Source organism: Bradyrhizobium sp. CB3481, from assembly GCF_029714305.1.
Lineage (GTDB): Bacteria > Pseudomonadota > Alphaproteobacteria > Rhizobiales > Xanthobacteraceae > Bradyrhizobium.
Map to the genome: position 1 here is coordinate 4,292,161 of NZ_CP121647.1, position 54,114 is coordinate 4,346,274.

A 54,114-nucleotide genomic window follows, 5' to 3' on the forward strand; every position below is an offset into this window, starting at 1 on the left:
CGCTGCCAACATGTCCGTCCCTGCCCCTGCTCGATGGGATTCACTCGAAGGTGGATCAGCTTTACCGAACAATCCTTGGAATTGGCCTAGCGCGACGGCTCGCAATGTAACTGATGGATTCGAATTCCGTTTACCGAATCCGGAGCGCCGAGGCGGCCAAACGGCGGAGCGGGCCGCCACCCCGCAATTTTTCGGCAAATTAAAGGGTTGATCCCCCCTCGTTAGGCGATAGCCTGACCCCTCGACTCGATTTGGCGGAAACGAAAACGCATGGGAAGTCTGGTTCTTCTCGATCTGATGGGCGGCGTTGCGCTGCTGCTGTGGGGCCTGCACATGGTCCACAGCGGGATCCTGCGCGCGTTCGGGCCGAACCTGCGCCTGTTGCTGGCAAAGGCCCTGAGCAACCGCTTCACCGCCTTCGGCGCCGGCCTCGGCCTGACCGCGCTGCTCCAGAGCAGCACCGCCACTGCGCTGATCACGAGCTCGTTTACGTCCGAAGGGATCGTCAGCCTGGTCCCTGCGCTTGCCATCATGCTCGGCGCCAATGTCGGCACCACGCTGATCGTGCAGATCCTGTCATTCAACATCGCTGCCGTCGCGCCCGTGCTGTTCATCATCGGCCTGGTCGCCTTCCGCTCAGGGCCCCGCTCGCGCGTCAAGGACATCGGCCGCGTCTTCATCGGGCTCGGCCTGATGCTGCTGGCGCTGCACATCTTGCTCAACACGCTGGCGCCGGCGGAGAACGCCCCGGGCGTGCGCGTGTTCATGAACGCCATTACAGGCGATCCCGTGCTCTGCATCCTGTTTGCCGCAATTGACCTGGCTGGTGCATTCCAGCGTCGCCAGCGTGCTGCTGGTGATGTCGCTGGCCTATGCGCATTTCGTCACGCCCTACGCGGCGCTGGCGCTCGTGCTCGGCGCCAATCTCGGCAGCGCGATCAATCCGCTCGTCGAAGGCGCGCGCCGCGACAACCCGGCGAGCTATCGCCTGCCGCTGGGCAACCTCATCAACCGCCTGGCCGGCATCCTGGTGGTGGCGCCGTTCCTGCAGCCGATCGCCGATCTACTGACCGCGTGGCAGCCGGACGCCGCTAAGGCGACCGCCCTGTTCCACATCGCCTTCAACGTCGCGACGGCCCTGGTCTTCATCGGCCTGCTCGACGGCATGGCGCGGCTGTTGCAGAGGCTGCTGCCCGAACGCGTCAAGGAAGCCGATGCGCTGGGGCCGCGCTATCTCGACGAGAGCGCCCTGGAGACACCCTCGCTCGCTTTGGCGGACGCCGCCCGCGAGACGCTGCACATGGGCGATCACGTCGAAATCATGCTGCGCAAGGTGATGGCGGCGATGATGACCAACGACCGGGCGCTGGTCGACCAGGTCTCGGAGATGGACAACCGCGTCGACAGCCTAGACGAGGCGATCAAGCTCTATGTCACAAAACTCACCCGCGGCAGCCTCGACGAGCGCGAGGGGCAGCGGGCGATGGAGATCGTCTCCTTCGCGATCAACCTCGAGCATATCGGCGACATCATCGACAAGAATTTGAGCGAGCTCGCCACCAAGAAGATCAAGCGTCGCTTCCAGTTCTCGGCCGAGGGCGCCGAGGAGCTTTTTGCCTTCCACAAGCGCACAATGGATTCGCTGCGGATCGCATTCGGCGTCTTCATGTCCGGCGACGTCAATGAAGCGCGCAAGCTGCTCGCCGAAAAGACTGCGCTGCGCACCGCCGAGATCGCCGCCACCGAGCGGCATCTCGACCGCCTGCGCGAGGGGCGGCCCGAAACCATCGAGACCACCTCGCTGCATCTCGACGTGCTGCGCGACCTCCGGCGCATCCACTCGCATATCTGCTCGGTAGCCTATCCGGTGCTGGATGCCGCGGGGGAGCTGGCCGCCTACCGCAGGACCGAAACCGATTTGCCGGCGCTGCCGACGCCGGTGCCCGGCCGCCCCTGATCAGCGGTCCAGCGTCTTCGAGCCGCTGCCGCGGTTCTTCACGATCAGCATGATGTTTCTGATGTAGATGATGGTGGCCAGCGACTGGCCGAGGATGATCACCGGCTCGCGCTTGGCGATGCCGTAGATCAGCGTCATTACCCCGCCGCCCATCGAGAAGAACCAGAACGCCATCGGCACCACGCTCTGCCCGACGCGTTCGCTGGTGATCCACTGCACCAGGAAGCGCGCGGTGAAGAACAATTGCGCGATCAGTCCGAACGCCAGCCAGAAATCGAACTTGGCGACGAAGACGTCGTAGAGATAGTCGCCGAGCGCCTGCCCGTATTGGATCAGCATCAGGAAACCTCGGTCGCAACGGGGGTCGGCTTCTTGCGGCGGATCAGCCACCATACGCCGGCGAGATCCATGATCCCGATCCATAGCCGGTCGAAGAAGCCGTAATTGGACACGCCGGACCGACGCGGACGATCGATCACGTCGACATAGGCGATCTCGAAACCTTCGCGGCGCACCAGCGCCGGCAGGAAGCGATGCAGGCCGTCGAAATAAGGCATCGACAGGAATACATCGCGCGGGAACGCCTTCAGCCCGCAGCCGGTGTCGCGGGTGCCGTCCTTCAGGATCGCCTTGCGCACGCCGTTGGCGATCTTCGACTGCAGCTTCTTGAAACCGGTATCCTTGCGCCCGACCCGCTGGCCCGCTGCAAGCCCGATACGGCCGGCGCCCTTCTCGACCGCCGCGATCAGGTCCGGCAGGAATATCGGGTTGTTCTGGCCGTCACCGTCCAGCGTCGCGACGATGGCGCCGCGCGCCGCCCGCACGCCGCTGCGCACCGCCGCCGACTGCCCCGAAGAGGCGGCATGTTTCAGCTGCCGGAGCTGGCGGTGCTGCTTCATCAGCTCGGCTAGCCGCGAGGCGGTCGCATCCGTCGAGCCGTCATTGACATAGATGATCTCGTAGTTCCAGCGGCCGCCGAGCGCAGCGATGATTTCCGCAATCAGCGGGGCGACGTTTTCCGCTTCGTTACGCACCGGCACAACGATGGAAACGGCGACCGAATCTCTGTCGGCAGAAGTCAAATCGGCACTCGTCTGGTTGGTAAGAATAAGGGCTCGGAACCGGGCCTATCGGGCCATCTGGCGGCGTCCGCTTTTATGGGGCGAAAGCGCCGCGGGCAACCCTTTTGAGGCGTCCCGAGGAAGGCCCGACCAGGGGCACGATGCTGCCGTCATGCTGGATCGCAAACCCCAGCCGGCGGGCCGCAAACCAGTAGCGCACGAACATCGCCCCGATGATGCCGATCAGCGCGCCGGCAACGACGTCGCTCGGATGATGGGCCAGCAGCACGAGCCGGGTCGCCGCGATGATCACGGCATAGAGCGCCATCGCGAACCGGCTCGCCGGCCAGATGGAAGACACCGCAAAAGCGAGCGCAAAGGCGGTCGTGGCATGCCCGGAGGGGAAGCTGTAATAGGCCGGATTTCCTGCAAAATGCGAAAAATGCAAGACGTTGGCCTCGCCACCGACAAAGGGCCGGCCGCGGCCCACGCTGTATTTCAGCACCTCGGTCACCAGATTGGAAAACGCCACCGCAAGGAAGAGGAATTGCAGCCGCGTGCCGAGCCCGAGCAGCAGTGATCGCTGGATGCCGCGAAAGGCCGGCGCGGCGAGCGCGACCGCAATCAAGAGCACGCCGAGCGCGGACAGCACGTATTCGTCCTTGCCGAAATCGGTGAGGATGCGAACCCACCATAACGAGGGTGTGCCGCGCTTCGGCATCTGGCCGATTTCCCAGGCGTCGATCGCAACCATCAGGACAATGATCGCAGCGACGAGCCCGGCCGTCAGCCACAACGCATGCCGCGCCGCGCGGCGCGCGGCCTCGGCGCGTCGGGAATGCGACGGCGAGCGCACGAGCTGCGCCAGCGACAGCCAGCTCAGCATCGCAAAGCGCGCGACAAAGTTCCGGGAGTCGATGGCAACGGGCTTCGCATCCATCTATTCCGTTCCTTCCGAGCGGAAGATGGCAATCGAGATCGCCTTGCCCTGCGAGATGTTGTAGCCGTCGATCCGCTTCGCCACGTTGTAGCGCAGCCCGATCGCCTCGGCGCGCTGCACGAAGGCGCGCTCAGTGCGCGATTCGATCAGCGCGAAGCGGCAACTGCCCTGCCCCAGAAAATCGGCGGCGCCCGATCCGTCGGTCAGCAGCGTGCCGGTGCCCGCCATGAAGACGAGGCTCGGCTCGTGGAAGCCGGCCGCGGCGGCCTTCGGCCCGACGCAAACCACGCCCCGAAGCGCACGCGCGATCTCGGCGCTCGGAAACATCGCGGTCAGCGACGGCATCACGATGCCGTAGATTCCGATCGCCAGAAACATCGCTGCGACCACCGCGTTGAGCAGCGAGCGCTCGGCGCGGCTGTCCTCGAACATCCACCAGGCGATCAGGCCGAAGATCATGGATGCTGCCAGGAAGGGCCAAGCCGGGAACGCCGGATAATGCGTCAGCTTGATCGCGCCGGCGACCGCAAGCACCGCCGCGCCGGCCGGTATGACGAACCACCATGCCGCGCCGCGCATCAGCCAGGACCGCGACAGCACGCGGCGCTCGAGCGCGCCGGCGGTGAGGATCGCAATCGCCGGATAGAGCGGCAGCACGTAATGCGGCAGCTTGGTCAAGACGGCCTCGAACACGATCCATGACGGGACCAGCCAGGCCAAAAGATACTGCGCGCCGGGCTCGCGCCGCGCACGCCAGACCGCCGGCGCCGCCATCCCGGCGAGTGCCGCGCCCGGCCAGAAGGTGACCCAGAACAGCAGGAGATAGAGCCCGGGCGGCGCGCCGTGGGATTCCTGTGCGCCGATCTTGCTCAGCATGTCGCCGCCGAGCGAATTGGAGAAGAACGCCTCGCCCGCGCGCCAGAAGATTGCCACGAACCACGGCAGCACCAGCACCAGCGTCCACATCAGGCCCCATAGCGGGCGCAGCCGCCACAGCCATGCCGCCGAGCGATCGAGGATCGCGAGCGCCACGATCGTTAGCCCGACGAACATCAGGATCAGCGGCCCCTTGAGCAGGATGCCGCCGGCCAGCGCAGTCCAGAAGATCGCGGGCGCCGTCCAGGGCGGACGCTCCGGATCTTCGCCACGCTGCCAAGACAGGTAGACCCGTGCCATTGCGCCCATTGCTGCGACAACGGTGAGCAGCAGCATCGCATCGGTCTTGGCGAGCCGCGCCTCGACGCCGAGCAGCACGGAGGCACACATCATCAGCGCTGCCAGCGCCGCCCCGCGCCGCGTGACGAAGGCGAGCGCGGCCCAATAGGTCAGCAGCACCGCGCCGATGGCGCCGATCAATGAGGGAATGCGGTAGAGCCAGATGCGCAGCTGCGCCCGCGGCAGGCCGAGCGAGGACGCCGTTTCGACCACGGCGGCCTGCAGCCAATAGATGCCGACCGGCTTCTTGTAGCGGACGTCGTCCTGGAAGCGGATGTCGACGAAATCCCCGCTCTCGACCATCTGCTTGGTCGCCTGCGCGAACCGCGCCTCGTCGCGGTCGATCGCCGGAATGTTGAAGAAACCAGGCAAGAACAGGACGAGCCCGCAAAGCATCAGGAACACGACGGCGCGAAAATGGTTCGCGGTCGCGAAGTCGAACACGGCGGCGACCCTGCGCCCGGAATGCGCAGGTTTTACAGGCTGTTGGCCCGCTCCGAAGCGTGGTTGGTGCATGGTTTCGACCATGCTGCTCGCATACGATGAAACCGCACTGCAAACAACACCGCAAAATCCCTAAGCCGTGGGCAACAGAGGGTTTTTCCTCACTGTACCCGGATCACCACGGTATCGGCCGCGCCGGTTGCGTCGATCACGGTCAGGCGGGCAAAGCCGGGTCCGGGCGGATCGACCAGGCGCTGGCGGCGGCTGTCGATCTCGCCGACCGAGGTGCCATTCATCATGATGGTCAGTGGCAGCACGCCGCCGGCGACCTTGACCGGCATGGGTGCACCCTGCCCGCCGGCTGAACGGTCGACATCGATCCGCGAGCCGTTGAGCGGAAACTGGATGCGCGGCATCTGATCGCTGCCGGTGCGGATCAATTCGCCGACGGGGCGGAAACGCCTGAGCGGCAGCGGCAGCTTTGCGTTGCTGGCAATGAGGGTGCCCTTCGGCGCCTTCGGCAGCGCCGCCGGGATTTTTCCGGTTCGCGCAAAGGCGTCGAACAGGATCGGCGCGGCGGCGGTGCGGCCGACGAGGCCCGGCACCGGCGCGCCGTCGGGACGGCCAACCCACACGCCGATGGTGATGCGGCCGTCAAAGCCGACCGACCATGCGTCGCGATAGCCGTAACTGGTGCCGGTCTTGAACGCGATTCTGTTGTGCACGCCGTTCTCCGGCGGCGGCGTGCCGAGCAGCACGTTGCCGACCTGCCAGGCCGCGGCCTGATCCATCAGCCGCAGCGGCTCGCGGTCGTCCGTGGCGAGCATGACCTCGCGCAGCGGCTTCGCCGCGCCGAGCCGCGCCAGCCCGGCATAGAGCTGCGCCAGGTCCTGCAAGGTGACACCGACGCCGCCGAGGCCCATCGCAAGGCCCGGCGCTTCATCCTTCGGCAGGACAAGGTTGCCACCGGCCTGCTTCAGGCGCGATGACAGCCGGCTGGAGCCGACGCGGTCGAGCAGCGCAATTGCGGGCACATTCAACGAAAGCTGCAGCGCTTTGCGCACCGGCACCGTACCCTGGAACGTCATGTCGAAATTTTCCGGCGCGTAGGAGCCGAAACGAATGGGCCGGTCGTCGATCAGGCTTTCCGGATGGATAAAGCCGTCTTCGAAGGCGAGGCCATAGATGAACGGCTTTAGCGTCGACCCCGGCGAGCGCACCGCGCGGGTCATGTCGACCTGCCCGGCTCGGCGTTCGTCGAAGTAATCCGCCGATCCGACGCGGGCCAGCACGTCGCCGCTTTCATTGTCGAGGGCGATGATTGCGACCGAAATGTCAGGGCCCTGCGCCAGCGCGCGGTCGCGCGCCAGCCCTTCCAGCGTCTTCTGCAAGCTCGAATCCAGCGTCAGCTTGATGAGTGGCCTGTCTTTCATCGTCGCCATCGCGGCATCGGAGGAATGCGGCGCGAGGATCGGCATCGGCTTGCGCAGCCGCGGCACGGCGGCCACCGTGGCCTGCGCCGCGTCTTCTTTCGACACCACGCCATCCTCGACCATGCGCGCCAGCACGCGATCGCGCGCGGCGTGAGCGGCTTCCGGATGGCGGTCGAGCCGGCGGCGCTCCGGCGATTGCGGCAGCGCGACCAGCAGCGCCGCTTCCGCAAGCGACAGCCGCTTCGGCTCCTTGCCGAAATAGGCGATCGAGGCGGCACGAATGCCTTCAAGGTTACCGCCGAACGGCGCCAGCATCAGATAGAGATCGAGAATTTCGTCCTTGCTGAGCTGCTGCTCGAGCTGAACCGCACGCACCATCTGGCGGAGTTTTGCATAGACCGAACGCTCGCGGCGCGGCTCCAGCAGCCGCGCCAATTGCATCGTAATCGTCGAGCCGCCGGACACGATATGGCCGCTCGTGGCGAACTGCAGGGCGGCGCGCCCGAGCGCTACCGGATCGACGCCGCCATGCGACCAGAAGCGGCGATCCTCATAGGCCAGCAGCAGCTTGAGATAGGTGGGATCGACCGCGGTCTTCGCATCGACCGGGAGCCGCCAGCGGCCGTCCGCCATCGCATAGGCGCGCAGTAGCTTGCCGTTGCGGTCGACGATCGTGGTCGACACCTTGCGCGCCTGCTCCAGCGGCAACGGGCCGAACGAGAAGACCCACCCGGCGAAGGCGGTGGTGAGGACGATGAGGACGAAGGCGAGAGACACCGCGATCCGGAAAAAGCGGCGACGGCCACCCCCACCGCCGTCATGCCCGGGCTTGGCCCGGGCATCCACGTCTTCCTGCGCCGCGGCAAAGGATGTGGATGCCCGGGACATCTGCGCGAAGACGCGCTTCGCGCTTTTGCCCGGGCATGACGATGACTGTTGCTGGCGCAGATCGTCGCTCATTTCGCCGGACGAACCTCAACCGAGCCGGTGCCGGTGCGGCCATAGCGCGAGGGGTTGTACATGTCCTCGACATAGGCCTGCGGCAGCACGTATTTGCCGGGCGAAACCGCGCGCACGATATAGGCGACCGTGAACACCGACTGGTCGTCGCTGGCACGGTCGATCGCTGCGGTGAAGCGGTCGTCGCGGAACTCGGTATGCTCCGGCTCCTCGCCGTCTTCGATCCAGTCGAGCGTACCCGAGTCACCCGACGATACCAGGCGCGGGTTGTCGATCTCGAGGCCGGCCGGCAGATAGTCGGCCACCATGATGTGCCCGTATTCCGGCTTGGCCTCGGTGATCTTCAACACGACGGCGAAGCGATCATTCTGCTTGGCCTTGGTGACATCGGCCGGCTTGCCGTCGAGCGTGAGGTAGCTTCGCTCGATCTTGAAGCCGTTGGACGCCGCCGGCTCCGGGGTAACAGGCGAGCCCGAGACCGAGACCACCGCCTGCAGCGGCGCATCACCGGTGTTGGTGATCTTCACCGGCTTGCCGGCCACCGCCTCGGCCTTGTAGCTGCGATAGACCGCGGCCTTGGCTGGCGATCCATCGATGTCGAGCGACAATGCCTCCTTCGACAGTGCCCGCGCCGCCAGCACCATCCACGCATTCTCCTGCGTCGAGGTGTAAGGCGTGAGCCCCCGCGCCGCTTCGACCCGTGCGACGGCCTGCGTCAGCGTCGCCCGCGGCGCGTTGCCTTCGCTGGCGAGCGAGACCAGCGCCGCCGCATCGCGCAGCTGCGAGCCGTAATCGACGCGGCCGAACTCGAACACGGGTTTTGGCGCCAGCGCTTCAACTGCCGCCGTATAGACTCGCTCCGCCCGCGTCCGGTCGCCGACCAACGCCAGCGCCGCCGCAAGCTGCGACTTTGCGATCGGCGTCGCCAAGTTGTTCAGCTTGGTGTCGGCGAGATAGCGCAGGTCGCCTATCGGGGCGGCGCCGTTGCGGGCGAGCACGTAGAGGCCGTAGGCCAGATCGCGGCCGCCGTCCTTTTCCGGCTCATTGGCGTTGACCACCGAGTTCCTGATACGGTCGAGCGCGTTCTTGAACAGCACGTCCGGCACCGCAAAACCCTTCTCGCGGGCGCGGGTCAGGAAGTCGGTGACGTAGGCGTCGAGCCAGGCGTCGTCGCCGCCGGCCGACCACAGGCCGAACGAGCCGTTCGAGCCCTGCCGTGCCAGCAGGCGTTCGATCGCATCCTTGATGCGCTGATCGACGGCGGTATCCATCGCCAGATGCGCGCCGGCCGCGAGATCGTTGACATAGAGTAGCGGCATCGCGCGGCTGGTGATCTGCTCGGAGCAGCCATGCGGATAGCGATCCAGCGCCTTCAAAATGGTCGCCGCATCGAGCGCGGTGGAGAGGCCGACCGAGAGCGACACGCTGCCGGTGCCCGACACCAGGTCGGAGAACATGTCCGGGCTCAGCGTCAGGCTTTCGCCCTTGGCCAGTGTCCGGATCGAACGCCGCGCCAGCACCTGCGTCGCCGCCTTGACGTCGAGCGCATAGTGCCGCGCCAGGGTCAGCCCATTCGGACCCTTGATGTCGACGTCGAGATTGGCGGTGCCGGCGCCACCGGCATCGAGCGCCAGCGACATCGAGGTCCGCTGCTTCGCCGCGAGCTTCACCGTGGTGGTCGGGTTGCCCGTCACCTTTATCGGGCCCGAGGTCTTCACGCTGATGCTGTAGTCGCCGGGCGCGCCCTCGACATTGTCGAGATCAAAGCTCATCGTGCCCTTGTCGCCGCTCAGCAGGAAGCGTGGCAGCGTTGCCGTCAGCACCACGGGATCGCGCACGGTGACGTCGATGGTGGCGCGGCCGAGCTTGCTCGCCGTCCACGCCACTGCCATGACGCGCGCGGTACCAGCGAACTCCGGAATGTCAAAGCTGACCTCGGCAGTGCCGTCGGCGCCGACCGTGACGATGCCGGAATAGAGCGCCAGCGGCTTTTGCGTGGGCGGCGAGCCCTGCAGCTCGGCGCCGGCAGAGTCACCGCCTGTCCTGATCTGGCCGCGGGTGCCCTGCATGCCGTCGATCAACTGACCATAGAGGTCGCGGACCTCTGCCGTCAGGCGGCGCTGGCCGAGATAGTAATCATCCGGCGCCGGCGGCTTGTAGTTGGTCAAATTGAGAATGCCGACGTCGACCGCAGCGACCACGATCTTGGCGTCCTCGCCGGGATTGAGCCCGCCGAGCTTGACCGGGATCTTGAGGTTGGTGCCGGGCCGCACCAAGGGCGGCGGCGACAGCGCAACCTGCAGCGTGCGGGTCTTCTTGTCGATGCCGAACCACTTTAAGCCGATCGCGCGGCCGGGCATCCGGAGTGCCGCCGCATCCAGCGGCCGGCGCAGCGTCGCCAGCACATAGGCGCCGGTGCCCCAGTCCTTGCCGACGGTGAGCTTGACCTGCTGGGTGCCTTCCTTGACGTCGACGGTCTGCGTCGTCAGCAGGCGGTCGCCGAGCACATTCACCGTCAGCTTGCCGGCGGTACGGGCATTGACCGACACCACCATCGTGTCACCCGAGGCATATTCCGGCTTGTCGACCGAGGTTTCCAGAAGGTCCGGTGTGTCGGCGCTGCCGTCGGAATACCAGCCGACGTCGAACTGCATCGAGGTGATCGGGCCGTCCGCATCATTCGATTTGACGTCGAGGCGATAGCGGCCGGGCTCCGGCGAAACCGAGACACGGGCCGCCTTGTCTGATGTTAGCGTCAGGTCGCCGTCGGCGACGCGCTTGGTCGACTTGACCGGCTCATATTCCCAGGACGAGTTCTGGCGATACCATTGGTAGCGCGACTCCATCTTCAGGAACTCGTAACGCAGGCCATCGCGCGCCAGCTGCTTGCCGTCGGGACTGACGAACACGACGTCGAACTCGGCCTTGTCGCCCTCGGCAACGCTCTTGTCGCCGAACAGCGGCTTGATGCCGATCAGCGCCGCCGTCGGCGCCACCGGAAGCACCAGCTTGCGCTCGACCGCACGGCCACCGGTCTCCACCATGCGGATGAAGATCTGCGCTTCCTGCGGACGGGTCGACGTCGGCGCCTTGGCGAGCGAGACCGGGAAGGTCGCCACGCCGTTGGCGTCGGCCTCAGGCAGGTTCTCGATCGGCGTGCGCTCGTTCGAGGAAGTCTCCTCGTCCGCCACGCCAAACTGGTAGCCGGGATAGCCCGGCCGCCCGGAGGCCGCGGGGGCAACCAGCATGTCGCCTTCGAGCTGCAGGCCCGAGGCCGGCGCGCCATAGAGGAACTTGCCGGCGACCTTCAGCTCGACCGGCCCCTCGGCCTTGATCATCTTATCCTTGGCCGAGATATCGAACTCGATCCGTTCAGGGATGTAGTCCTCGACCATGAAGGTGGTCTCGCCGACCGACGAGCCCTTGGGGTCGGTAAAGGCGCGCACCCGCCAGGTCCCGGTTGGGACCGCCGAATTGAGCGGCACGGCCATGGAACGGCCACCGGCGCCTTGATCCGGCAGCACGGCGCGGCGGAATTCGACGCCGTCCGGCCGTTCGATCACCAGCGTCAGCGGTCCGCCGGCCATGGCATTGCCCTGCCCGTCGCGCAGCAGCGCGGTCAGGTAGACCGTCTCGTTCGAGCGGTAGACGCCGCGTTCGGCGTAGACGAAGGCATCGGCGCCCGGAGGCACCACCCGCCCGGAAACGCCGCGGTCGGTCAGGTCGAAGGCGTTGGTCTTCAGGCTGAGGAAGGCGTAGTCGGCCTTGTCGCTCATGACGGTCAGCAGCGCCGGCGACAGTCCGCCCTCGCCGCGCGCCAGGCCCGCCTCGAACAGCACGTGGCCGGCATCGTCGGTCTTGCGGGTGGCGAGGATCTCGTTGTTGCGCGCGACCAGCCGCACTTCGGCCTTCGCGACGGCGTCGGTCGAGGCTAGCGAATTGACGAAGACGTGGATGCCGTCATTGCCGGAAAACGCTGTCAGACCCATGTCGGAGACGATGAACCATTGCGTTGCCAGCGAGCCGTCATCGTCGCCGCTGCCGGGGCCCTTGGCCGCCGCCGTCATCACATAGACGCCGGGCTGCAGATCGCCGAGCGCCTGGTCCACGGGGAAAGCCGTCACGATATCCTGGTTCAACGTCGAAGCGGTCGCAAGCTCGCCGGACCAGACTTTTACGCCGCGTTCGTCGCCAAGGCTGGAGAGCTGGTAGCTAGAGAGCGTCTTCTGAAAATCGCTGTCGACCACCGTGTTGATCAGATTGCGGTCGCCGATCCGGAAAACGTTGACGTTCACCGCAGGCGTGTTGACGCTGACCAGCGGAATGCCGCGCTGGCCCGTGCGCGGCAGCACATAGGCGCGGCCGGTAAAGCGCACAAATGGCTTGCGGTCGCGGACATAGATGTTGAACTCGGCCGACTTCGGCAGGGTCTCCTTCACCGTGGACGGCAGACCGGCGCGCAGATTGATGTTGTAGCGCTCGCCATGCTTCAGCCCGTCGACGCAGAGCTGCTTGCCTTCGCTGGTCAGCGCCGGCTTGTCGGTGCCGGCCAGCGCCACGAAGGGCGCAAAATCGACCCGCTTGGCGAGGTCTTCGGAGAACTGGAAACAGGCGCGCGGCGAGGCGCCGTCGGAATCGACGGTATAATCGAGCAGCCGGAAGCCGTGCTGGTCGCGCATCTTCTCGTACTGGCCGCGGACCTCGGCGACCTCGCGCATGTCGAGCGACATGCGAAGCGCATCCAGCGCCGGACGCCACAGCTTGCGCTCGGACATCGCCCGGCCCAGCACCGCCAGCGCGTCGGCCTCCTCGGCCTGGTTGCCGGCGCGCTGATAGGCGATATAGGCGGCGGTCGCGGCGCGCTCGTACAGGAAGGTCTGCTCGCTGGAGCTGGCGGCGCGGATCTGGAAGATCGTCCTGGCGAGTTTTAGCCAATTTGCGCTGTCTTCAGGCGTGGTGGCGGCGATCTGGCCGAGAACCTGCAGGCCAACCCGGAAATCGGAGCGCTTGAAGGCGGCGTCGGCGTCGCTCCGCAGCGTCGCGGAGGATTTTGCCACCGGCCCCGCCTCGCTCTTGATCTGGGCCTCCAGCTTGACGGCCGAATCGGCCAGCTCGTCGCGCTTGAACGCCTTGTCGGCGGCCCCTGCCGCCGTCAGGCCGAGCGCCAGCGTGGCGCAAATCACTGTGGCGCGGACCAAACCGATCATGATGGGCTCCTTGCCGCGGACATCAGCCGCGTAACGATCAAAAAAGGCGCGAAAAGGTGACGGACTGATGGCGGTATTATCGGCTTGCGAAAAGGTCGCATGCATGGCTTTGGCAGTCCGAAAGGTCCCGCCCGCCCCGACCGGCGGAGTGCCGGCAGGCAGGCATGTGTTGCAGGCATATGTTATGGGCAGGCGCAAAGGCTATGGCCCGCCGTCTGGCTTTGTCGCAACCTTGAGGAAATCGGTTCGACCGTCTTGGCGGGAAAGCGGATTTTTCATATTGGCAATGCTAGACAAGGCAAAGCTGAACGTCAGAGCGAACAACAGGGCGATTGCCAGCCGGCATACCGCCCGGACGGTCCCGTAGCTCAACTGGATAGAGTAGCGGATTTCTACTCCGCGGGTTGCAGGTTCGAATCCTGCCGGGATCGCCACCAAAAGTACCGGCGAAATCAGGGTTTGCTGCAGTTTCCGCCTGTTCGTGGTGTGATGACCCGACGCGTCAGTCCGTTCCGTAGCCGTAACTATTCAGCCAGTTTTGCGTCTGTTCGGCAGTCCAGCCGGGGACCGTGATGCCCTTGGGGACGGCAACAGGTTGAGCCGGGCGGAAATGGTCAACGCGCGGTTTGGCGTGACGGGCCTTTGCGGCGTTGGCAGACGTACCGAGGGCAAGCAAAAGGCCTAGGGCCAAGAAAGAACGCATCGTTCGGCTCCGCTGCTAAGCTCATACGTATCATGTGCGCGCCGGCGAGCTCCGACCCAAGGCGTAGCAGTTTAACGACTGATCAAATTGCCGGGATGATGGCATGCAAAACTCGAGTCAAAAGCAGCCCATTGATCGGTCCCCCTGCCCTCCGATCGGTCATCGAATGCCCTCCGAGATGGAAGTTGGTTGCCACCTGGATCGCCAGTGCGGCTCCACCCCGTCCGCAATTTCGACTTCATTCTCGTCAGGGTTGGGATTCTGGGCCTATGATGCCGGCCGGGAATTGCTTCCGTTGCCCTGACAAAGGATGCGGTCGTCATGCCAAGAAAGGGAATTACCGGCCACGACGAATGGGTCGTCACGGAAGCGCTGGCGACCGCGCTCGTCGCGCTCGAGGCGCTTGAGCCGACCCAGCAATCGCGCCAGCAGATGGATGACATCAGGAAACTGCTGGCGGCCAATTGTCAGCCCGGGACCATCAACCTGCATCTTGCCCAGGCCAAGTGCCGGCTGAACCCCCATGCCGACCGCGCCGTCATCTATCGGGAATATGGCTTTGAGGACTGGGAAGTCTGAAGGGCGGAGATCAAGCGGGGCGCTTGCTGGAACAAGCTGCTAGTATCGCTGTTTCCGCCCCGGACCGATAAGCGGAAAGCATTGGAGACATCAGGATGAAGCTGCCCCATGCCGTTGCAACGGCAATTGCCTTGACGGCTGCCACGATCACCCTGGCGGCCCCGGCGCGCGCCCAAACCTACGATCCGGCCTACCCGGTTTGCCTGCAGATCTACCAGGGCGGCATCGCAGACTATTACTTCGAGTGCGCCTATCGGACGATGGCGCAATGTCAGATGTCGGCATCGGGACGCCCGGCGCAGTGCGTGGTCAATCCCTACTACGGCGGACCGAAGTCCAGGCGCCAGCGTCAACGGTCGTACGACCGGTATTGAAACGAAGCCAGCGGCGCCGCTCACCAGCCGTAGGTGCCGAGCGCCAACGGACGCTGCGGCGCCTTCGCCGTTCGCGTCCCGTCCGACGTCAGGCAGCGGCGAGCGGCCTCGATCTCGGCATCGCTCGCGCCCTTCGATCGAGCCCAATGCTCGGCGGCGGGCGCACTGTATTTTGCGACGTAGTAGCGCACGACAGGGCAAGAGATCCGGCGCAAGACACCAGACGACTCACCCGCAAATCCGGCGCCTGGTGTCCCCACACACAGCGCCAACACACACAGCCAACGTAAATTCATCCGATTCCCCTCTACGTCATAGAGAGGTCACTGCTTCGCTCGATGCATCAAGCTCGATTGTGGGTTCCGCGAGCGAAACCCGTGAAGCTGTGGTTAAGCCGCAACTATCGAGCCTTTGGTGGCGGGTTGGGTTCCCGGAATGGGAAGCTTTCCGAGATCATTAAAATTGATTGTTTACGAAGAAGATCGAACCTCGTTGCTGCCTGCGCGCAATTCGATAGCCTGTCTTTGCCGAGACAGGCCTGAACGTTGGTACCGGAGATGGAATTCGAACGCCGATCCGTTGCGAGGACGATGATTTCGAAAAACGCGCTGCTGTTCTTTGATGCGCAGCGCGGCGTCCTCACTTGCCGCGTTCAGGACATCACCAATTCGGGCGCCGGGATCGAACTCCAGAGCCTCAACCTGCTGCCGCTGAATTTCGAATTGACCTTCGACAAATTTCACACCGTGCGGGAGTGCCGCGTGGTCTGGCGGCAAGGCGATTTCATCGGCGTGGCGTTTCAAAGCTGATCCACCGGCGTCGCGCATACGCTTGGGAACTTCTGGAAACCGCCCAGCGCCACGGCGCGCCAAACAGCTTCGAGAGAATGGAACTAACGACGGGATTCCGCGTCGAATCTCCTTGGCCCGGTTCCCCGAACACCACCCAATGCCGGGCGGGATCCGCGATCGCGCTTGCGCGGCTCCTTGGAAAGTGGTGACGGGAGTTCGACCATGTCCTGGGATCGTCCGTTCGCTCAGCCTGTCCCGCTCCCAAAGGGACCGCCGGCGCAAACCCTGCGCCATGCCGCCGACTACATCAGGAGCCTTCCCCCACCCGAACGCGAGCGTCAGGAATGGCGGCTTGCCATCCAGATGCTGATCGACGCCGCTGAAGATCGTGGACCGATGCTGTTCGCGTGGATGGGAATCGTCAGAGCGCTCGAGGCGAATATTGAGGAAGTGCTTGATACCGAGCGTCAGCGCTTGCGCCGCGGCAAGCCAAAGCAGAGCAAGCTGAAGGGACACCGTGACGCCAGCATCTGAACGGATCGGCGTCACGAAGGATGTAGGCGGCCTGCAGAACTCCGACGACGCGGCGCTCAGGTCACCAACTCGCGGAGGCTGCAGCGCAGCCCCATCGAAAGCCTGCGCCTACGCAACTTCCCTGATTCGGAAGTCATCGATCCGCTTGCCGGATTTCAACTTCGCAGCGAGCCAGCGCGGCGTCTTGCCTCGTCCTGCCCAGGTTTCCGACGGCCGATCGGGATTGCGGAATTTCGGAACGACCGTTGGATATGGACGCCGCCCGCTCGCTGATTTCGTGCGCTCGGCTTCGATGCCGCCTTTGAGTTGCTTCAAGCGATCTTCGAGCAGACGCTTCTCCGCGAGCAGCGCAGTTGCAAGCCTCGCAGCTACCTCTTCGTGGAGTGCCCACAACTCATCCGTGGACATAGATTTGAAGTTATTACGGTTCACGACCGTCCCCAATCATGATTCGACAGTGGTTATCGTTGGGCACCAAACATGAGCAGAATAAGGCCGATTCTGAACCTCTTTCGGGCCGAAAAAGTTCCGACCGGTTGGCGTGCTTCCAACAACGCAACCATAACGGAATCGACCTGAGCGTGCATCAAAATTTCCTTCCTTTCTCACACAACTATTGATTGATGTGAGGTGCGAGGCTGCGCGACGGGCAGAGACTAATCGCCTCTTCGTTGACGGTTCCCTAATCGCAGCCGCAACGCTCGGCTTGCCGCACACACTCGCCGCAGAATCGATGCTTGGGTTCCAATGTGGCGCAATGCCGACGTAACATCGTCACGCTAACACCAAGGTTCGGCGTGCATCGCACCTAGGCATTCAGTGGAATCTCTGTCGTGACCTAATTTCGAGAACGCCGCGCATGAGTCGCAGGAACCAACTTCCAGTTGCCGCTTAAATGGCACCGCTGTGGCCGCCAGCATCGGACGCGTCGTTAGCGCCGAGAACAACATTCTGTGTCGGCCTGAACTGGCGCTGAGCGGCCAGATAGTCCGATCCATCGCGCAAGGCAAAGTCTCACGGCAAACGCCGGATTGTCGGGTCGAGCTGATGCACGAGGTCGCATTGGTTACGGCTATTCAGATCCGCGGCAATCCGCGGCGGCTCCGGTCCCAGCCCCGGGGTTGCCCACAATAGCCGAGCGCTCGTCTCCCTGGGGTAGGTGAAGGGTCGGCGCCCGGCTATTCGGGCCGCGCGGCGGTGCGGCCCTAACAGGAACTCATTTATGGTTTAAAGAGGCTTTAAAAAGCCATTGAATCATAAGGATTTTTATCAACGAGCTCGATGCTGGGAGGCAATGCCCAAGGGCTATGGAACCAAAACGGTGCAAAAAGGCACCGGAATCCCCCGATATCTGGAACTGAGCGCTCCGCTGCGTTTTCCAATCCTTGGGAAAACGGCTAGCGCGAGGGTCCATTGAGCCCGCCACCTGAATTCGATCGCGACGAGACGCTGGTCTGCATGACGCTGGCATTTTGCCTGGCCGGCGCGTCGACCGGCATCATTTACCGCCTGCTGGGTTAAATGGCGGCCGGGGAGCGGGCTCTAGTCCTCAGAGAGCGCGAAGAACGGCAAATCCACGTCCAGGACGACGCCCAGGAATACGGCAACCCCGCCGACGACCGCCATCAGCTCGAGCAGGATAAAGGCGAGCAGCGCGCTCAATCCGATTGCCGCTTTTTTCCGACCGTTCCACATGAAGAACCCCTTAGCACCGAAATTCAGTTATGGGAGCAAAAGGCGCACTTAAGGTGAATCTCGAACCCGGCTCAACCGTCGGTTCAAGGGTCCCCCGATGATTGGATTGATGCCCGATCAGGCAAGTGCCAGCATCTCGCTCAACCGTGCGAGGACACAGGGGACGGGGCAATGACGCGGATCGCCCGCAAGCTTATCTATGTGATGCTCGTGATCGTGGTGCTGCTGATCATCTGGCAATTTCTCGGCTCGCTTTGATTGGCCGCGCGCATCCATCCGCTTGCGGATGTTGCTGTTCCGACGCGATGTGCCGATGAAACGGTGCGAGCAGCGAAGCCGCTCGCCGCTGCGATGGAGAGTAGACGAGGCCCGGAGTGCCTAGGAGTCCGGGCCTCGTGGCCTCCAGTGGTAGCGCCCGTTGTGATGAACGAACGCCCTGCCCCCCGCTGCAAGCGCCGCTGTTATAGATGCGCCTGGCTCGCACAGCCAATCCGTACGAGTACGGTGACAGCGCGTGCGCGCATCATGTGCGACAAATTGATCTGCATCGAAAGGCCAAATGCGACGACAACGCGACACTTGTGTGCGCCGATCGCCGCGCCACCACGAGTGTCGCGTTCTATCGCCTATCGAACGGAATATACTGATGATACTCTTTCGGCACCGAGTTCCGGTAGCGCGCGGGCACCGTTCCACGTTCGATCGAACGGTCGATCTCCTGCTGCCGGGTCATCCTGGCCGGCTTCTTTTTCTTTGGCGCCACCTTCCCCTTTTCAGGAGCGGAAGCTTCCGGCGCGGTGGTAGATGGCGTCGCCGCTGTGGCGGGTTCGCCTCCCGGTGCGCCCTGCGCCAGCGCGACACACGTCGGCAGGAACACGAGAGCCGCTGCCGACGCCGCCACCATGACACAGGACAATCCTCGCATTGCAAACTCCAATTCTGGCCAGCTCCGTTTTTCCGGGGCCGATCCTATTACGTCCGCAGCCGTCCGCACACCGGGATTTTGGCAAGCCGGACGGCCGTGGACTGGCTGTGCTTGATCCGGCTGCAGCTCGTGAAGACGAATATCAACCGGCTGCACTGCCAGTCCGGACCAAGTGCCGCGCTTGCGACCGGCTCCGGCGCGGACAGGCCGAATGCGGCAAGACCGAAAGCGCAGGCCAGCACGATCACGGCAGCGGCGAGAATGAGACTCTTGCGGGTCCACCAATTAGGGGGCATGGCGGGTCGCTCCTGTTTCGACTGGCAGAAAGATAGGAGCCAGCCCTCACGCTCCCTGTGAACGGCTTCACACTACACGGGCTTGTGCGCGAGGCCGGACGAAGCGCGGAAATTTGTATAACTCGCGTAAATCCGTTGCGCGCATGCAACCCTTGATCGAGATTGACGAATCAGGGCAAGCGCGTGTGCGGGGCGTGCGATGGACAAGCAAGAAACAGGCAACCAGGAAGCGATCTACGACTACCAGCGCTACAAGCAATTGCTGGCGAAAGCGGTCGACGAGACCAAGCGGCTCGAGCTGATCGAGATCATCATCAAGGAAAATGCCCGCGAGAGGCTGGAGGCGCAGCGGATGGCGGATCAGGTCGCGATGACGGCAATGACCGTGGCACGCGTTCTCGGCCCCGGCGGGCGGCGCGAAAACTTCTAGCCCCGGGGACTGGGGTCGCCGTGGTCCGTAGACCAGCCCGTCTGATGTAATCCCCTGATCAAGGATCACTTTGGGCCATTTGCTTTTCACGCAAGCCTCCCCTGCTCTGCCGGCCCACTTTCGACGCTGGCGTTTTGTCCCGGCTTCCCTTACCTAGGCGCATCCCGCGCCCGTGGCGCGCCCAACCCCAAGAGTGAAAGCGACAAGGCCTCTTCAATATGAGTGGATTCAAGGAACCGGGTTTCGCGGACCGTCAGAAGGCTGCGATGCAGGCGCGGCAGAACATTCTGAACAAGTTTCGCGCCCAGCCGGGAGCTGACGATCCCGAGGTGAAGCGCCGCCAGGCCGAGCGCGAGGCCATCGCGGCCGCGCGCGTCAAGGCGAAAGAGGCCAAGGAAGCCGAAAAGGCGGAGCAAAAGCGCCGTGAGGCCGAGGCCGCAGCGGCCGAAGCCGCCAGGATTGCGCGCGAGAAGGAAGAAGAGGCCGCCCGGCAGGCCGCGCTGGAAGCCGAGCAGAAGGCCAAGCGCGACGCCCGCTACGCAGCCCGCAAGAGCAAAGGCAAGAAGAGGTAGGCACGACACGCGATCGATGCAGGCACGCCTGCCTGGACTCGGTCATTCCGGGATGGTGCGTTAGCACCAGACCCGGAATCTCGGGATTCCCGATGCGCAATTGCGCATCTGAGGTCTGGTCCTTCGGACCATCCCGGAATGACGGCGCGGCTTTAGTTCTTCTTCATGCCGTCGTCTTTTTTCATGCCATCTTTCATCATGCCATCGTGCTTCATGCCATCCTTCTTCATCATGCCGTCATCTTTCTTCATCGCATCTTTGGACATGGTTTCTTTCTTCATACCGTCGTCCTTGCCCATTTTGTCCTGAGCAAAGGCGGCGGGCGCAAACGCAAGGCTGATCGAAACGAGCGCGGCAGACAGGCCGAGGCTGATACGGGTCGTTGTGGTCATGGGGGCGTCCTTTGGGGTTGGTTTCTAGAAGATGCGACGTCTGCCGCTTCCCAGGGACGAGGCTGCGAGGGGGTTTGTTACGCCGGCCCCCAAAGTTCTTCCTTGGTCACGGTTAGTTGAAGCGGGCAAATTCATGGCGCCTTCGCGCCGCAAGCGCCCGAGGTTGGACGCATTATTGACGGAGTCTTCTGCGAACGGCTGTTCCCGGGGCGAGCGGCGCAACCGTATGGGGCTTTGGTCGGGGGCTACGATCAGGGCTTGCCGTCGTGCACCGCCTCGACCTATCACACCGCGTGGAACTATCAGACTAGAGCCACCTTGGTCGAAGACCGGCTATCATGGGCTCAAGCCGGTCACGATCGCCGACCCAAGAACCAATTTTGCAGGGGAAGAACCATGCTGACACGCCGTCATCTCATCGCATCCGCGATGGCCGCACCGGCCATCCTTCGTTTCGGTACCGGAACGGCCCATGCCGCCACCACGCTGAAGATCTCGCACCAGTTCCCGGGCGGCACGATCGACAAGGGCGACTTCCGCGACCGGCTTTGCCGCATGTTTGCGGCCGAAGTCGCCAAGCGCTCCGGCGGCGAAATCGCAGCCGAAGTCTATCCGAACTCCTCGCTGATCAAGACCAACGCCCAATTCTCGGCTATGCGCAAAGGCGCGCTCGACATCAGCCTGTACCCGATGCCCTATGCCGGCGGTGAGCTGCCGGAGACCAATATCGGCCTGATGCCGGGCCTGGTCGCCACCTACGATCAGGGCTTGCGCTGGAAGAAGGAGCCGGTCGGCAAGGCGCTGACCGACTTCCTCGCCGACAAGGGCATCATCCTCCTGACCTGGGTCTGGCAGGCCGGCGGCGTCGCCAGCCGCTCCAAGCCGATCGTCGCGCCCGAAGACGCTAAGGGACTGAAGGTCCGCGGCGGCTCGAAGGAAATGGACATGGTGCTGCAGACCGCGGGCGCCGCGGTGCTGTCGGTGCCGTCGAACGAAATCTACGCCGCGATGCAGACCGGCGCCTGCGATGCCGGCATCACCTCCTCCACCAGCCTGATCTCGTTCCGCCTCGAAGAGGTCGCGAAGTGCCTAACCTCGGGCGCCGGTGCCTCCTACTGGTTCATGCTGGAGCCCTTGATGATGTCGAAGGCGATCTTCGACAAGCTGCCGAAGAACCACCAGGACATCATCCTTTCGGTCGGCAGCGAGCTCGAAGCGTTCGGCCGCAAGGGCGCGCAGGACGACGACATCGAGGTCGCCAAGGTCTATGAGAAGGCCGGCGCCAAGGTCAGCAAGCTCGACGTGGCGACCGTCGGCAAGTGGCGCGACATCGCGCGCGATACCGCGTGGAAGGACTACAGCGCCAAGACGGCGACGTCCGCCAACCTGCTCAAGCTTGCCAGCGACGTTGCCGCATGATGCATGGTCCGCTTCCGGATCAGCAAGACCATTCCGAGGTCGCCACGGGCAATCCGCTCGTGGCGGCGCTCGGCGGGGCGCTCAAGCTCTGCAACAGCGTCATCGTGGTCTTTGCGGCGCTGGCGCTGATCGCGGCCTGCGTGATCCTCAGTTACAGCGTGCTCGGGCGCGCGCTCTTTCACAGCGCCAACTACTGGCAAGATGAAGCGGCGGTGTTTCTGCTCGTCGGCGCCACCTTCATGACCGCGGCCTATGTGCAGGGCGAGCGCGGCCATATCGGCATCGAGGCCTTTGTCGGCCTGATGTCGCCGCTCGCCAACCGCATCCGGCTGTGGCTGGTCGATGTCGCGAGCCTGCTGTTCTGCGCCTTCTTCGCCTGGAAATCCTGGACACTGGCCCATGAGGCCTATGTCGACGGCCAGGTGTCGAACTCGATGTGGTCGCCGCCGCTGGCGATCCCGTATGTGCTGATGGCCGCAGGCATGACGCTGCTCTGCGTGCAGATTCTGTTGCAGATCATTATTCCCTTTGTTGGTGCTTCACGGCGATGAGCGTTCTTCTATGAGTGTTCTTGGAATTGGTATCAGTTACGGCGTAGCCACCCTGTTTGCGATGTTTTCCGGAATGCCCATTGCTTTTGCTTTGGGCGCCGTCGCCGTCGTCTTCATGGCGATCTACATGCCGACCGCCTCCCTCGATACCGTGACGCAGAACGTCTACGAGGAGATGGCCTCGATCACGCTGTTGTCGATTCCGCTGTTCATCCTCAAGGGCGCGGCGATCGGCAAATCCCGCGCCGGCCAGGATCTCTATTCGGCCCTGCATGCCTGGCTGCACCGCGTGCCCGGCGGTCTCGGCGTCGCCAACGTGTTCGCCTGCGCGCTGTTCGCGGCCATGGCGGGCTCCTCGCCCGCGACCTGCTCGGCGATCGGCTCGGCCGGCATTCCCGAGATGCGCAAGCGCGGCTATTCCGGCGGCTTTGCCGCCGGGATCATCGCCGCCGGCGGCACGCTCGGCATCCTGCTGCCGCCGTCGATCACCATGATCCTGTTCGCCGTCGCCGCGGAGAAGTCGCTCGGGCGACTGTTTCTTGCCGGCATCGGCCCCGGACTGCTGCTAGTGACGCTGTTCGGCGTTTATGCCGTGCTGCGCTTCCGTAAGGAGTATGCGGCGGCCCACGCGCTCTACGAAAAGACCGGAACGGAAGCGGCGATCCTGCACCGCGACGAATTCACGATGGCCGAGCGCTTCACCATGCTGCCGCGGGTGATCCCGTTCGTGCTGCTGCTCACCGGCGTGATGATCGCGCTCTATGGCGGTTACGCAACGCCGTCGGAGACCGCAGGCCTCGGCGGCCTGCTGGCGCTCATGCTGATCGCGGTGATCTATAGCGTGTGGCGGCCGAGCGATCTGTCGCCGATCCTCAAATCCACCATCCGCGAATCCACCATGCTGATGATGATCATCGGCATGTCGCTGCTCTATTCCTATGTGATGAGCTACCTGCACATCTCGCAGTCGGCGGCGGAATCCATCGTCGCCATGCACCTGCCGCGCTGGGAGCTGTTGGTCGCGATCCTTGTGATGGTGGTGGTGCTCGGCTTCTTCCTGCCGCCGGTGTCGATCATCCTGATGACGGCACCGATCATCCTGCCGCCGCTGCGCGCCGCCAATTTCGACATCATCTGGTTCGGCGTGGTCATGACCATCGTGATGGAGATGGGGCTGATCCACCCGCCGGTCGGGCTGAACATCTTCGTCATCCGCAACGTCGCGCCCGACATTCCGCTCAGCGAGGTGATCTGGGGCACGCTGCCGTTCGTGCTGCTGATGATGCTGGCGGTGCTGCTGCTATGCTTCTTCCCGGGCATTTCGACCTGGCTGCCGGATCTGGTGATGGGCCCGGACGGGGGAAGATGAGGCTTCCGTAGGATGGGTAGAGCGAAGCGAAACCCATTATTAGCCGCGTCGTTGATGCTGTTGATGGGTTTCGCTGCGCTCCACCCATCCTACAAGTCTACCTACAGATCACGCGCGAAGTTCGATTGAACCTCCGCTGACAACGCGCAGCAGATCCGTCCTGACCGCCTCGATATGCTGCTCGAGAAACCGGCAGGCCTCGTCGATCTCTTTGGCCCGGCATAGCGCGATCAGATGGGCGTGCTCCTGTTCGGCCGTTCCCATCGCCTTGGTGTTGGACAGCTGCAGGCGGGTGTAGCGGTCGCTGGTCTGCAATAGCGCCACCACGATCGCCTTGGTGCGCGGCCGCCGCGCGTGGACATACAGCGCCATGTGGAAGTCGGCATTGAGCTGCCCCCATTCACTGACGTTGCGCGCCTTGATCGCCTTCTCGAAGCGCGCCTGGATGTCGTCAAGCCCGGCAAAGTCCTTCTCGACAAAATGCGGCGCCGATTGCGCCAGAAGCCGCGGCTCCATGATCCGGCGGAGGTCGAACACGTCGTTGATTTCGTCCAGCGACAGTTCGGAAACGATCGCGCCCTTTTGCGGGACGATGCGCACCAGCCCTTCGGCCTCGAGCTGAAACAACGCCTCGCGCACCGGGATGCGGCTGACGCCGTAGGTGTCGCCGAGCGCATCCTGCCGAAGCTGGGAGCCGGCCGGATAGGTGCCGTCGAGAATGGCCTGCCGGAGCTGGTCGACGATCGCAGCCGACAATGTGCGGTGCTTCAGGGGGCCCTTCATTTGATCTTCCATCGTCATCGCCGGCCTTTCCGGATCGAGGCGGCACCAATTTCGCATGTCGATGTGGCCCCAACCCAGCAAAAGCTGGCCGAGCCCCACAATCTTCATTTGACAAGATTGTATAAATTATACATTTTCGATTAGCACGTTGAATTTCAAGGGGCAGCGGGGCTCTTCATGATCGAGCAGGCGATGGCGGATGCGCCGGCGTTCAGCGCCCGGCGGGCGGTTCTCAGGGCCTCAAGCCTCCTGCTCGCTTTCGAGCGTATCGCCTTGATGGGGCTGATGTATCTGCTGACCGGCCTGATCCTCGTAAACGTCGTTACCCGCTACTCGCACTTCCCGATCTACTGGATCGATGAATCGGCCGTCTATTGCGTGGTCTGGCTGACCTTCATCGGCGCGTCCGCCATGACAAGGCTACGGCTCGACTTTGCCGTCACCATGATGACGGAGCGGCTTTCGGCGCGGAATCAGAAGATTGCGAAGGTCACCGCCACCGGCATGGTCGTGGTGTTCGGCGTGGCGCTGATCATCACCTGCTTCCTCTGGATGGACCCGATCGGGCTGGCCCGCGCCGGCTTCGACGCGCGCAAGCTCGCCGCCGAGACGTTCAACTTCCTCTACACCGAGCGAACGCAGACGCTGAACTGGCCGACCTGGGTGCTGTACCTGACGCTGCCGATCTTCGCGGTATCGATGACCGTCCACGGCCTCGCAAACCTGCTGGAGGATCTCGAGCTGGTGCCGCGGACGCCACTGAGCGGCTTTCAGCTCTCCGAACTCGACGGGGTCAATTAGTGATCACCTCCGCCGCCTTCATCGCGATCATGCTGGTCGGCGTGCCGATCGGCCTATGCCTTTGCCTTGCCGGTTTCGTCTACATCATCGCATCGGGAAATCCGGTGCTGTTCCAATCCTACCCGCTGCAGCTGTTCGGCGGCGTCGACAGCTACGGGCTGATCGCCATCCCGCTGTTCATCCTGATCGGCGAAATCATGAACGGCGGCGGCATCACGCGACGCATCGTCGACATGGCGATGGCGTTCGTCGGCTCGCTGAAGGGCGGCCTCGCCTACGTCAACATCCTCGCCAACATGTTCATCTCCTCCATCCTGGGGTCTGCGACCGCGCAGGTCGCGATCATGGCGCAGATCATGGTGCCGGAGATGGAAAAGAAGGGCTACGACAAGACGTTTGCGGCGGGGTTGACCGCCTATGGCGGCATGCTCGGGCCAATCATTCCGCCCTCGGTGATGTTCGTGGTTTACAGCGTGCTGGCGCAGGTCTCGGTCAGCGACATGCTGATTGCCGGCATCGTGCCGGGCGTGATCCTGACGGTGATGTTCTGCGTCGTCATCGCGCTGATGGGATATGTCTACAACTATCCCAAGGCCGATTATCAGACGCCGCGGCAGCGGCTGGTGACGATCCTGCGGACATCGCCGACGCTGCTGATCCCGATCGTGATCGTCGGCAGCATTTTGGGCGGGTTCGCCAATGCAACAGAATCCGCCGCGGTCGGCGCGGTCGCAGCAGCCCTTGTCGGAAAATACTGGACGAAAGAGTTCGAGTTTTCGCAACTGCCGCAGATGATGCTGCGCTCGGGCATCTACTCGGCCATCGTGCTGTTTCTCGTCGCCGCGGCGGCGGTGTTCTCCTGGGTCCTGATCTTCGGCAAGGTGCCGCAGGAGACGGCGCGCTGGATCCAGTCGGTCGCCAAGGATCCCGTCAGCTTCATGCTTCTGTGCAACGTGATCCTGCTGATCATCGGCACTGTTATCGACGGCATTCCCGGCTTGATCATGACGGTGCCTATCCTGCTGCCGGTCGCAACCGACATCTATCATATCGATCCGCGTCAGTTTGGCGTCGTCGTGGTGATCAACCTGGTGCTCGGATTGCTGTCGCCACCTGTCGGCCTTTGCTTCTTCGTCGCCGCTGCCGTCACCGGCGCCAAGCCCGGCAAGATGTTCATGGTGACGCTGCCGCTGTTCGGCATCTCCTGCATCCTGCTGGTGCTGCTCTCGCTTTACCCATCCCTCTCCCTCGTCCTCATCAAGTAGGTTCAACCTCTCTAGGAGCCCTGTCATGTCGTTTTCCCGTCGTCGTTTCCTTGCCGCCAGCGCAGCCGTGCCGCTGTTCGCGCCGTCGCTAGCGCTGGCGCAGGCCAAGGAATTCCGGCTCGGCCTGATAACGCCCAATGGCCATTCCTGGAACAAGGCGGCGCTGAAGCTCGGCGACGATCTCAAGGCCGCGACCAACGGCCGCCTCACCATGACCGTGTTTCACTCCGGCCAGCTCGGCAACGAGCCGGCGATGATGCAGCAGTTGCAGTCCGGCGCGCTCGACATGGGCTTCATCCAGGCCGCCGAGCTCGGCTCGCGGGTGCCGCATATCGCGGCGATCAACGCACCCTACATCGTGCGCTCGACGCCCTCGGTCGCCAAGTTCGTCCGCCATCCGGCGGCGATCAAGCTGTTCGACGTGCTGCCGCAGGAGACCGGAACGATCGGCCTCGGCTGGGGCATTACCGGCATGCGCGCCGTCTTCTCGGCGAAGGACTTGAACACTCTCGCCGACATCAAGGGCATGAAGCTGCGCATCAACCCGACGCCGGTCTATCGCGATTTCTATTCCTCGCTCGGCGCGGCGCCGACGCCGATCCCGACGCCGCAGGTGTTCGACGCGATGGCGAACGGCCAGGTCGACGGGCTGGAGGCAGATCTCGAATTCTCCTGGAATCAGCGCTTCGACAAGGTCTCAAAAGTCATCCTGCAGATGAACGCGGTCTTCATGCCAATGGCCGCCGTCGTCTCGGGCCGGGTCTGGCAATCGCTGCCGGCCGCTGACCGCGAGCTGGTCACCAAGACCGTCAAGTCGACGCTCGACGCGCAGATCGACGAGCTGGCAGGCAACGAGCCCAAGCTGATCGAGAACTTCAAGAACGCGCCGATCCCGATCCGTCAGGTCGACGCCAAAGATACCGAGGCCGTCATTACCGAGTTCGATAAGGTCTGGTTGCCCAAGGCGCCCGTCCTTGCCGAGCTGCGCAAGGTCGGCGCGACGCTCTGACCCCATCCATCGTTTCCAAACCAGCGCCCGGCGGATGAGGCATCCGCCGGCATATCCAATTGGAGCCAACAATGAGCCCACGCATTTCCTGGGAAGGCGTCTTCCCGGCCGTCACCACGCAATTCAACGACGATCTGTCGCTCAACATCGATGCGACGGCGAAAGTCATGGATGGCCTGATCCGCGACGGCGTGTCCGGATTGATCGTCTGCGGCTCCGTCGGCGAGAACACCTCGCTGGAGCGCAACGAGAAGGTCGCGATCATGGAGACGGCGAAATCGGTCGCCGCCGGCCGCGTGCCGGTGCTGTGCGGTATTGCCGAGTTCACCACCGCCTTTGCCGTCGAGACCGCCAAGGAAGCCGCGCGAGTCGGCATCGACGGCGTGATGGTGATGCCGGCGCTGGTCTATTCCTCCAAGCCGCATGAGACCGCCGCGCATTTCCGCGCGGTCGCCAGCGCGACCGACCTGCCGGTCATGCTCTACAACAACCCGCCGATCTACAAGAACGACGTCACGCCGGACATTCTGGCCTCGCTGGCTGATGTCGAGACCGTGGTCTGCTTCAAGGATTCTTCCGGCGACACGCGGCGCTTTATCGACACCCGCAACATGGTCGGCGATCGTTTCGTGCTGTTCGCCGGTCTCGACGATGTCATTGTCGAGAGCGTAGCGATGGGCGCGGTCGGCTGGGTTTCGGGCATGTCGAACGCCTTCCCGCGCGAGGGCGAGACGCTGTTCCGCCTCGCCAAGGCGGGGCGCTACGCCGAAGCGATGCCGCTCTACGAGTGGTTCATGCCGCTGTTGCATCTCGACGCCCGGCCGGATCTCGTTCAGTGCATCAAGCTGTGCGAGCACATCATGGGCCGCGGCACCGCGCTGACCCGCCCGCCGCGCCTCGCCCTGCTGCCGCAGGAGAAGGCCGAGGTCGAGGCCATGATGGCGAAGGCGCTGAAAAATCGCCCGGTGCTGCCGAATGTCGGGCTGAAGGCCGCGTAAGCGGCCTACTTGGCCGGCCGCGCCTTCGCGTTCAACGCCGCGGCGACGCGGCTGACTGGCGGCCGGCCGATCAGGGCGCTCACGACATTGGTGGCGGCGACCAGCTTTGCCATGTCGACGCCGGTCGCAACGCCCATGCCTTCGAGCATGTAGACGACATCCTCCGTCGCGACGTTACCGGTCGCGCCGGGGGCATAGGGGCAGCCGCCGAGGCCGCCGGCGGCGGAATCGATCACGCGGCAGCCCTCCTCCATCCCGGCATAGAGATTGGCGAGCGCCTGGCCATAGGTGTCGTGGAAATGCATCGCGAGGTTGGCCATCGGCACGTGGCCGGCTACCGCGCGCAACAGCTGCCGCGCTTTCAGGGGCGTGCCGACGCCAATGGTGTCGCCGAGCGAGATTTCGTAGCAGCCGAGATCCCACAGCACTTTTGCCACATCGACCACTGCCTGCGGCTTGATCTCACCCTCATAGGGGCAACCAAGCACGGTGGAGATATAGCCGCGCACGCGCACACCATCTGACTTGGCACGGGCCAGCACCGGCTTGAAGCGCTCGATGGATTCCGCGATCGAGCAGTTGATATTGGCGCGCGAGAAGCTCTCGGAGGCCGCCGCGAATACCGCGATCAGTTTTGCGCCGGCCGCTTGCGAGGCCTCATACCCCTTCTCGTTCGGCACCAGCACCGGCAGCTCGCAATCCCGGTGATGGCTGACGCCTTGCAGCACCTCGGCCGAGCCGACCATCTGCGGGATCGCCTTCGGTGAGACGAACGCGCCGACCTCGACCGCCTTCAACCCGGCACCGATCAGCGCTTCGACGAAGATGATCCGGTCGGCGACGCTAATCGGGGTCTTCTCGTTCTGCAGCCCGTCGCGCGGGCCGACTTCGACGATGTGAACGGTATCGGTCATGATGCGGCTGCCGGTTCGACTTCGGCGAGTTCGACGCCTTCGCCGACGATATCGCCAACCTTGCACCTGATCTTCTTCAATGTGCCCGCAAAGGGCGCGCGCAAGGTCTGCTCCATCTTCATGACTTCCAGCGTCAGGATTGCCGCGCCCTTCTCCAGCGTGGCGCCCTCCTCGGCCAGCAGCGCCACCACCGTTCCCGGCAAGGGGGCCACGATCTTGTCCTCACCGACATGCTCTTCGGTCTCGCCGCCGAACGGATCGACCCAGTGCAGGTCGAAGCGGCCGTTCCGGGTGCGCAAGTAAAGTTCATGGCCCTCGATCACGGCGGTGACGCGCGTCTTCACGCCGTCGATCGTCAGGTCGAAACTGCCGCCATCCGCCGGCGAGATCGCGACTGCGAACTGATGCTTACCGATCGAAATCGTCGACGGCCCATGGCCATACCGCAGCGTCACCTTGTGCTCAGCGCCCTGCCCCTGGCGGAACGAGAACACCCGTTGCCGCTGGCCGACCGGCATCCAGCCAAAGGTCTGCCACGGCGATTGCGCTTCCTTGCGCGCTATCTTCTGCTCGTCGTTAACGATCGCGGCGACCGCAGCGCAGAGTTCAAGATCACCCGGCGCAGGCGAGGTTTCCGTCAGCTTCTTCAACTCGCGCTCGATGAAGCCGGTGTCGATGGTATTGGCGCGCACGTTCGGATGGGTGATGAGCGCCGACAGGAACGGAATGTTGGTGACGATGCCGCGGACGTCGATCTCCTCCAGCCCACGGTTGAGCCGCTCGATCGCGGCCTCGCGCGTCGGCGCCCAGGCGATCACCTTGGCCAGCATGGCGTCGTAGTAGGGTGATACGGCATCGCCGGCGCGATAGCCGGCGTCGATCCGCAAGCCATCGACGGCATCGGGCGTCTGCCAGGTCTTGATCCGGCCGACCGAGGGCATGAAATTCTTCTGCGGATTTTCGGCATAGACCCGCGCCTCGATGGCGTGGCCGTTCAGCGTGATCTCGTTTTGCTTCAGCGGCAGCTTCTCGCCGAACGCCACCCGCAATTGCCATTCGACGAGATCGACGCCGGTGATCAGTTCGGTGACGGGATGCTCGACCTGCAGGCGGGTGTTCATTTCGATGAAGAACACCTCCGTGCCGTCGGAGACGAACTCGATGGTGCCGGCGCCGACATAGTTGACTGCCGCAGCCGCCTTGCGCGCGGCCTCGCAGACCTTCTCGCGCTGGATAGCGTCGAGCGTCGGCGATGGCGCCTCCTCGATCACCTTCTGATGCCGGCGCTGCAGCGTGCACTCGCGCTCCCACAGCGAGAGCAGGTTGCCATGGCTGTCGCCGATGACCTGCACCTCGATATGCCTAGGGTTTTGCACGTATTTCTCGATCAGCATGCGGTCGTCGCCGAACGCCGCCTTGGCCTCGCGCTTGGCACTGACGATCGCTGCCGAAAGCTCTGTGGCCGAATTCACCACGCGCATGCCGCGCCCGCCGCCGCCGGCCGAGGCCTTGACCAGCACCGGGAAGCCGATCTTGTTGGCGGCATTGGCGAGGGTCGCCTCGTCCTGCGCCTCGCCGTGATAGCCGGGCACCAGCGGCACGCCGGCCTTCTCCATCAATGCCTTCGACCCGGACTTTGAGCCCATCGCGGTCATCATCTCGGCGGTCGGGCCGATGAACACCAATCCGGCCTTCAGGCACGCTTCTGCGAATTCGGCATTCTCGGACAAAAAGCCGTAGCCGGGATGGATGGCCTCAGCGCCGGTCTTCTGCGCAGCCTCGATCACGCGCGCGATGTTGAGATAGCTGTCGCGGGCGCGCGCCGGTCCGAGCAACACGGCCTCGTCGGCCATCGCGACATGGATGGCGTCACGATCGGCCTCCGAATAGACGGCAACGGTCCGCAGCCCCATGGCGCGAGCGGAGCGGATGACGCGGCAGGCAATTTCGCCGCGGTTGGCGATCAGGAGCGTACGGAAACGCCGGTAGAGCTTTGCGCGGTCCATCGTCACATCCTGAACAGGCCGAATTTGGTTGACTCGATCGGCGCATTGGCCGCGGCAGAGAGGCCGAGGCCGAGCACCAGCCGCGTGTCGGCGGGGTCGATCACGCCGTCGTCCCATAGCCGCGCAGTGGCGTAATAGGGATTGCCCTGGCTTTCATATTGCGCGCGGATCGGCGCACGAAACTTCTCTTCCTCTTCCGCCGACCAGGTCTCGCCCTTGGCTTCGATATTGTCGCGTCGTACTTGACTGAGCACCATCGAGGCCTGCTCGCCGCCCATCACCGAGATACGGGCATTCGGCCACAGCCAGAGAAAGCGCGGGCTATAGGACCGCCCGCACATGCCGTAATTGCCGGCGCCGTAAGAGCCGCCGATCACGACGGTGAATTTCGGCACGCCCGCGGTTGCGACCGCGGTCACCAGCTTGGCGCCGTCGCGCGCAATGCCGCCGGCCTCGTATTTCTTGCCAACCATGAAGCCCGTGATGTTCTGCAAAAACACCAGCGGAATATTGCGCTGGCAGCACAATTCGATGAAGTGTGCGCCCTTCAGCGAGCTCTCGCTGAACAGGATGCCGTTATTGGCGATGATGCCAACCGGATGGCCCCAGATATGGGCGAAGCCGCAGATCAGCGTAGTGCCATAGAGCTTCTTGAATTCATCGAACTCCGAGCCGTCGACGATCCGCGCAATGATGTCGTGGACGTCGAACGGTTTTCTGCCGTCGGCGGAGACGACGCCGTAGATTTCCTCGGCGGGGAATAACGGCTCGCGAGGCTCACGCATGTTGAGCGCAGCCTTGGTGGGTTGCTTCAAGGTAGCGACGATGCGCCGGGCGATCCCGATCGCATGCGCATCGTTTTGCGCGTAATGATCGGTGACGCCGGAATGCCGCGAATGCACGTCGGCGCCGCCGAGCTCTTCGGCGGAAACAACCTCGCCGGTCGCCGCCTTCACCAGCGGCGGCCCGCCGAGGAAGATGGTGCCCTGATTGCGCACGATGATGCTCTCGTCCGACATCGCCGGCACGTAAGCGCCGCCGGCGGTGCAGGAGCCCATCACGATGGCGATCTGCGGAATGCCCATCGAGGACATCTGCGCCTGGTTATAGAAGATACGACCGAAATGCCGCTCGTCCGGAAAGATCTCGTCCTGCATCGGCAGGAAGGCGCCACCGGAATCGACCATGTAGACGCAAGGAAGATTGTTCTGCCGCGCGATGTCCTGCGCGCGCAGGTGCTTTTTCACCGTCATCGGGTAGTAGGTGCCGCCCTTGATGGTGGCATCATTGGCCACGATGATACATTCGCGGCCCGAAATGCGCCCCACGCCGGTAATCACGCTCGCCGAATGGACGTCACCGCCATAAAGGCCATTGGCGGCCAGCGGCGACAGTTCGAGGAAGGCGGTGCCGGGATCGACCAGCAGGTCGACGCGCTCGCGCGCCAGCATCTTGCCGCGCGAGGTATGCCGCTTGCGTGACGCCTCGCCGCCGCCGCCGGAGACCACCTTGAGCTTCTCGCGCAGCTCGGCCACGAGACCACGCATCACGTCGGCGTTGCGGGCAAATTCAGACGATGTGGGATCGATGGTGGAATGAAGCGGCATGGTTGGCGTTTCTTTTAGATGCTGGAGTGCCCTGATGGCCTTCACGAGGAGCGGAACCGCGCTCTCAAAGTTGACGTGATAGCCTGTACCATCTTTGGCCGAATGTGAAGTTCAAGCGGTCTTTTCGAACAGCTCCCGGCCGATCAGCATGCGGCGGATTTCGGATGTGCCGGCGCCGATCTCGTAGAGCTTGGCGTCGCGGAGCAGCCGCCCGGTCGGGTAGTCGTTGATGTAGCCGTTGCCGCCCAGAAGCTGGATGGCGTCGAGCGCGCATTGCGTGGCTTTTTCGGCCGCATAGAGAATGGCGCCGGCGGCGTCCTCGCGGGTGGTCTCGCCGCGGTCACAGGCCTTGGCGACCGCATAGACATAGGCGCGCGAGGCGTTCATCGTCGTGTACATGTCGGCGATCTTGCCCTGCACCAGTTGAAACGTGCCGATCGGCTCGCCGAACTGCTTGCGCTCGTGGACATAAGGCAGCACCACGTCCATGCAGGCCTGCATGATGCCAATCGGCCCCGCCGCCAGCACCGCGCGCTCGTAGTCGAGGCCCGACATCAAGACGTTGACGCCGCGGCCGACCTCGCCGAGCACATTCTCTTCCGGCACCTCGCAATCTTCGAACAGCAATTCGCAGGTGTCGGAGCCGCGCATGCCGAGCTTGTCGAGCTTTTGCGCGGTGGAAAATCCCTTCATGCCCTTTTCGATCAGAAAGGCGGTCATGCCGCGCGGACCGGCCTCCGGATTGGTCTTGGCATAGACCACCAGCGTATCGGCCTCGGGGCCGTTGGTGATCCACATCTTGTTGCCGTTCAGCACGAAGCGGTCGCCCTTCTTCTCGGCGCGGGTCTTCATCGAGACCACGTCGGAACCTGCGCCCGGCTCTGACATCGCCAGCGAGCCGACATGCTCGCCGGAGATCAGTTTTGGCAAATATTTGCGCTTCTGCACCGCGTTGCCGTTGCGGCGGATCTGGTTGACGCAGAGGTTGGAATGCGCGCCGTAGGACAGGCCGACCGCGGCGGAAGCGCGGGATATTTCCTCGACCGCGATGCAGTGCTCGAGATAGCCGAGGCCGGCGCCGCCATACTCCTCCTCGACCGTGATGCCGTGCAGGCCGAGCGCGCCGATCCTGGGCCAGAGGTCGCGCGGGAATTGGTTGCTGCGGTCGATTTCGGTGGCGCGCGGGGCGATTTCGTTCTGCGAGAACGCATACACCGTCTCGCGGATGGCGTCCGCAGTCTCGCCAAGGTCGAAGTTCAGCAGCAGCGCCCGGTTTGAGGCCATCATTTCCTCCGACTTTCGTCCTAGAATTAAACGATCATACGTTTTTTTAACGCAGTCGCAAGCGGAACCTGTATAAGCCCGTATGCACGCTACAGGCAATTGAAATTGCTGTCTTTTCGTGCCACAATTATACGATCGCTTGCTTGTTTCCACCAAGCCGGCAAACGCCCACTTTCGAGAGGCCCCATGGCGCGGACGATCGGCTCACACGGCCCCAAGACGATGGAGGCGATCCGCAAGGCTGGGCTGCGCCTGATCTTCGAGCATGGCTACGCCGCGATGAGCCTGCGCCAGCTCGCGGCCGAAGTCGGGATCCAATCGGGCTCGCTCTACAACCATATCTCGACCAAGCAGGAATTGCTGTTCGACCTGATACGGGACCACATCAACGAACTGCTTCGCCAGCTCGACCGCGCCCTGGAAGGCAAGCAGCGGCCGGCCGACAAGCTGCGCGCCTTCACTGCCTTCCACGTTACCTACCACATGACCAAGAAGCGCGAGGTCTTCATCGCCAATTCCGAGCTGCGCAGCCTCGAGCAGAAAAATTACGAGGAGATCGTGGCGCTGCGCGGCGCCTATGAGCGGCGGCTGGCGGACATCCTCAGCGAAGGCGTCGCCGAGTGCGAGTTCGATGTCGTAGATATCCAGGTGGCGACCTTTGCGATCCTGGCCCTGTTGACCGGCCTGACCACCTGGTACCGACCCGGCGGCCGCCTCACGAAGGAGGCCATCGTCGCCGCCCATGAGAAGATGGTACTGTCGGGCGTCGCCCCCAGCGCGGCGTCGGAGCGGGCTCGAACCAAGCGCGCGCCTTCCCGCCTCGCAGCGCGCGGCAAGCCGGCGCGCCGGTGAGATGCCCATGACGGAACGCCCGCCCCTCGACGAGATCGACCTGAAAATACTGTCGGAGCTGCAGCGGGACGGGCGCATCCGCAACAACGAGCTGGCGGAACGGGTTGGCCTCTCGGAGCCGCCGTGCCGGCGCCGCGTCCGCGCCCTGCGCGAGCGCGGTTACGTCAGCGCCATCAGGGCCACGCTCGACGAAAAGCTGCTGGGCTACGAGGTGATTTCCTTTGTCCTGATCCAGCTGCAGAGCCAGGCCCAGGGTCCGCTGCAGACGTTCGAGAGATCGGTCGCTGCGCTGCCATTGGTCCTGCAGGTCTGGCGGATTTCGGGCGACGCCGACTACCTTCTCAAATGCGTGGCGCGAAACGTCGAGGGCACGCACCAGCAGCTTCTGCAGTTCTCAGCGATGCCCGAGGTCCGCAACATCAGGACGTTCCCGGTGCTCGGCGCCGCCAAGGATGCGCCGCTGCCGATCCCGTCGAGCCCGATAGCGTCGGATCCGTCCCGATAGCCTGCCCGCCATGCGGGCGCGCGGCACGACCGGCTCTAGTGGGTCCAGGGCTCGACGCGCTTGAAGGCGAAATTGTCGGCGTAGGCGACCGCCCGCTGCACCGAATCCTTCGGCTCGATCACCTGGTAGGCAATGCCCTTGCGCTCGCAATAGGCGATCGCGTCTTCCTTGGTGTCGAACCGCAGGGTGAGCTGCTGCTTCATGTCGGTCGAAGCGGTCCAGCCCATCAGCGGCTCCACGGCCCGCGGGTGCTCCGGCTCATAGTCAAGCTGCCATTCCTGGGCGTTGGCCCGGCCCGATTGCATCGCGTTCTTGGCGGGCTTGAAAATCCGTGCGGTCATGGATGGTCGGGTCCTCGATCGATCTGCGACATGGTAACGGTTGGTGGAAACGGCCGGGATAGTATAGAGACACCTTTCAGAGAATTGAGCGGTGATTCCAGAAACCCGGATGTACCATTTCCGTACCGGTATAGTCATTATGCCGTACTGTGACAATCTAGGGCTATCCGGCGCCCGGGACCCCGGCTTGCGGCGCGATCTCCCCGAAGGCATCACGAAGCGGCACCCATGAAAATCAACGCAACCCTGCCCGATAAAGGACGCGATCTCCGGCTCGACCTGTTTCGCGGGGTCGCAAACTGGGCGATCTACCTCGACCATATCCCCGACAATGTCGTGAACTGGATCACCACCCGCAATTACGGGTTCAGCGACGCGGCCGACCTCTTCGTCTTCATTTCCGGCTATACCGCCTCGTTCGTCTATGCCCGGATGATGCTCGAACGCGGCTTCATCGTCGGCGCCACGCGGCTGACCAAGCGGGTCTGGCAGCTCTACGTCGCCCACATCATCCTGTTCGTGATCTACATCGCCTCGATCAGCTACCTGGCGCTGCGCTTCGGCGATTCCGAGCTGGTCAACGAATTCAACGTGGTCGGGCTGATCGACAACGCGACCGAAACGCTGCGGCAAGGGCTGTTCCTGAAGTTCAAGCCGGTCAATCTCGACGTGCTGCCGCTCTACATCGTGCTGATGGGACTGTTTCCCCCGGTGCTGTGGATCATGCTGCGCCAGCCCAACTGGACCATGCTGGCCGCGATCGCGCTGTGGCTGGTGTCGCGCCAGACCGGCTGGAACCTGCCGGCCTACCCGGTCGGCACCTGGTACTTCAATCCGTTCGCCTGGCAGGTGCTGTTCGTGTTCGGCGCCTGGTGCGCGCTCGGCGGCGCCCGCAAGAACCTCGCCATCATCAACGCGCCCGTCACCCTGTACCTGTGCATCGGCTACCTGATCTTCTCGCTGATCATGACGATGGCGGGCCGCTTCCCGGCGTTCGGCGAGATGTTCCCGCACTGGCTGTTTTCGGCGTTCAACCCGAACGACAAGACTAACCTTGCCCCCTACCGCTTCCTGCATTTCGTCGCGATCGTGATCCTCGTCATCCGCTTCGTGCCAAAGGAATGGCCCGGGTTGGAATGGAAGATCTTCGATCCGCTGGTGGTGTGCGGCCAGCAGTCGCTCGCCGTGTTCTGCGTCGGCGTGTTCCTGTCCTTCGTCGGCCATTTCGAGCTGTCGCTGAGCTCGGGGTCACTGTTCGCGCAGATCTTCGTCAGCGTGACCGGAATCGCGATCATGACCATCGTCGCCTATTACATTTCCTGGTCGAAGCGGCAGGACAAGCCGCTCAAGCCGGCGGCGCCGAAAGCCACTCCGGCGGCTTCCGGCTGACGCGCGGCGGCCGGCCTTTAGGCCGGCTGCGCCGTCGAGGCCACCAGCGTCCGCACGTCGGCGTAGACGTTGAGCACCGGCGCGACCACCTTGTGCATCCTGTTCTTCGAGACGATCGTATCGTGGATGACCAGATGATCGACGCCGGTGGTCAGGAAGCAGTTCATGGCGTCCTGCGGCGTTTCCACGATCGGTTCGCCCTTGATGTTGAATGAGGTATTGATCAGCACGGGAACGCCGGTCAGCGCCTCAAACTCCTTCAGCAGGCGATACAGCATCGGGTTGGTTTCCTCGCGCACGGTCTGGACGCGCGCCGTGCCGTCGACGTGCACGATCGCCGGAATCTTATCCCGCCATTCTGATCGTACCGGCTTGGCGATCAGCATGAAGGGCGAGTCTTCATCGCCTTCGAAAATTGCCTTCATGCGCTCGGCCAGCACGATCGGCGCAAACGGCCGGAACGCCTGCCGGTGCTTGACGCGGCTGTTGAGGATGTCCTTCATTTCGGCCTTGCGCGGATCGGCAATCAGGCTGCGGTTGCCGAGCGCGCGCGGCCCGAATTCCGAACGATCCTGAAACCAGCCAATCACCTTCTGCTCGGCCAGCAGCTTTGCAGTGTCACGGCAGACATTGTCGCTCCTGACGACATCGGCCTGGATTTTGACCAGAAACTTCTGCAACTCCTTAGTGACGTCCTGATCGCTGTAGCGCCGGCCGACATAGGCGTGATCCATCACAAAGCCGCGGCGCTGCTTGAGGACCTCGAGCCAGCCATAATAGGCGCAGCCGATCGCGATGCCGTCATCGCCCGCGGCGGGCTGGATCCAGACGTTCTCAAACCCGGCTTCACGTGCGAGACGCCCATTCGCCACACAATTGAGGGCTACGCCGCCGGCCATCGTGAGGTTCTTCGCGCCGGTGGTTTCGCGCAGCCAGCGGGCGCGGGCGAGCAGCACGTTCTCGGTGTCGTCCTGCGTGCGCCAGGCGACATCCTCCCAGTGCCGCATCGCCGGGCTCTTTTCCCAATTGCTGCCGGGCTCGAACACGTAAGGCTGCTTGAATTCGGCGGTCCAATGCGGCACGTGCAGCTTGCCGTCGTGCATCTCCAGCAGATGCTTGACCTGGTCGGGGCGGCCATACGGCGCCAGCCCCATCAGCTCACCGCATTTATTCCAGTCGCCGAAGATGTAGGTCGAGGCGCGGCTGTAGAGCGCTCCGAGCCCGGGCATATTGTAGAACTCGTCGCTCAGGAAACCGCGGTCCGGCTCCATCCAGACCTTTTTCAGGCACTCGAGCGTCGTGCCGTTGAAGCGATAATAGCTCTCAGATTCGCGCGCCAAGGGCGTCGCCGTATCGCCGGCCGGAAATGATTCCATGACATCCGAGCGGTAGCTGCCGACGCCGTCGACGATCATCACGACGCCTTCCTCGAACGGGGAGACCGCAAACGCACTGTAGGCGTGCGCGAGGTGGTGGGAGATCGTCACCACCTTGTCCGAATGTTTCAGATAGAGCGGATGCTTGGCCGCCTCGCCGCGCTCGAAGTCCGGCAGAAAGCCCGGCGCGTCGAAATAGACCAGCCGCTCCTCCATCTCCGGGACCGGGAGAATGTAGCAGTTGCGCACCACCAGATCGACGTCGTCTAACGTGATGCCTTCGGCTTCGAGAACGTAGTCGATCACTTCTTTGTAGAAGCCGGAGGCGTGCTTGGCGCGCGTGATGCGCTCCTTGGCGATCGCAAAGGCGATCGCACCGTCGCGCAGCAGGCAGGCGCTCACATCGTGGTCGTAGGTGTTCAGGCCAAGAACATAAGTGTGTTTTTTGGGCATGTTTACTCGTTAAGGCGGGATCGTCTTACGCTGAGAAAATGGAAATCGTGTCGAGATCAAGTTGCCGGCGTGGCCGTGCCGTAGCTTCCATGAGATTTCCGCAGCGCACAACCATCGGTGTTCAGCAAGTATTCAGGAACATGAACGGCGCGACGTCCAGAAATTCACGGTGGCCTGCCTTAACTTGACCTTACCTGCCCTTATTAATAAAGTCCCGAAAGCTCGATAGAACCTTGTAAAATATTGTCTTAACGCATCTGAACCGATAACTTTCTCGCGCGTCTAAGTGAGATAGTGAAGTCCAGATGTTTGGAAGTGACCGGAGACTCTCGAATGGCTAAACGCTACAATATCCTGACCCGCTGCCTCGCAGCGCTGGCATTGTTGTTCGTCTACGTCGCCAGCACCTCTGCCATTCTGGTGGGCGCAACGACCTCGCCGGCGCAGGCCTATCGCGGCGGCCGTGGCTTCTATCGCGGCGGTGGCCGTGGCTTCTATCGTGGTGGTCGCGGCTTCTATCGCGGTCGTGGCTTCTATGGTGGGCCGGTTGTTGTGGGCCCGCGCTGCTGGTGGAACCCCTACGGCGTCCGCGTCTGCAGGTGGTAATATAGATCGATCGCCGTCATCTCACACGGCATCAAGACAAGACAGGGGCGCGCCGGACACATGCGGCGCGCCTTTTTCTTTGACAACTATGCTGGCAAATCTTCTTTGGCAGATCGCGCCGAGATCGAAGAGCGATCCGGTCCGCTCTCAAACTAGCTTGCCAGCCTCGGAAGCAGCTTCAGCGCGTTGCCGCGCTCGATCGCTCCGATCTGTTCATCCGTGAACACGCCCGCCTCGCGCAAACCCTTCACATGGTCGCTTCCGTTGCGGTACGGAAAATCTGTTCCGAACACGATCTGCGACGGCGGGATGATCGCCGCCAGCGCCGACATCGCGCTGCGGTTCGAGGTCTGCGCGGTGTCGTAGAAGAAACGTTTCAGCTCCGCGAGCGTGCCGTCCGGCACCGTCTCCTTGGTCTTCGGCACCAGCAGCGGGTGGCGCACGAAGCGCTCGATCAGGAACGGCATCGTTCCGCCGGCATGCGAGAATATCCAGCGGATATCGGGAAACCGCCGCGCATTGCCGGAGAAGACGATGTCGGCGATGGTGCGCGTCGTGTCGGTGCCGAACTCGATCATCACAGGCGGCTGCGTCGGCACCAGGTTCACGCAGCAATTCGCCGCGGTTGGATGGGTGTAGACCAGCACCTTGCGCCGGTTCAGCTCCTCCATGACAGGCAGAAACAGCGCATCGCCAAGCCATTTGTCGCCGTAGCTCGTCATCAGCGCGATGCCGTCGGCCTTCAGCGTGTCGAGCGCGTAGGCGAGTTCGCGCAGGCTGCCTTCGGTGTCAGTGAGCGGCAGCATGGCGAAATTGCCGAATCGTCCCGGATAATCGGCAACGAGCTTGGCGGCATATTCATTCGCCTCGCGGCAGAGCCGTCGCGCCGCATCGCCCTTGGTGAAATTGACGGCCGGCGTCGTCACTGACAGCATCGACGTCGCGATGCCGGCCTTGTCCATGTCATCGAGCGATTTCTCGATCGTCCAGTTCTTCATCAGGGGATCGCCGAAGCCGGCGTCGTTCGACGCCGTCACATAGGTCGGCGGCGACAGATGATGATGGACGTCAATCCGGAACGGCTTTGCGCTGGTGCTTTGTGCGGCGGCCCGCTTGCCGCCGGCCGCCGTCGTTAGGGCCAGCGCGCCGGCGCCGAGCATGAAGCCGCGCCGGCTTGTTGCGGAGACTGACGGACTGGCTGGGCCGCAGCAAAAGCATCCCCGCAGCGGGGGCGTACGCAAATCCATCATTTGTTCTCTCCCCAATTCTTGTTTATTATCGCGCGCCGCCTTCAGCCGTCGAGAATGGCAACCGCACGGGTCCAGCCGGCGGATGCGCGCTCGATCTTCACCGGGAAGCACGATACCATGAAGCCGGTCGACGGCAGCTGCTCGAGATTGTGCAGCTTCTCGAGGTGGCAATAGCTGATATGGCGGCCAGCCTTGTGGCCTTCCCAGATCAGGTTGGCGTCCTTGGTCTCGGCATATTTTTTCGCGGTGTAGACGAATGGCGCATCCCAGCTCCAGCCATCGGTACCGGTCAGCCGCACGCCGCGCTCCAGGAGATACATCGTCGCCTCATAGCCCATGCCGCAGCCGGAGACGACGTAATCGGGCCTGCCATATTTGGCGCCGGCGCTGGTATTGACCACGACGATTTCGAGCGGCGACAGCGTGTGCCCGATTCGCTTCAATTCCGCCTCGACATCCTTGGCAGTCGTGACGTAGCCGTCAGCAAAATGCCGGAAATCCAGCTTCACGCCGGGCTGAAGACACCATTCCAGCGGCACCTCGTCGATCGTCCAGGAACGCTCGCCACGGTTCATGGTGGGATGGAAGTGCCAGGGCGCGTCCAGATGGGTGCCATTGTGGGTGGAGAGCGATACCTGCTCCACCGCCCAGCCCTGCCCATCCGGCAGGTCTTCGGCCCTGAGCCCGTCGAAGAACTGCAGCATGCGCGGCAGGCCCTGCTGGTGATCGATATACTGGATGGTCGGATGATTGCCGGGCGGATCCGCCGGCACGTCATTTTGCAGCGGAACGGAAATGTCGATCAATTTGCGTGCCATGGCGTTTCCTCTCTGGACGTTTCTTGTTGCGCGAGCCGCCTACTGCCGCTCGACCCGGTTCTTCAAAATGCCGATCTTTTCGACCTCGAGCTCAATCGTATCGCCGTGTTCGAGATACCAGCCGAGTTCGAGACCACAGCCATTGCCGACGGTGCCGGAGCCGATGAATTCGCCGGGCATCAGCGTCTCGTCCTGGCTGACATGGGCGATGATCTCCTCGAACGGGAATAGCATGCCCTCGCTGATGCCTTGCGAACGTGTCTTGCCGTTGACCCGCGCTTCCATCTTCAGTTTGTAGGGATCGCCGATCTCGTCCGGCGTGACAATCCACGGCCCCATCACATTGCCGCCGTCAAAACTCTTGCCTTTCGCCGGGCCGAGCCGCCCCTCCATTTCGATGCGCTGGGCATCGCGCGCGGAAAAATCGTTGAAGATCGTATAGCCGAAGATGTGATCCTTGGCCTTCGCAGCGGAGATGTTGGCGCCCTTATTCTTCGTGATGATGCCGAATTCCAATTCGTAATCCATCACCTTGCTGTAGCGCGGCCATTTCACCGTCGTGTTGGTGCCGCGCACGCTGAAGCGGTTGGTGATGTAGTAGATCGGCTGCCTGCGATAGACCTCCGGCAGTTCGCCGAGCGGCTCGGCCTCGATCCGCGCCAGCTCCGCCATATCGTTTCGGGCGCGCGCGGCAAGCTTGAGCTGCCCGCGAGGGGCCTGCAGGATGTGCAGCGGGAACGACATCCCGTCCCGCATCTGCCGCGGCTCGGGTACAGGCGCGAGAATTTCCGCTCCGGACACCGGCGCCGACAGGCTCTCGTCCTTACCATGCTGATCGAACAGCTTTGCCGCCTGTTCGAGCGCGCCTTCGCCGGCGTCGATCAACGCCAGCATCGATGCGAAGGCCGGATTGGCGCCGCCGGCGCGGCTGGCGGCGGCCGCCAGATCGAACAGAAGCGTATCGCCTCCATGCACGAGCCCGATCTTTTCCTGTCCGCCGGATTTGAATGTCGCGAGTTTCACTGGATGCACCCCTTGTGTTCTGTCGAAATATATGATCAAAAAAAATATCGATAAACAAGACAGAAAAATGTGACTGGGAGAGTACCCGTGAAACAGGCCCTTGCCGCCCTTGCCATCAGCGTGGCGCTGACCGGCACTGCCCTTGGGCAAGCCAAGATCCAGGTCGGCTGCACGGCGACCTCCGACTGCGCCTCGGCGATGGTCGCTATCGATGAAGGCATTTTCAAAAAGCATGGGCTCGAGGTCGAGATGACGCCGATCGCCATCAACTCGAATATCCCGGCGGCGATCCTCTCGAACTCGATCCAGATCGGCGGGCCGACCTCGACCGTGTTCCTGCAGGCGGCCGATGGCGGGCTGGATCTTGTCGCGATTGCCGGGGCAACCGTCATGAGCCCGGTGTCGAACGGCAACATCACCGCCTTCGTTCGCAACGGCATCACCATCAAGGAGCCGAAGGATTTCGTCGGCAAGAAGGTCGGCGCACCCGGCCTCAACGCCTTCCTGCACGTGCTGTTCGTGAAATGGCTGGTGGAGAAAGGCGTCGATCCCAAGAGCGTCAATTTCGTCGAGGTCACCTTCCCGACCATGGCCGACATCATCAAGTCCGGCGGCGTCGATGCCGTGCTGACCGCCGAACCGTTTGTGACGCGGATGACCAATGCGGGCTTCGGCTCGGTCGGCGCGCGCTATGCGGTCGAGCTGGCGCGCACTGATCCGATCATCTTCTATGCCGCGTCGCGCGAATGGGCTGACAAGAACGCCGCTGCGATCAAGAAATTCCGCGAAGCGCTCGCCGAGTCAGCCGTGATCGTCAACAACGACCGCGAAAAGGCCTCCAACTCGATTGCCAAATTCACGAAGCAGCCGATTGAGTTGGTCAAGGCGACGCCGCCGAACCGCTCCGAGCCGGGGCTGAAGCCCGAACAGCTCGCCTGGTGGATCGAGGTGATGTCGACGCAAAAGATGCTGCAGTCCAAGCTCGACCCATCGAAGCTTGTCTTGAAGTAACGGATCGCGATGCCAGATTTCGAGCGTCAACCGACCCGACCGACCGAGGCCGCGACTCTGAGCGAGCGCGCGGCTCTCCTGGTCGAGCAGGACATCCTGGCCGGTCACCTGGCGCCGGGATCGCGGCTTGGCATCGTCGACCTCGTGCAGCGCTACGAGATCGGCGCCACGCCGCTCCGCGAGGGATTGTCGCGGCTGATGTCGCGAGGGTTGATCGTCGGTATCGGGCAGCGCGGCTTTCGCGTCGCCGACATCAGCCGCGAGGATCTGCTCGATATCACCACGATGCGCACGGCGGTCGAGGTCGAGGCCATCAGGCTCGCGATTCTCAATGGCGACGACGCCTGGGAGGCCGGCATCGTCAGCGCGCTGCACCAGATGCGCCGCCATATCGAGCGCACCGGCGATGAATTCCGCGAGGGCGCGGAGGATTTCGACCGGCTGCACAAGGGCTTTCACACCGCGCTGCTGGCCGCCTGCGGCTCAAAGCGTCTGCTGGCGGCCCACTCCGACCTCTACGATCAGGCCTATCGCTACCGCCGCGTGATGATGCGCTCGTTCGACAGCGGCAAGAAGTTCGTCCGCGCGCATCAACTGCTGGCCGACCGCGTGATCGGGCGCGACATTCCCGGCTCGCAGGCGATGCTGAGCGCGCATCTGCGCTCAACGATGGATTTCGTCTATCCCCCAGGCAACGAGAACTGAGATCATGGCCAGCGCCGCAAAACGTCTCGAACCTGTCGCCAGCACTGCCGCACCGCAGATCGCATTTGACTCGGTTACGCTGCAGCTCGGCGGCAAGACCATCATCGAGAATCTGAGCCTCGGGGTGCGGCCCGGCGAGTTCCTTTGCATCGTCGGCGCCTCCGGCTGCGGCAAGACCACGGCGCTGCGTCTGGCCGCCGGTCTTTATCAGCCGACCGGCGGCAAGGTCACGTTCGATGGCCAGCCGATGCGCGGGCCGCGCCGCGAGATCGCAATCGTGTTTCAGGATTACGGCAAGGCGCTGCTGCCCTGGCGCACCGCGGCCGGCAACGTTTCGCTGGCGCTGGAAGCCGGCGGCATGCCCGCGGCGGAGCGCGCTGCCCGCATCGAGGAACTGTTGCGCACTGTCGGCCTGCCCGGCCATGCCGGCAAATATCCCACCGAGATGTCCGGTGGCATGCAGCAGCGCTTGCAGATCGCCCGCTGCCTGGCGCAGGAGCCGAAAATGCTGCTGATGGACGAGCCCTTCGGCGCGCTGGACGCGATGACGCGGCAAGGACTACAGGACGAGGTCCTCTCGCTGGTGGCGGCGAGCGGCGCGACCGTGATCTTCGTGACCCACGACCTGGATGAGGCGATCTATCTCGGCGACCGCGTGATCGGCCTGCTGCCGCATCCGGGCCGGATCGGCATCGAGCTTTCGGTCAACCTTCCCCGACCGCGCGACCAGCTCTCGACGCGCGAGCATCCGGAGTTCCTGCGGCTGCGGCGGCAACTATTCGATTTCATCAAGGCGACCGAGCAGTGACGGCAAATTCCGCCAAGGCGTTGGTGCTGCCGCTCGGCCTTCTGGTGGCGTTCGAGGTCTGGGCGCGCGCCACGCATCTGCAAAGCGACAGCCTGGCGCCGCCGAGCCAGATCGTGATGGCGCTCGCCGGCGCCTTCGCCGATCTCTCTATTCTGGCCGCGACGCGCGATACGCTGTTTGCGGCGTTCACCGGGCTCGCGATCGGCACGGTCATCGGCCTCGCGCTCGGCATTGCGTTCGGGATTTCCGAGACGCTCGACCGCCTGATGGAAGTCACGGTCGAGGCGATCCGGCCGATCCCCTCGATTGCGTTATTGCCGATCGCGCTGATCGCGCTTGGCTTCGGCTATCGCATGGAAATCGTGATCGTGGCGTTTGCCTGCGTCTGGCCCGTCCTGATCCTGTCGCGGGCGGCCGTGCGCAGCATCGAGCCGCGGCTGATGGAAGTGGCGCGGGCGCTGCGGCTGCCGCCAGCGCAGCGCGTCTGGAAGATCATCGTCCCGGCGGCGCTGCCGCGGATCTTCGTCGCCTTCCGCCTGTCGGCCGGCATCGCGCTGATCGTCGCCGTGACCGTCGAGATCGCGATCAATCCATTGGGCCTTGGCGCCGGCATCATGCTGGCGCAGCAGGCGCTCCGCCCCGACCTGATGCTGGCCTATCTGGTGTGGATCGGCGCCATCGGCTATGCGCTGAATGTCTTTCTGGTCGTCGCCCAGAACCGGCTGTTCGGGCGCGCGGCGCTGAGCGGAGACGGCCGATGAACCGGGCTGTGATCCTCTGGCGCGTGGCGAGCTTTGCGGTGGCTGCCGGCTTCATTGCGCTCTGGCAACTGATCGCCAATCTCAAACTGGTCTCGCCGGTATTTTTGCCGGGGCCGGACCGCGCCTGGGCCGCGCTGGTACGCGGTTTTTCCTCCGGCGATCTCTGGAGCAAGCTCGCCGGCACTCTCGAGCACATGGCCTATGGCTGGCTTGCGGCCTCGATCGCCGGCATCGCGATCGGCGCCATCATCGGCTCCTCGCGCACCATGCGGACCTATGTCGCGCCGTCGCTGGAATTTTTGCGGCCGCTGCCGGTCTCCGCCATCATTCCGGTGGCGATCGCCATGCTCGGTCTGAGCCAGGCGATGGCGCTGTTCGTGATTGCGTTCGGTGCGATCTGGCCGATCATGCTGGCGACCATCCACGGCTTCGCCGCGGTCGAGCCGCGGCTCTACGAGGTGGCGCGGTCGCTGCAGATGTCGCGCCTTGCCGTGATCTCAAAGATCGCGCTGCCCTCCGCCAGCCCCGACATTCTCGCCGGCATGCGCCTGAGCCTGACGGTGGCGCTGATCCTCTCGGTGGTGTGCGAAATCCTCGCCGGTCTCGACGGGCTCGGCCATTGGGTGCTGCTGTCGGCCCGCGCCTTCCGCTCCGCCGACCTGTTCGCCGGCGTCATCCTGCTCGGCGTCACCGGTTACGTGACATCGGTGGCGATGTCATTCGCCGAGTACAGACTATTGGCGTGGCAGGCGGCGCAGCGGTGAGACGGCTACGGCTTGCGAAGCATTATCAGAGACGGGGTCCGGAAGGCGTTGAAGCCAAGCAGTGCGCCGCTTCTTTCCGATCGCGTCCCTGGTGACCTTTCCGATCCACCGCCAGAACGCCCGAAAACTGAACGTCACCAGCACCTCATGGTGCCGCATCCCCTTGCCGCCCTTGACCAGCCCGAGATCGCGGATAACGCAGTACGTCCCGCTGCTCATGCGGGCGAACTTCGCACCTCGAAAATGATTGCGCACACGCGACAACATGCGTGCAGCATGCATCGCGCGCCGATTCCGTCAATCTTGACGGCCCGCGAATCAGCCGCGCCGAAATACGAAATCCGTCAGAGCGTTGCGCTGTTGCTGCGGTGTTCGCCGATCCGATAAATCTGTGCGGTCCGGACCGGCATGCGGCCCAGCACTTCGCGACGCTCCTTCATCCGCGTGCCGGGGGCATCCGGCTGCGCGAAGCATTCAAGAATCTGGATACGGATCTCCTCCGCGAGCGGACCTTCGACCTGGCGCATGCGATTCCAGAGCCGGATGATTTCGCGTTGCTTCTCGACATCCATTGGGTCACCTCCGCAGATGACCCCGATGAGAACATAACAGGAACGATATTGCAAGCCGCTTAGAGACAGAGGCTGAGGATTTTCAACCGGCACGATTCGGCTGCGCGCGCTTTCGGCTTCGCCGCGTGCGCCTGCTTTGACTCCTTCGGTGAACCCTTCGGCGGGGCCTTCGGCTTGGGGCGCTCATAATCGCCTGCGATCACCATCGCCCAGTAGGTGCGGCCGGTCTTCGCGCTCTTCACGCTGGCAACGCCGACGCGCGTCGCGCCAGGCAGCAGCAGGTTTTTCCTGTGCCCCGACGAGTTGATCCACTGATCGAGAGTTTTGGGAAAGCTCTCGTAGCCATACGCGATGTTCTCCGCGGCGCGGCCCGCGCTCGCCGGGCTCATGCGCGAATTGAAGTGGCCGAGGACATCGTGGTCCAGCTTGTCCTTCGCAGCCATCGCCTGGGCCTGATCGTGCGCAATCCGCGTCAACGTCGCATCCAGCGTGACGCGCTTCTCCCCATGCTTCAGCCGAAAGTCGGAGATGAGCTGCGCGGGATTCGCCGCGGCCGTCCGGCTTTCGATTGCAGCAGCACAACAAATCAGGAGCCCGCACAGAAGCGCCTGCCGCACCACAGTAATTGTCGTCCCACCGGCCACAATTGTTCCCCTGCCCCTCCCTACCATGGTGGGAAGATCGAGCCCCAAAGGGCGCAGCAAGTCATTGATTTTATTGGTCGGGGCAGCTGGATTCGAACCAACGACCTGCAGTACCCAAAACTGCCGCGCTACCAGGCTGCGCTATACCCCGATCCGATACCTCAGGAAATGCGTCGATACACGCTAAAGCCGCGGCCAGCAAGACAAGGGCTGAGCGGTCAGCGCTTGCCGAACAGCGGGTGCGCCACCCGGTCGCCCGGCTGAATGCCGTATTTTTGCGCCGTGCCCGCAATCACTTCCAGCACGCCCCTCGCAAGGCCACCCGAAGAGATGATCTTGGTCGAAAACGGCTCGGTATTTTCCGCGATCCGCAGGATGCGGCCATCGGCGCGGATGAAGATCATGTCGAGTGGAATGTAGGTGTTCTTCATCCACATCGAGATCTGCTGCTCCGGCGAGAAGTCGAACAGCATGCCCTTTCCGTCAGGCAATTCCTTCCGGTACATCAGGCCGGTCTGTTTCTCTTCCTCGGTCGTCGCCATCTCGACCGAGAACACGTGCACGCCTGACTTGGTGGCGATCTCGAGCGGCTGAACGCTCGCCGCCCGCGCAGCCGGAGCAACGGACAGCATCACCAGCACGGCAGATGCCGCCGCAAGCAACATCAACACGCGGCCTTCCTTTCGGAGCCGCGCAACCACAACAGCGAAGTTCATCGAAGCACTCACGCCTGAAATCTAGGGGAATTGGCTGGGAACCCTAACCCAAGGACGGCGGCAAATACCACAGGACGCCATGCGGATGCACGGCGTCCGGCTCACGTTTCCGTCACCGGCGTGGCAGCCTCAGTGCGAGGACAGCGCCGACGGCCCGGTCTCGGGATGGATCTCGGCCGCCATCATGCCCTTGGAGCCGGGCCCGAAGCGCACCAGCACATACTGGCCGGGTCGCAGCTCGGTCATGCCGAAGCGGCGCAGCGTCTCCATGTGGACAAAAATGTCGGGCGTGCCCTCGCCGCAGGTCAGGAAGCCGAAGCCGCGCAGCCGATTGAACCACTTGACCTGGGCCCGCTCCAGGCCGCTGGTCGGCGTGACGCTGACATGCGTCCGCGGCGGCAGCATCTGCGCCGGATGGATCGCGGTCGACTCATCCATCGAGACGATCCGGAACGCCTGATAGCCCTTGGCGCGCTGCACGCATTCAACCACTACGCGAGCACCTTCATAGGCGGTCTGGAAACCGTCGCGCCTGAGCACCGTGACATGCAAAAGCACGTCGGGCCAGCCGTTATCAGGCACGATGAAACCGTACCCCTTGGAAGCGTCGAACCATTTGATGACGCCGGATATTTCGACCAGATTGGCTGCGGCATCCCCGAGCCCCGAGAACGCATCCACCGCCGGATCGCGTGGCGCGCCGGCTGTGTATTCACCTGGTCCAAGCCTGTTCTGCCCTGTCCCGCCTGACGGCGGCCCCCCGAGCTTCTTGGACCCAAATTCGTCCGACCCCATGACCCCGGACCCTCACACTTCAAAAAAGCGGCCCGCTGTCGCCGAAGCGGACCGGAACACGCGCCCTACCATGACCATCATGCTAACGCAGCGCGAATCTCTCGAATCAAAAGATAACACTCTCGATTGTGCCGCATAGCTAAAAAAAACAAAATTGCGGAGGCTGTGAACAAGCTTGCATCGCCGCGAATCAGTTGGAGATCAATTGCCTACAAACGGTCCGAGCGTCTCGCCGATGTCGTGACGGATCACCAGGTCGGCGACATCGTCCTGTTCCGTCGGCTCGTTATTGATGATGACGAGCTTGGCGCCGCAGTTCTTGGCCATCCGCGGAAAGCCTGCGGCCGGCCAAACCACGAGCGATGAACCGATGGCCAGGAACAGGTCGCAGCTCTGCGCCAGTTCTGTGGCGCGACGCATCGCATCTTCGGGCATTGCCTGTCCGAACGAGATTGTTGCCGTCTTCACCGGCTCCTCGCAGACGGTGCAGTCCGGTGCTTCGCCGGCCTCTTCGAAGCGCACCCTCACCCAGGGAAGATCATAGGCCTGTCCGCAGCCGATGCAGCGGGCATAGGTCGTGTTGCCATGCAGCTCGATCACGTCGTCGGCCTTGAAGCCTGACGCCTGATGCAGATTGTCAATGTTCTGGGTGATGATCGCCGGGCTCTTGCCGGCCTTGTAGAGCGAGGCTAGCGCGCGATGCCCGCGGCCGGGCATTGCCGCCGCAAAGGTCTCCTCCATCGCAAAGCGCCGCCGCCAGGCTTCGGCACGCGCCTCGGCGCTGGCGACGAATTCGTCGAACGCAATCGGGCGGTTGCGCGTCCACAGCCCGCCTGGCGAACGAAAATCGGGAATGCCGCACTCGGTCGAAATGCCGGCTCCGGTAAAGGGAACGATACAGCGGGCTTCGGCGATCATGTTGCCGAGTTGCTCCACGCCGCTGCGCAAATCCTTGGCGATCACGCTGATATTTTCCGAATGGGTTGGACCGTGCCGACTATAAGCACGGCCATTCGGATTACCAGATCGATGCACCTGCCGGCGGATGCATCGTCCCCTTGCAGGCGGCCTTATCAAATCGCCTTATACCCCGTCACCCTCATGCTTTCCCGTTTCGTCTGTTCGCTGATGGGAACCCAGAGGACGACAAGCGCGCGACAAGAATGCGCCACCCCTTATCCACGACCTTCGCATCAAAGCCGCAGGCAATCACAAACATGCCCCATTCGCGCGTGCCAATCGTCGCGGGGCGCGAATCAGACGAGAGGACGGATGGCGAAGACGGAAAAGGAAGAAAGGCTCGCGCGTGATCGCGCCGAAATCGCAGCACGCGTGGAAAGCTTCCGGGAAACCCAGCAGAAGTTCGAGCGCGAACGCGAACAATATTGCGATAAGACCTTGGCCAACGCAGTGAATGGATCCACCCGCCCCTCTTTCTGGCGCTAACGCGGAACCCGCCGGGCGCTGCTCGGCGGAGGCGTCATCTCCGGCTGAATACGACGAGGGGGAACCGACGAGAGAATTGTAGAAGGACGGGAACGGCGCCGGAGTATCAACGTTTTTAGCTAGGTGCAGCAACCTTGCGAGAGGTGAATGCACGAAAGACCCCGTCTTCATCCTCGGATGTGGGCGGGGTTTTTATTGCGCAGGGGATTCGTACCCTCAACCGTAACGTGTAGCCATGCGATCTCGCGGGTCTGATCATCGCATTGCGCAGGAACTAACACCTGACCGTCGGAGTTCACTTGCGGGGAAAGGTGCGTCATGCCCGTATGGATGGAAATTCTAATCAATGTGATTGGCTACGCCGGCTTCATTGCTATCGCGACCTATCACAAATCGCCGGGCGAGAAATTACCCGACCGCTGAGTGTCGCCGGCCGGTTGGTTCGTCTCGCGGCGTGTTTCCAACATGGCCTCTGCCTCTCTGCGCTGGCGCCTCCGTCCCTGTCGGATCAAGACCTTCATTTTCGCCGTATGCTTTTTCAGCTCACGTGCCATTCGCGCGTCCGGCGCATCGTTTGAGCAAAGACTCCTTTTGTTCTCCTGGAACGAACAGGGGGCGCGTTTTCCGGCCCGGCTGTCTGCTTAAGATACCGTTACCCTCATGCTCGCGCGTCGAACCTTTTTGGCGGCATCCAGACTCATCAAAAAAGGTGCTGCCATGACCCAAGCCGACCACTATCGCGAGCAGGCCATCCGAGCCCGGCGGCTCGCTGAAGCCGTCAAGGACCCCGAAGCTTCGAAGAAGCTGATCGAGATGGCCGAGGAATTCCGCCTCTACGCCGAGCGGCTGGAAGAGACGCACTAGGCCGTTTTTGCTACGGAGGAATCGAGGCGGAGCCTAAGGCTTTGTTTACCGTTTCCTGCAGAAGCGGCTCGCCGTTAACCGAACCTCTTTACAAGACGTAAATACGCACCTGACAGGGTTTGGCCAGGAGGGTTGTATCATGGTCATTTACCCAATACCGGTTGAAGTGACACAAGCCAGAATTCAGCTCGTGGTCGATCAGACCGCGAAGGCGCCACAGCACACCATCAATCAGGACCTTCAGGCCGTCGACCATGCCAAGGCAGCCGCCGTAGAAGCGGCCCTTGCAACGGCGACCGCCGAAGAGCCGCCGCTGGTGGACGTCAAGGTCTGACCTGAGGGAAATCCCGATCTGCGCATGGGGGCCGGATGACGTCCGGCCGCTCTCTCTTTACGCGCGCCATGCGAGCTGCTGCGCGTGCACGACGCCGAGCGTCAGCACCGCACCGAGGCCGGCCAGCACGGCCAATCCCGCGAACCAGACCCATTGCGGCCTTTCCTTGTAAGCCAGGAAAGCGGAGCAAATCGTGCACACGATGGTCGGCGTGTTCACGACCAACAGAACCCATGCCAGCATGTCGAGCCTCCCGGGGTGATGCAGATGCGTGAAACTAGAGCCCGCCCCTGAACGGGACTGTGCGCCCGGTCACAGCGCATCCCGGCGGCCGCGCTATCGTCGCGCCATGATGTTGCTTCGCATCCTCTTCATCTGGTTCATTCAAGCCCTGCTGTTCGGCATCGGGATCGGCACGGCGGGCCTCGCGGCGCATCTGCTCGGTCCGCTTCTCGCCAGCGCCTTTGCCGTCCACGAACTGATCCCGACCGCGCTCGTCTTCTTTGCGGTCGCGGCCGGTCTCGGATGGTTTGGCAACAGGCATTGGCCCGAGGATTGGACGTACAATCCTCTGCTCTGATCGCCTGACGTACAAACCTTTCAGGCAAACAATGGGCGCCTGCTATCGTTCGATCACTTCCGTACGATAGATCTGCGTGCCCGTGGTCTCGACGATCCGGCCCTTGAGCGACTTCACGAACGCCTTGGACCCCTCGACGGCGAAATGCGTCCGCAGCGCCGCCTCATCCGCCCATTGCTCGAAGAAGAACAGCCGCATCGGGTTCTGGCAGTCGACGTGCACGTCATGCGAGATGCAGCCGGGCTCCTTGCGGGAACGCTCGACATGCTCGAGACTCGAGCGCAGCACGGCGTCGAACGTGTCCTCGCGCGCCAGAATGCTGCCTGTTACGATAATCATGCCGCCCTCCCCGTTCGCCCCACCGCCCTCCTCGGCAGGTGCCGGGTGTTGCGCGTCGAGATGGGCCGATCCGGCTAGTGTATCAGACGCGGCAGCATCACGGATACCGCCAGCAATGCGCCGAGGCAGCTTACGACGGACAGCTTCATCCGGGCCGTCCTGGCGTCGGTGATCGGTAGCACGAGAAAGAACAGCATCGCGAGAATGAGCACGCCATAGAGCAGGTACATGGTCGATCCCTCCGTTGAGTGCATGATGGACGGCGGAGGCAATCGCGTATGTGTGTGGGATCACGCCGGGTGGACGGCGGTTTGTTTCGCTCCGGGATGCCGGGCATAAAAACGCGCAATTTTACGCTTTTGGTTGTCTTGATGGCAACTTGGGCGTGCCACACCTTTTTCCGGGAATTTTGAGAGTGAAATGCATGTTCGGAAAGTTTCTGCGTGACGAGAGCGGCGCAACCGCCATCGAATACAGCCTGATCGCCGGATTTATCGCCCTCGCCATCATCGCCGCCGTCGGAATGACCGGACAAAGGCTCGTCGAACTGTTCCAAAGCCTGATCCCGGCACTGACACGCTAGCGGTCAAAACCCCGCCAGGACAAAGATGGCGAGGATAGCCAGCGCCCAAAGCGCGAAGCCGGTCA

59 protein-coding genes, 2 tRNA genes and 1 pseudogene (2 of these 62 cut by a window edge) are annotated in these 54,114 nt (G+C 63.3%); 29 read left to right on the forward strand and 33 right to left on the reverse strand.

Annotated features, from left to right (window positions below; translation table 11 throughout):
* Nucleotides 1–12 carry the start of a PilZ domain-containing protein gene (locus QA643_RS38680; RefSeq protein WP_349253210.1) on the reverse strand. The gene continues 237 nt to the left of window position 1, outside the view, so only the first 12 of its 249 coding nucleotides appear in the window; its start codon is at nucleotides 10–12; its stop codon lies off the left edge, out of view.
* A 258-nt stretch (nucleotides 13–270) separates the two neighbouring features.
* On the opposite strand from QA643_RS38680, the pseudogene QA643_RS20820 reads away from it, so the two are divergent.
* Nucleotides 271–1,957: pseudogene (locus tag QA643_RS20820) on the forward strand (Na/Pi cotransporter family protein).
* Here QA643_RS20820 and QA643_RS20825 read toward each other — a convergent pair.
* The 6 genes from QA643_RS20825 to QA643_RS20850 form a co-directional block, all read right to left on the reverse strand.
* Nucleotides 1,958–2,296, reverse strand: coding sequence for a lipid-A-disaccharide synthase N-terminal domain-containing protein (locus tag QA643_RS20825; protein ID WP_283027780.1), 339 nt, complete (start codon nucleotides 2,294–2,296; stop codon nucleotides 1,958–1,960).
* Nucleotides 2,296–3,039: a glycosyltransferase family 2 protein gene (locus tag QA643_RS20830; RefSeq protein ID WP_283027781.1), complete on the reverse strand. Its 744-nt coding sequence runs from the start codon at nucleotides 3,037–3,039 to the stop codon at nucleotides 2,296–2,298. Before QA643_RS20830 ends, QA643_RS20825 begins: the two co-directional genes overlap by 1 nt.
* Before the next feature lie 73 nt (nucleotides 3,040–3,112).
* Nucleotides 3,113–3,958, reverse strand: a complete 846-nt coding sequence (locus QA643_RS20835) for a phosphatase PAP2 family protein (protein WP_283027782.1) — start codon at nucleotides 3,956–3,958, stop codon at nucleotides 3,113–3,115.
* The gene (locus QA643_RS20840) at nucleotides 3,959–5,701 is read right to left on the reverse strand and encodes a glycosyltransferase family 39 protein (protein ID WP_283027783.1); all 1,743 of its coding nucleotides are present in this window, start codon (nucleotides 5,699–5,701) and stop codon (nucleotides 3,959–3,961) included.
* A 77-nt stretch (nucleotides 5,702–5,778) separates the two neighbouring features.
* Nucleotides 5,779–7,938: a penicillin-binding protein 1C gene (pbpC, locus tag QA643_RS20845; RefSeq protein WP_283027784.1), complete on the reverse strand. Its 2,160-nt coding sequence runs from the start codon at nucleotides 7,936–7,938 to the stop codon at nucleotides 5,779–5,781.
* Between the two features lie 68 nt (nucleotides 7,939–8,006).
* The gene (locus QA643_RS20850; RefSeq protein ID WP_283027785.1) at nucleotides 8,007–13,217 is read right to left on the reverse strand and encodes an alpha-2-macroglobulin; all 5,211 of its coding nucleotides are present in this window, start codon (nucleotides 13,215–13,217) and stop codon (nucleotides 8,007–8,009) included.
* A gap of 357 nt (nucleotides 13,218–13,574) precedes the next feature.
* Between QA643_RS20850 and QA643_RS20855 the strand changes: the two genes are divergently transcribed.
* From QA643_RS20855 to QA643_RS20865, 3 genes are all read left to right on the forward strand, one after another.
* Nucleotides 13,575–13,651: transfer RNA gene (locus tag QA643_RS20855), tRNA-Arg, on the forward strand.
* 590 nt (nucleotides 13,652–14,241) lie between these two features.
* Nucleotides 14,242–14,499 (forward strand): hypothetical protein, encoded by a 258-nt coding sequence (locus QA643_RS20860; RefSeq protein ID WP_283027786.1) that lies wholly within the window; start codon nucleotides 14,242–14,244, stop codon nucleotides 14,497–14,499.
* A 95-nt stretch (nucleotides 14,500–14,594) separates the two neighbouring features.
* Nucleotides 14,595–14,873, forward strand: a complete 279-nt coding sequence (locus QA643_RS20865) for a DUF3551 domain-containing protein (protein ID WP_283027787.1) — start codon at nucleotides 14,595–14,597, stop codon at nucleotides 14,871–14,873.
* A 20-nt stretch (nucleotides 14,874–14,893) separates the two neighbouring features.
* Here the strand turns inward: QA643_RS20865 and QA643_RS20870 are convergent, their stop codons facing one another.
* Nucleotides 14,894–15,169 (reverse strand): hypothetical protein, encoded by a 276-nt coding sequence (locus tag QA643_RS20870; RefSeq protein WP_283027788.1) that lies wholly within the window; start codon nucleotides 15,167–15,169, stop codon nucleotides 14,894–14,896.
* A 294-nt stretch (nucleotides 15,170–15,463) separates the two neighbouring features.
* Here QA643_RS20870 and QA643_RS20875 point away from each other — a divergent pair, with 294 nt between their 5' ends.
* Both QA643_RS20875 and QA643_RS20880 read left to right on the forward strand, forming a co-directional pair.
* A complete protein-coding gene (locus QA643_RS20875; protein ID WP_283027789.1) occupies nucleotides 15,464–15,682 on the forward strand; it encodes a PilZ domain-containing protein in 219 nt (72 codons plus the stop codon).
* A 204-nt stretch (nucleotides 15,683–15,886) separates the two neighbouring features.
* Entirely contained in the window at nucleotides 15,887–16,198 is a 312-nt protein-coding gene (locus tag QA643_RS20880; RefSeq protein ID WP_283027790.1) for a hypothetical protein, read from the forward strand.
* A gap of 108 nt (nucleotides 16,199–16,306) precedes the next feature.
* Here QA643_RS20880 and QA643_RS20885 read toward each other — a convergent pair whose 3' ends face one another.
* The 4 genes from QA643_RS20885 to QA643_RS20900 all read right to left on the reverse strand — a co-directional run bounded on the left by QA643_RS20885 (nucleotide 16,307) and on the right by QA643_RS20900 (nucleotide 19,114).
* On the reverse strand, nucleotides 16,307–16,630 hold the full coding sequence (locus QA643_RS20885; protein WP_283027791.1) for an H-NS histone family protein: 324 nt from the start codon (nucleotides 16,628–16,630) through the stop codon (nucleotides 16,307–16,309).
* A 1,110-nt stretch (nucleotides 16,631–17,740) separates the two neighbouring features.
* The gene (locus QA643_RS20890) at nucleotides 17,741–17,893 is read right to left on the reverse strand and encodes a hypothetical protein (protein ID WP_283027792.1); all 153 of its coding nucleotides are present in this window, start codon (nucleotides 17,891–17,893) and stop codon (nucleotides 17,741–17,743) included.
* 619 nt (nucleotides 17,894–18,512) lie between these two features.
* The gene (locus tag QA643_RS20895; RefSeq protein WP_283027793.1) at nucleotides 18,513–18,818 is read right to left on the reverse strand and encodes a hypothetical protein; all 306 of its coding nucleotides are present in this window, start codon (nucleotides 18,816–18,818) and stop codon (nucleotides 18,513–18,515) included.
* 47 nt (nucleotides 18,819–18,865) lie between these two features.
* A complete protein-coding gene (locus tag QA643_RS20900) occupies nucleotides 18,866–19,114 on the reverse strand; it encodes a hypothetical protein (protein ID WP_283027794.1) in 249 nt (82 codons plus the stop codon).
* Nucleotides 19,115–19,313: 199 nt separating this feature from the next.
* On the opposite strand from QA643_RS20900, the gene QA643_RS20905 reads away from it, so the two are divergent.
* Together QA643_RS20905 and QA643_RS20910 are read left to right on the forward strand one after the other, a co-directional pair.
* The gene (locus QA643_RS20905) at nucleotides 19,314–19,544 is read left to right on the forward strand and encodes a hypothetical protein (RefSeq protein ID WP_283027795.1); all 231 of its coding nucleotides are present in this window, start codon (nucleotides 19,314–19,316) and stop codon (nucleotides 19,542–19,544) included.
* Between the two features lie 218 nt (nucleotides 19,545–19,762).
* On the forward strand, nucleotides 19,763–20,116 hold the full coding sequence (locus QA643_RS20910) for a DUF6481 family protein (protein ID WP_283027796.1): 354 nt from the start codon (nucleotides 19,763–19,765) through the stop codon (nucleotides 20,114–20,116).
* A 152-nt stretch (nucleotides 20,117–20,268) separates the two neighbouring features.
* Here the strand turns inward: QA643_RS20910 and QA643_RS20915 are convergent, their stop codons facing one another.
* Nucleotides 20,269–20,508, reverse strand: coding sequence for a pentapeptide MXKDX repeat protein (locus tag QA643_RS20915; RefSeq protein ID WP_283027797.1), 240 nt, complete (start codon nucleotides 20,506–20,508; stop codon nucleotides 20,269–20,271).
* 396 nt (nucleotides 20,509–20,904) lie between these two features.
* Between QA643_RS20915 and dctP the strand changes: the two genes are divergently transcribed.
* From dctP to QA643_RS20930, 3 genes are read left to right on the forward strand one after another with little or no spacing between them, the layout of a single operon-like run.
* Nucleotides 20,905–21,927, forward strand: coding sequence for a TRAP transporter substrate-binding protein DctP (dctP, locus tag QA643_RS20920; protein ID WP_283027798.1), 1,023 nt, complete (start codon nucleotides 20,905–20,907; stop codon nucleotides 21,925–21,927).
* Nucleotides 21,924–22,478, forward strand: coding sequence for a TRAP transporter small permease (locus QA643_RS20925; RefSeq protein WP_283027799.1), 555 nt, complete (start codon nucleotides 21,924–21,926; stop codon nucleotides 22,476–22,478). Before dctP ends, QA643_RS20925 begins: the two co-directional genes overlap by 4 nt.
* A 10-nt stretch (nucleotides 22,479–22,488) precedes the next feature.
* Nucleotides 22,489–23,847, forward strand: coding sequence for a TRAP transporter large permease (locus tag QA643_RS20930; RefSeq protein ID WP_283027800.1), 1,359 nt, complete (start codon nucleotides 22,489–22,491; stop codon nucleotides 23,845–23,847).
* A gap of 108 nt (nucleotides 23,848–23,955) precedes the next feature.
* Here the strand turns inward: QA643_RS20930 and QA643_RS20935 are convergent, their stop codons facing one another.
* Nucleotides 23,956–24,630, reverse strand: coding sequence for a GntR family transcriptional regulator (locus QA643_RS20935; protein ID WP_283027801.1), 675 nt, complete (start codon nucleotides 24,628–24,630; stop codon nucleotides 23,956–23,958).
* A gap of 177 nt (nucleotides 24,631–24,807) precedes the next feature.
* Between QA643_RS20935 and QA643_RS20940 the strand changes: the two genes are divergently transcribed.
* From QA643_RS20940 to QA643_RS20955, 4 genes are all read left to right on the forward strand, one after another.
* Nucleotides 24,808–25,431: a TRAP transporter small permease gene (locus QA643_RS20940; protein ID WP_283027802.1), complete on the forward strand. Its 624-nt coding sequence runs from the start codon at nucleotides 24,808–24,810 to the stop codon at nucleotides 25,429–25,431.
* The gene (locus tag QA643_RS20945; protein WP_283027803.1) at nucleotides 25,431–26,696 is read left to right on the forward strand and encodes a TRAP transporter large permease; all 1,266 of its coding nucleotides are present in this window, start codon (nucleotides 25,431–25,433) and stop codon (nucleotides 26,694–26,696) included. The genes QA643_RS20940 and QA643_RS20945 overlap by 1 nt, the downstream gene beginning before the upstream one ends.
* A gap of 25 nt (nucleotides 26,697–26,721) precedes the next feature.
* Nucleotides 26,722–27,705 (forward strand): TRAP transporter substrate-binding protein, encoded by a 984-nt coding sequence (locus QA643_RS20950; RefSeq protein ID WP_283027804.1) that lies wholly within the window; start codon nucleotides 26,722–26,724, stop codon nucleotides 27,703–27,705.
* Nucleotides 27,706–27,776: 71 nt separating this feature from the next.
* A complete protein-coding gene (locus QA643_RS20955) occupies nucleotides 27,777–28,703 on the forward strand; it encodes a dihydrodipicolinate synthase family protein (protein ID WP_283027805.1) in 927 nt (308 codons plus the stop codon).
* Nucleotides 28,704–28,708: 5 nt separating this feature from the next.
* Here QA643_RS20955 and QA643_RS20960 read toward each other — a convergent pair whose 3' ends face one another.
* The 4 genes from QA643_RS20960 to QA643_RS20975 form a co-directional block, all read right to left on the reverse strand.
* Complete coding sequence (locus QA643_RS20960) at nucleotides 28,709–29,617, reverse strand: hydroxymethylglutaryl-CoA lyase (RefSeq protein WP_283027806.1); 909 nt, start codon at nucleotides 29,615–29,617, stop codon at nucleotides 28,709–28,711.
* The gene (locus QA643_RS20965; RefSeq protein ID WP_283027807.1) at nucleotides 29,614–31,623 is read right to left on the reverse strand and encodes an acetyl/propionyl/methylcrotonyl-CoA carboxylase subunit alpha; all 2,010 of its coding nucleotides are present in this window, start codon (nucleotides 31,621–31,623) and stop codon (nucleotides 29,614–29,616) included. Before QA643_RS20965 ends, QA643_RS20960 begins: the two co-directional genes overlap by 4 nt.
* Nucleotides 31,624–31,625: 2 nt before the next feature.
* On the reverse strand, nucleotides 31,626–33,230 hold the full coding sequence (locus QA643_RS20970) for a carboxyl transferase domain-containing protein (RefSeq protein ID WP_283027808.1): 1,605 nt from the start codon (nucleotides 33,228–33,230) through the stop codon (nucleotides 31,626–31,628).
* A gap of 111 nt (nucleotides 33,231–33,341) precedes the next feature.
* Nucleotides 33,342–34,514 (reverse strand): isovaleryl-CoA dehydrogenase, encoded by a 1,173-nt coding sequence (locus QA643_RS20975; RefSeq protein ID WP_283027809.1) that lies wholly within the window; start codon nucleotides 34,512–34,514, stop codon nucleotides 33,342–33,344.
* A gap of 186 nt (nucleotides 34,515–34,700) precedes the next feature.
* Here QA643_RS20975 and QA643_RS20980 point away from each other — a divergent pair, with 186 nt between their 5' ends.
* Together QA643_RS20980 and QA643_RS20985 are read left to right on the forward strand one after the other, a co-directional pair.
* Nucleotides 34,701–35,366 carry a TetR/AcrR family transcriptional regulator gene (locus tag QA643_RS20980; protein WP_283027810.1) on the forward strand — a complete coding sequence of 222 codons (666 nt, stop codon included), beginning with the start codon at nucleotides 34,701–34,703 and terminating at the stop codon, nucleotides 35,364–35,366.
* A 7-nt stretch (nucleotides 35,367–35,373) separates the two neighbouring features.
* Nucleotides 35,374–35,871 (forward strand): Lrp/AsnC family transcriptional regulator, encoded by a 498-nt coding sequence (locus tag QA643_RS20985; RefSeq protein WP_283027811.1) that lies wholly within the window; start codon nucleotides 35,374–35,376, stop codon nucleotides 35,869–35,871.
* Nucleotides 35,872–35,906: 35 nt separating this feature from the next.
* Here QA643_RS20985 and QA643_RS20990 read toward each other — a convergent pair whose 3' ends face one another.
* Entirely contained in the window at nucleotides 35,907–36,212 is a 306-nt protein-coding gene (locus QA643_RS20990; RefSeq protein WP_283027812.1) for an ETC complex I subunit, read from the reverse strand.
* A 228-nt stretch (nucleotides 36,213–36,440) separates the two neighbouring features.
* Between QA643_RS20990 and QA643_RS20995 the strand changes: the two genes are divergently transcribed.
* Nucleotides 36,441–37,601: an OpgC domain-containing protein gene (locus QA643_RS20995; RefSeq protein WP_283027813.1), complete on the forward strand. Its 1,161-nt coding sequence runs from the start codon at nucleotides 36,441–36,443 to the stop codon at nucleotides 37,599–37,601.
* Nucleotides 37,602–37,618: 17 nt separating this feature from the next.
* Here the strand turns inward: QA643_RS20995 and QA643_RS21000 are convergent, their stop codons facing one another.
* Nucleotides 37,619–39,430, reverse strand: a complete 1,812-nt coding sequence (locus QA643_RS21000) for a carbamoyltransferase C-terminal domain-containing protein (protein WP_283027814.1) — start codon at nucleotides 39,428–39,430, stop codon at nucleotides 37,619–37,621.
* A 333-nt stretch (nucleotides 39,431–39,763) separates the two neighbouring features.
* Between QA643_RS21000 and QA643_RS21005 the strand changes: the two genes are divergently transcribed.
* A complete protein-coding gene (locus QA643_RS21005; protein ID WP_283027815.1) occupies nucleotides 39,764–40,036 on the forward strand; it encodes a hypothetical protein in 273 nt (90 codons plus the stop codon).
* Nucleotides 40,037–40,188: 152 nt separating this feature from the next.
* Here the strand turns inward: QA643_RS21005 and QA643_RS21010 are convergent, their stop codons facing one another.
* The 3 genes from QA643_RS21010 to QA643_RS21020 are packed head-to-tail and all read right to left on the reverse strand — an operon-like array spanning nucleotide 40,189 to nucleotide 43,127.
* Nucleotides 40,189–41,286, reverse strand: a complete 1,098-nt coding sequence (locus QA643_RS21010; protein WP_283027816.1) for an amidohydrolase family protein — start codon at nucleotides 41,284–41,286, stop codon at nucleotides 40,189–40,191.
* Between the two features lie 41 nt (nucleotides 41,287–41,327).
* Nucleotides 41,328–42,104, reverse strand: coding sequence for a cyclase family protein (locus tag QA643_RS21015; RefSeq protein ID WP_283027817.1), 777 nt, complete (start codon nucleotides 42,102–42,104; stop codon nucleotides 41,328–41,330).
* 39 nt (nucleotides 42,105–42,143) lie between these two features.
* Nucleotides 42,144–43,127 (reverse strand): fumarylacetoacetate hydrolase family protein, encoded by a 984-nt coding sequence (locus QA643_RS21020; protein WP_283027818.1) that lies wholly within the window; start codon nucleotides 43,125–43,127, stop codon nucleotides 42,144–42,146.
* A gap of 87 nt (nucleotides 43,128–43,214) precedes the next feature.
* Between QA643_RS21020 and QA643_RS21025 the strand changes: the two genes are divergently transcribed.
* Genes QA643_RS21025 through QA643_RS21045 form a run of 5 tightly spaced genes read left to right on the forward strand, consistent with a single transcriptional unit; the run spans nucleotide 43,215 to nucleotide 47,176 of the window.
* Nucleotides 43,215–44,138 carry an ABC transporter substrate-binding protein gene (locus QA643_RS21025; RefSeq protein WP_283027819.1) on the forward strand — a complete coding sequence of 308 codons (924 nt, stop codon included), beginning with the start codon at nucleotides 43,215–43,217 and terminating at the stop codon, nucleotides 44,136–44,138.
* A 9-nt stretch (nucleotides 44,139–44,147) separates the two neighbouring features.
* Complete coding sequence (locus QA643_RS21030) at nucleotides 44,148–44,843, forward strand: FCD domain-containing protein (RefSeq protein WP_283027820.1); 696 nt, start codon at nucleotides 44,148–44,150, stop codon at nucleotides 44,841–44,843.
* Nucleotides 44,844–44,847: 4 nt separating this feature from the next.
* The gene (locus tag QA643_RS21035) at nucleotides 44,848–45,651 is read left to right on the forward strand and encodes an ABC transporter ATP-binding protein (RefSeq protein WP_283027821.1); all 804 of its coding nucleotides are present in this window, start codon (nucleotides 44,848–44,850) and stop codon (nucleotides 45,649–45,651) included.
* Nucleotides 45,648–46,412 (forward strand): ABC transporter permease, encoded by a 765-nt coding sequence (locus QA643_RS21040; RefSeq protein ID WP_283027822.1) that lies wholly within the window; start codon nucleotides 45,648–45,650, stop codon nucleotides 46,410–46,412. Before QA643_RS21035 ends, QA643_RS21040 begins: the two co-directional genes overlap by 4 nt.
* A complete protein-coding gene (locus tag QA643_RS21045) occupies nucleotides 46,409–47,176 on the forward strand; it encodes an ABC transporter permease (RefSeq protein ID WP_283027823.1) in 768 nt (255 codons plus the stop codon). The genes QA643_RS21040 and QA643_RS21045 overlap by 4 nt, the downstream gene beginning before the upstream one ends.
* Nucleotides 47,177–47,520: 344 nt before the next feature.
* Here QA643_RS21045 and QA643_RS21050 read toward each other — a convergent pair whose 3' ends face one another.
* The 6 genes from QA643_RS21050 to QA643_RS21075 all read right to left on the reverse strand — a co-directional run bounded on the left by QA643_RS21050 (nucleotide 47,521) and on the right by QA643_RS21075 (nucleotide 50,866).
* A complete protein-coding gene (locus QA643_RS21050; protein ID WP_283035093.1) occupies nucleotides 47,521–47,748 on the reverse strand; it encodes a hypothetical protein in 228 nt (75 codons plus the stop codon).
* 59 nt (nucleotides 47,749–47,807) lie between these two features.
* Nucleotides 47,808–48,365 (reverse strand): CAP domain-containing protein, encoded by a 558-nt coding sequence (locus QA643_RS21055; protein WP_283034870.1) that lies wholly within the window; start codon nucleotides 48,363–48,365, stop codon nucleotides 47,808–47,810.
* A gap of 101 nt (nucleotides 48,366–48,466) precedes the next feature.
* Nucleotides 48,467–48,543: transfer RNA gene (locus tag QA643_RS21060), tRNA-Pro, on the reverse strand.
* Between the two features lie 67 nt (nucleotides 48,544–48,610).
* Nucleotides 48,611–49,024: a DUF192 domain-containing protein gene (locus tag QA643_RS21065; RefSeq protein WP_283034871.1), complete on the reverse strand. Its 414-nt coding sequence runs from the start codon at nucleotides 49,022–49,024 to the stop codon at nucleotides 48,611–48,613.
* A gap of 213 nt (nucleotides 49,025–49,237) precedes the next feature.
* Nucleotides 49,238–49,903, reverse strand: coding sequence for a cold-shock protein (locus QA643_RS21070; protein ID WP_283027824.1), 666 nt, complete (start codon nucleotides 49,901–49,903; stop codon nucleotides 49,238–49,240).
* Nucleotides 49,904–50,104: 201 nt separating this feature from the next.
* Entirely contained in the window at nucleotides 50,105–50,866 is a 762-nt protein-coding gene (locus QA643_RS21075) for a Sir2 family NAD-dependent protein deacetylase (protein WP_283027825.1), read from the reverse strand.
* Between the two features lie 309 nt (nucleotides 50,867–51,175).
* Between QA643_RS21075 and QA643_RS21080 the strand changes: the two genes are divergently transcribed.
* From QA643_RS21080 to QA643_RS21090, 3 genes are all read left to right on the forward strand, one after another.
* Entirely contained in the window at nucleotides 51,176–51,349 is a 174-nt protein-coding gene (locus tag QA643_RS21080) for a hypothetical protein (RefSeq protein ID WP_283027826.1), read from the forward strand.
* A 717-nt stretch (nucleotides 51,350–52,066) separates the two neighbouring features.
* Entirely contained in the window at nucleotides 52,067–52,213 is a 147-nt protein-coding gene (locus tag QA643_RS21085; RefSeq protein WP_283027827.1) for a hypothetical protein, read from the forward strand.
* Between the two features lie 139 nt (nucleotides 52,214–52,352).
* On the forward strand, nucleotides 52,353–52,547 hold the full coding sequence (locus tag QA643_RS21090) for a hypothetical protein (protein WP_283027828.1): 195 nt from the start codon (nucleotides 52,353–52,355) through the stop codon (nucleotides 52,545–52,547).
* Between the two features lie 57 nt (nucleotides 52,548–52,604).
* Here the strand turns inward: QA643_RS21090 and QA643_RS21095 are convergent, their stop codons facing one another.
* On the reverse strand, nucleotides 52,605–52,790 hold the full coding sequence (locus QA643_RS21095; RefSeq protein ID WP_283027829.1) for a hypothetical protein: 186 nt from the start codon (nucleotides 52,788–52,790) through the stop codon (nucleotides 52,605–52,607).
* Nucleotides 52,791–52,896: 106 nt separating this feature from the next.
* Here QA643_RS21095 and QA643_RS21100 point away from each other — a divergent pair, with 106 nt between their 5' ends.
* Nucleotides 52,897–53,127: a hypothetical protein gene (locus QA643_RS21100; RefSeq protein WP_283027830.1), complete on the forward strand. Its 231-nt coding sequence runs from the start codon at nucleotides 52,897–52,899 to the stop codon at nucleotides 53,125–53,127.
* 42 nt (nucleotides 53,128–53,169) lie between these two features.
* Here the strand turns inward: QA643_RS21100 and QA643_RS21105 are convergent, their stop codons facing one another.
* Both QA643_RS21105 and QA643_RS21110 read right to left on the reverse strand, forming a co-directional pair.
* Entirely contained in the window at nucleotides 53,170–53,466 is a 297-nt protein-coding gene (locus tag QA643_RS21105; RefSeq protein ID WP_283027831.1) for a putative quinol monooxygenase, read from the reverse strand.
* Between the two features lie 74 nt (nucleotides 53,467–53,540).
* Nucleotides 53,541–53,696, reverse strand: coding sequence for a hypothetical protein (locus QA643_RS21110; protein WP_283027832.1), 156 nt, complete (start codon nucleotides 53,694–53,696; stop codon nucleotides 53,541–53,543).
* Nucleotides 53,697–53,890: 194 nt separating this feature from the next.
* On the opposite strand from QA643_RS21110, the gene QA643_RS21115 reads away from it, so the two are divergent.
* On the forward strand, nucleotides 53,891–54,049 hold the full coding sequence (locus tag QA643_RS21115) for a Flp family type IVb pilin (protein ID WP_283027833.1): 159 nt from the start codon (nucleotides 53,891–53,893) through the stop codon (nucleotides 54,047–54,049).
* Nucleotides 54,050–54,052: 3 nt separating this feature from the next.
* On the opposite strand, the gene QA643_RS21120 is transcribed toward QA643_RS21115, so the two are convergent.
* A protein-coding gene (locus QA643_RS21120; RefSeq protein WP_283027834.1) for a hypothetical protein crosses the window boundary here: on the reverse strand, nucleotides 54,053–54,114 show its final stretch. It continues 166 nt past the right edge of the window; 62 of the gene's 228 nt are visible here — the last part of the coding sequence; its start codon lies off the right edge, out of view — the gene reads right to left on this strand; the stop codon is at nucleotides 54,053–54,055.

Bases quoted from the DNA above. Each gene is read 5' to 3' on its own strand.
- QA643_RS20915 (WP_283027797.1), bottom strand. From the start codon at position 20,508: ATGACCACAACGACCCGTATCAGCCTCGGCCTGTCTGCCGCGCTCGTT.
- QA643_RS21010 (WP_283027816.1), bottom strand. From the start codon at position 41,286: ATGATGGATTTGCGTACGCCCCCGCTGCGGGGATGCTTTTGCTGCGGC.
- QA643_RS20955 (WP_283027805.1), top strand. From the start codon at position 27,777: ATGAGCCCACGCATTTCCTGGGAAGGCGTCTTCCCGGCCGTCACCACG.
- QA643_RS21095 (WP_283027829.1), bottom strand. From the start codon at position 52,790: ATGCTGGCATGGGTTCTGTTGGTCGTGAACACGCCGACCATCGTGTGC.
- QA643_RS20935 (WP_283027801.1), bottom strand. From the start codon at position 24,630: ATGAAGGGCCCCCTGAAGCACCGCACATTGTCGGCTGCGATCGTCGAC.
- QA643_RS21115 (WP_283027833.1), top strand. From the start codon at position 53,891: ATGTTCGGAAAGTTTCTGCGTGACGAGAGCGGCGCAACCGCCATCGAA.
- QA643_RS21065 (WP_283034871.1), bottom strand. From the start codon at position 49,024: ATGCTGTCCGTTGCTCCGGCTGCGCGGGCGGCGAGCGTTCAGCCGCTC.
- QA643_RS20870 (WP_283027788.1), bottom strand. From the start codon at position 15,169: ATGAATTTACGTTGGCTGTGTGTGTTGGCGCTGTGTGTGGGGACACCA.
- QA643_RS20960 (WP_283027806.1), bottom strand. From the start codon at position 29,617: ATGACCGATACCGTTCACATCGTCGAAGTCGGCCCGCGCGACGGGCTG.
- QA643_RS21035 (WP_283027821.1), top strand. From the start codon at position 44,848: ATGGCCAGCGCCGCAAAACGTCTCGAACCTGTCGCCAGCACTGCCGCA.
- QA643_RS20950 (WP_283027804.1), top strand. From the start codon at position 26,722: ATGTCGTTTTCCCGTCGTCGTTTCCTTGCCGCCAGCGCAGCCGTGCCG.
- QA643_RS20905 (WP_283027795.1), top strand. From the start codon at position 19,314: ATGGACAAGCAAGAAACAGGCAACCAGGAAGCGATCTACGACTACCAG.
- QA643_RS20900 (WP_283027794.1), bottom strand. From the start codon at position 19,114: ATGCCCCCTAATTGGTGGACCCGCAAGAGTCTCATTCTCGCCGCTGCC.
- QA643_RS21105 (WP_283027831.1), bottom strand. From the start codon at position 53,466: ATGATTATCGTAACAGGCAGCATTCTGGCGCGCGAGGACACGTTCGAC.
- QA643_RS21100 (WP_283027830.1), top strand. From the start codon at position 52,897: ATGATGTTGCTTCGCATCCTCTTCATCTGGTTCATTCAAGCCCTGCTG.
- QA643_RS21085 (WP_283027827.1), top strand. From the start codon at position 52,067: ATGACCCAAGCCGACCACTATCGCGAGCAGGCCATCCGAGCCCGGCGG.
- QA643_RS20890 (WP_283027792.1), bottom strand. From the start codon at position 17,893: ATGTGGAACGGTCGGAAAAAAGCGGCAATCGGATTGAGCGCGCTGCTC.
- QA643_RS20925 (WP_283027799.1), top strand. From the start codon at position 21,924: ATGATGCATGGTCCGCTTCCGGATCAGCAAGACCATTCCGAGGTCGCC.
- QA643_RS20825 (WP_283027780.1), bottom strand. From the start codon at position 2,296: ATGCTGATCCAATACGGGCAGGCGCTCGGCGACTATCTCTACGACGTC.
- QA643_RS21050 (WP_283035093.1), bottom strand. From the start codon at position 47,748: ATGGATGTCGAGAAGCAACGCGAAATCATCCGGCTCTGGAATCGCATG.
- dctP (WP_283027798.1), top strand. From the start codon at position 20,905: ATGCTGACACGCCGTCATCTCATCGCATCCGCGATGGCCGCACCGGCC.
- QA643_RS20875 (WP_283027789.1), top strand. From the start codon at position 15,464: ATGATTTCGAAAAACGCGCTGCTGTTCTTTGATGCGCAGCGCGGCGTC.
- QA643_RS20910 (WP_283027796.1), top strand. From the start codon at position 19,763: ATGAGTGGATTCAAGGAACCGGGTTTCGCGGACCGTCAGAAGGCTGCG.
- QA643_RS20895 (WP_283027793.1), bottom strand. From the start codon at position 18,818: ATGCGAGGATTGTCCTGTGTCATGGTGGCGGCGTCGGCAGCGGCTCTC.
- QA643_RS20840 (WP_283027783.1), bottom strand. From the start codon at position 5,701: ATGGTCGAAACCATGCACCAACCACGCTTCGGAGCGGGCCAACAGCCT.
- QA643_RS21070 (WP_283027824.1), bottom strand. From the start codon at position 49,903: ATGGGGTCGGACGAATTTGGGTCCAAGAAGCTCGGGGGGCCGCCGTCA.
- QA643_RS21090 (WP_283027828.1), top strand. From the start codon at position 52,353: ATGGTCATTTACCCAATACCGGTTGAAGTGACACAAGCCAGAATTCAG.
- QA643_RS20995 (WP_283027813.1), top strand. From the start codon at position 36,441: ATGAAAATCAACGCAACCCTGCCCGATAAAGGACGCGATCTCCGGCTC.
- QA643_RS20980 (WP_283027810.1), top strand. From the start codon at position 34,701: ATGGCGCGGACGATCGGCTCACACGGCCCCAAGACGATGGAGGCGATC.
- pbpC (WP_283027784.1), bottom strand. From the start codon at position 7,938: ATGTCCCGGGCATCCACATCCTTTGCCGCGGCGCAGGAAGACGTGGAT.
- QA643_RS21030 (WP_283027820.1), top strand. From the start codon at position 44,148: ATGCCAGATTTCGAGCGTCAACCGACCCGACCGACCGAGGCCGCGACT.
- QA643_RS21080 (WP_283027826.1), top strand. From the start codon at position 51,176: ATGGCGAAGACGGAAAAGGAAGAAAGGCTCGCGCGTGATCGCGCCGAA.
- QA643_RS21015 (WP_283027817.1), bottom strand. From the start codon at position 42,104: ATGGCACGCAAATTGATCGACATTTCCGTTCCGCTGCAAAATGACGTG.
- QA643_RS20990 (WP_283027812.1), bottom strand. From the start codon at position 36,212: ATGACCGCACGGATTTTCAAGCCCGCCAAGAACGCGATGCAATCGGGC.
- QA643_RS20835 (WP_283027782.1), bottom strand. From the start codon at position 3,958: ATGGATGCGAAGCCCGTTGCCATCGACTCCCGGAACTTTGTCGCGCGC.
- QA643_RS20865 (WP_283027787.1), top strand. From the start codon at position 14,595: ATGAAGCTGCCCCATGCCGTTGCAACGGCAATTGCCTTGACGGCTGCC.
- QA643_RS20860 (WP_283027786.1), top strand. From the start codon at position 14,242: ATGCCAAGAAAGGGAATTACCGGCCACGACGAATGGGTCGTCACGGAA.
- QA643_RS20940 (WP_283027802.1), top strand. From the start codon at position 24,808: ATGATCGAGCAGGCGATGGCGGATGCGCCGGCGTTCAGCGCCCGGCGG.
- QA643_RS21000 (WP_283027814.1), bottom strand. From the start codon at position 39,430: ATGCCCAAAAAACACACTTATGTTCTTGGCCTGAACACCTACGACCAC.
- QA643_RS20985 (WP_283027811.1), top strand. From the start codon at position 35,374: ATGACGGAACGCCCGCCCCTCGACGAGATCGACCTGAAAATACTGTCG.
- QA643_RS20975 (WP_283027809.1), bottom strand. From the start codon at position 34,514: ATGGCCTCAAACCGGGCGCTGCTGCTGAACTTCGACCTTGGCGAGACT.
- QA643_RS21045 (WP_283027823.1), top strand. From the start codon at position 46,409: ATGAACCGGGCTGTGATCCTCTGGCGCGTGGCGAGCTTTGCGGTGGCT.
- QA643_RS20850 (WP_283027785.1), bottom strand. From the start codon at position 13,217: ATGATCGGTTTGGTCCGCGCCACAGTGATTTGCGCCACGCTGGCGCTC.
- QA643_RS20970 (WP_283027808.1), bottom strand. From the start codon at position 33,230: ATGCCGCTTCATTCCACCATCGATCCCACATCGTCTGAATTTGCCCGC.
- QA643_RS20930 (WP_283027800.1), top strand. From the start codon at position 22,489: ATGAGTGTTCTTGGAATTGGTATCAGTTACGGCGTAGCCACCCTGTTT.
- QA643_RS21005 (WP_283027815.1), top strand. From the start codon at position 39,764: ATGGCTAAACGCTACAATATCCTGACCCGCTGCCTCGCAGCGCTGGCA.
- QA643_RS20880 (WP_283027790.1), top strand. From the start codon at position 15,887: ATGTCCTGGGATCGTCCGTTCGCTCAGCCTGTCCCGCTCCCAAAGGGA.
- QA643_RS20965 (WP_283027807.1), bottom strand. From the start codon at position 31,623: ATGGACCGCGCAAAGCTCTACCGGCGTTTCCGTACGCTCCTGATCGCC.
- QA643_RS21110 (WP_283027832.1), bottom strand. From the start codon at position 53,696: ATGTACCTGCTCTATGGCGTGCTCATTCTCGCGATGCTGTTCTTTCTC.